Annotated in this window: 48 protein-coding genes and 1 pseudogene (1 of these 49 running past the window's edge); 9 read left to right on the forward strand and 40 right to left on the reverse strand. The window is 45.2% G+C overall.

Annotated elements, in window-relative coordinates; all coding sequences use genetic code 11:
- The 15 genes and pseudogenes from J3A84_RS02885 to J3A84_RS02955 all read right to left on the reverse strand — a co-directional run.
- Positions 1-337: pseudogene (locus J3A84_RS02885) on the reverse strand (hypothetical protein); the annotation flags it as partial.
- 46 nt (positions 338-383) lie between these two features.
- Positions 384-1,508 carry a DegT/DnrJ/EryC1/StrS family aminotransferase gene (locus tag J3A84_RS02890; RefSeq protein WP_207598512.1) on the reverse strand — a complete coding sequence of 375 codons (1,125 nt, stop codon included), beginning with the start codon at positions 1,506-1,508 and terminating at the stop codon, positions 384-386.
- A gap of 18 nt (positions 1,509-1,526) precedes the next feature.
- Positions 1,527-2,087, reverse strand: a complete 561-nt coding sequence (locus tag J3A84_RS02895; protein ID WP_207598513.1) for an acyltransferase — start codon at positions 2,085-2,087, stop codon at positions 1,527-1,529.
- Positions 2,084-3,166, reverse strand: a complete 1,083-nt coding sequence (locus J3A84_RS02900) for a Gfo/Idh/MocA family protein (protein WP_281069609.1) — start codon at positions 3,164-3,166, stop codon at positions 2,084-2,086. Before J3A84_RS02900 ends, J3A84_RS02895 begins: the two co-directional genes overlap by 4 nt.
- Positions 3,167-3,178: 12 nt before the next feature.
- Positions 3,179-4,486, reverse strand: coding sequence for a nucleotide sugar dehydrogenase (locus J3A84_RS02905; protein ID WP_242693954.1), 1,308 nt, complete (start codon positions 4,484-4,486; stop codon positions 3,179-3,181).
- The gene (gene wecB, locus J3A84_RS02910; protein WP_207598515.1) at positions 4,479-5,585 is read right to left on the reverse strand and encodes a non-hydrolyzing UDP-N-acetylglucosamine 2-epimerase; all 1,107 of its coding nucleotides are present in this window, start codon (positions 5,583-5,585) and stop codon (positions 4,479-4,481) included. Before wecB (J3A84_RS02910) ends, J3A84_RS02905 begins: the two co-directional genes overlap by 8 nt.
- Positions 5,586-5,629: 44 nt before the next feature.
- Entirely contained in the window at positions 5,630-6,886 is a 1,257-nt protein-coding gene (locus J3A84_RS02915; protein ID WP_207598516.1) for a glycosyltransferase, read from the reverse strand.
- 7 nt (positions 6,887-6,893) lie between these two features.
- The gene (locus J3A84_RS02920; RefSeq protein WP_207598517.1) at positions 6,894-7,928 is read right to left on the reverse strand and encodes a glycosyltransferase family 2 protein; all 1,035 of its coding nucleotides are present in this window, start codon (positions 7,926-7,928) and stop codon (positions 6,894-6,896) included.
- A 34-nt stretch (positions 7,929-7,962) separates the two neighbouring features.
- Positions 7,963-9,084: a hypothetical protein gene (locus tag J3A84_RS02925; RefSeq protein ID WP_207598518.1), complete on the reverse strand. Its 1,122-nt coding sequence runs from the start codon at positions 9,082-9,084 to the stop codon at positions 7,963-7,965.
- Between the two features lie 158 nt (positions 9,085-9,242).
- On the reverse strand, positions 9,243-10,268 hold the full coding sequence (locus J3A84_RS02930; protein ID WP_207598519.1) for a glycosyltransferase: 1,026 nt from the start codon (positions 10,266-10,268) through the stop codon (positions 9,243-9,245).
- Entirely contained in the window at positions 10,265-11,392 is a 1,128-nt protein-coding gene (gene wecB / locus J3A84_RS02935) for a non-hydrolyzing UDP-N-acetylglucosamine 2-epimerase (RefSeq protein WP_207598520.1), read from the reverse strand. Before wecB (J3A84_RS02935) ends, J3A84_RS02930 begins: the two co-directional genes overlap by 4 nt.
- A gap of 13 nt (positions 11,393-11,405) precedes the next feature.
- Positions 11,406-12,260, reverse strand: a complete 855-nt coding sequence (locus tag J3A84_RS02940; RefSeq protein WP_207598521.1) for an SDR family oxidoreductase — start codon at positions 12,258-12,260, stop codon at positions 11,406-11,408.
- Complete coding sequence (locus J3A84_RS02945; protein ID WP_207598522.1) at positions 12,260-13,282, reverse strand: polysaccharide biosynthesis protein; 1,023 nt, start codon at positions 13,280-13,282, stop codon at positions 12,260-12,262. The genes J3A84_RS02940 and J3A84_RS02945 overlap by 1 nt, the downstream gene beginning before the upstream one ends.
- A complete protein-coding gene (locus J3A84_RS02950) occupies positions 13,275-14,477 on the reverse strand; it encodes a glycosyltransferase family 4 protein (RefSeq protein ID WP_207598523.1) in 1,203 nt (400 codons plus the stop codon). Before J3A84_RS02950 ends, J3A84_RS02945 begins: the two co-directional genes overlap by 8 nt.
- Before the next feature lie 19 nt (positions 14,478-14,496).
- Complete coding sequence (locus tag J3A84_RS02955) at positions 14,497-15,063, reverse strand: sugar transferase (RefSeq protein ID WP_207598524.1); 567 nt, start codon at positions 15,061-15,063, stop codon at positions 14,497-14,499.
- A 274-nt stretch (positions 15,064-15,337) separates the two neighbouring features.
- Between J3A84_RS02955 and J3A84_RS02960 the strand changes: the two genes are divergently transcribed.
- The 8 genes from J3A84_RS02960 (at position 15,338) to J3A84_RS02995 (ending at position 21,958) form a co-directional block, all read left to right on the forward strand.
- Positions 15,338-16,189: a DUF4037 domain-containing protein gene (locus J3A84_RS02960; RefSeq protein WP_207598525.1), complete on the forward strand. Its 852-nt coding sequence runs from the start codon at positions 15,338-15,340 to the stop codon at positions 16,187-16,189.
- Between the two features lie 280 nt (positions 16,190-16,469).
- Positions 16,470-16,727 (forward strand): hypothetical protein, encoded by a 258-nt coding sequence (locus tag J3A84_RS02965; RefSeq protein WP_207598526.1) that lies wholly within the window; start codon positions 16,470-16,472, stop codon positions 16,725-16,727.
- Between the two features lie 19 nt (positions 16,728-16,746).
- Entirely contained in the window at positions 16,747-17,409 is a 663-nt protein-coding gene (locus J3A84_RS02970) for a carboxylesterase family protein (protein ID WP_207598527.1), read from the forward strand.
- 219 nt (positions 17,410-17,628) lie between these two features.
- On the forward strand, positions 17,629-18,213 hold the full coding sequence (locus J3A84_RS02975) for a sigma factor (protein ID WP_207598528.1): 585 nt from the start codon (positions 17,629-17,631) through the stop codon (positions 18,211-18,213).
- Positions 18,214-18,403: 190 nt separating this feature from the next.
- Entirely contained in the window at positions 18,404-19,150 is a 747-nt protein-coding gene (locus J3A84_RS02980) for an NAD-dependent protein deacylase (protein WP_207598529.1), read from the forward strand.
- 147 nt (positions 19,151-19,297) lie between these two features.
- Positions 19,298-20,323, forward strand: a complete 1,026-nt coding sequence (locus J3A84_RS02985; protein WP_207598530.1) for an LCP family protein — start codon at positions 19,298-19,300, stop codon at positions 20,321-20,323.
- Positions 20,324-20,526: 203 nt separating this feature from the next.
- Positions 20,527-21,009 (forward strand): ECF transporter S component, encoded by a 483-nt coding sequence (locus J3A84_RS02990; protein WP_207598531.1) that lies wholly within the window; start codon positions 20,527-20,529, stop codon positions 21,007-21,009.
- A 271-nt stretch (positions 21,010-21,280) separates the two neighbouring features.
- Positions 21,281-21,958: a sortase family protein gene (locus J3A84_RS02995; RefSeq protein WP_207598532.1), complete on the forward strand. Its 678-nt coding sequence runs from the start codon at positions 21,281-21,283 to the stop codon at positions 21,956-21,958.
- Positions 21,959-22,080: 122 nt separating this feature from the next.
- Here J3A84_RS02995 and J3A84_RS03000 read toward each other — a convergent pair whose 3' ends face one another.
- The 6 genes from J3A84_RS03000 to J3A84_RS03025 form a co-directional block, all read right to left on the reverse strand.
- Positions 22,081-24,600, reverse strand: a complete 2,520-nt coding sequence (locus tag J3A84_RS03000; protein ID WP_207598533.1) for a glycoside hydrolase family 31 protein — start codon at positions 24,598-24,600, stop codon at positions 22,081-22,083.
- Positions 24,601-24,612: 12 nt separating this feature from the next.
- A complete protein-coding gene (locus tag J3A84_RS03005) occupies positions 24,613-27,108 on the reverse strand; it encodes a glycoside hydrolase family 31 protein (RefSeq protein WP_207598534.1) in 2,496 nt (831 codons plus the stop codon).
- 52 nt (positions 27,109-27,160) lie between these two features.
- The gene (locus J3A84_RS03010; protein ID WP_207598535.1) at positions 27,161-28,468 is read right to left on the reverse strand and encodes a TRAP transporter large permease; all 1,308 of its coding nucleotides are present in this window, start codon (positions 28,466-28,468) and stop codon (positions 27,161-27,163) included.
- Entirely contained in the window at positions 28,468-28,953 is a 486-nt protein-coding gene (locus tag J3A84_RS03015) for a TRAP transporter small permease (RefSeq protein WP_207598536.1), read from the reverse strand. The genes J3A84_RS03010 and J3A84_RS03015 overlap by 1 nt, the downstream gene beginning before the upstream one ends.
- Positions 28,954-29,057: 104 nt before the next feature.
- Positions 29,058-30,071, reverse strand: a complete 1,014-nt coding sequence (locus J3A84_RS03020) for a TRAP transporter substrate-binding protein (protein WP_207598537.1) — start codon at positions 30,069-30,071, stop codon at positions 29,058-29,060.
- A gap of 87 nt (positions 30,072-30,158) precedes the next feature.
- A complete protein-coding gene (locus J3A84_RS03025; protein WP_207598538.1) occupies positions 30,159-30,710 on the reverse strand; it encodes a YcxB family protein in 552 nt (183 codons plus the stop codon).
- 189 nt (positions 30,711-30,899) lie between these two features.
- Here J3A84_RS03025 and J3A84_RS03030 point away from each other — a divergent pair, with 189 nt between their 5' ends.
- Positions 30,900-31,733, forward strand: a complete 834-nt coding sequence (locus J3A84_RS03030) for an AraC family transcriptional regulator (protein ID WP_207598539.1) — start codon at positions 30,900-30,902, stop codon at positions 31,731-31,733.
- Between the two features lie 383 nt (positions 31,734-32,116).
- On the opposite strand, the gene recJ is transcribed toward J3A84_RS03030, so the two are convergent.
- The 19 genes from recJ to J3A84_RS03125 form a co-directional block, all read right to left on the reverse strand.
- Positions 32,117-33,874, reverse strand: coding sequence for a single-stranded-DNA-specific exonuclease RecJ (gene recJ, locus J3A84_RS03035; RefSeq protein ID WP_207598540.1), 1,758 nt, complete (start codon positions 33,872-33,874; stop codon positions 32,117-32,119).
- Between the two features lie 213 nt (positions 33,875-34,087).
- Entirely contained in the window at positions 34,088-36,886 is a 2,799-nt protein-coding gene (locus J3A84_RS03040; RefSeq protein WP_207598541.1) for an SH3 domain-containing protein, read from the reverse strand.
- A 348-nt stretch (positions 36,887-37,234) separates the two neighbouring features.
- Positions 37,235-37,816, reverse strand: a complete 582-nt coding sequence (locus tag J3A84_RS03045) for a DJ-1 family glyoxalase III (RefSeq protein ID WP_207598542.1) — start codon at positions 37,814-37,816, stop codon at positions 37,235-37,237.
- A 273-nt stretch (positions 37,817-38,089) separates the two neighbouring features.
- The gene (gene arcC / locus J3A84_RS03050) at positions 38,090-39,007 is read right to left on the reverse strand and encodes a carbamate kinase (RefSeq protein ID WP_207598543.1); all 918 of its coding nucleotides are present in this window, start codon (positions 39,005-39,007) and stop codon (positions 38,090-38,092) included.
- The gene (locus J3A84_RS03055) at positions 39,000-40,430 is read right to left on the reverse strand and encodes a YlbE family protein (RefSeq protein WP_207598544.1); all 1,431 of its coding nucleotides are present in this window, start codon (positions 40,428-40,430) and stop codon (positions 39,000-39,002) included. Before J3A84_RS03055 ends, arcC begins: the two co-directional genes overlap by 8 nt.
- Before the next feature lie 4 nt (positions 40,431-40,434).
- Positions 40,435-41,976 (reverse strand): acyl-CoA synthetase FdrA, encoded by a 1,542-nt coding sequence (fdrA, locus tag J3A84_RS03060; protein ID WP_207598545.1) that lies wholly within the window; start codon positions 41,974-41,976, stop codon positions 40,435-40,437.
- Positions 41,966-42,847: an oxamate carbamoyltransferase subunit AllH family protein gene (locus J3A84_RS03065; RefSeq protein WP_207598546.1), complete on the reverse strand. Its 882-nt coding sequence runs from the start codon at positions 42,845-42,847 to the stop codon at positions 41,966-41,968. Before J3A84_RS03065 ends, fdrA begins: the two co-directional genes overlap by 11 nt.
- Positions 42,844-44,148, reverse strand: coding sequence for a uracil-xanthine permease family protein (locus tag J3A84_RS03070; RefSeq protein WP_207598547.1), 1,305 nt, complete (start codon positions 44,146-44,148; stop codon positions 42,844-42,846). The genes J3A84_RS03065 and J3A84_RS03070 overlap by 4 nt, the downstream gene beginning before the upstream one ends.
- Before the next feature lie 58 nt (positions 44,149-44,206).
- Positions 44,207-45,460 (reverse strand): hypothetical protein, encoded by a 1,254-nt coding sequence (locus J3A84_RS03075; RefSeq protein ID WP_207598548.1) that lies wholly within the window; start codon positions 45,458-45,460, stop codon positions 44,207-44,209.
- 31 nt (positions 45,461-45,491) lie between these two features.
- Complete coding sequence (gene atzD, locus J3A84_RS03080; protein ID WP_207598549.1) at positions 45,492-46,598, reverse strand: cyanuric acid amidohydrolase; 1,107 nt, start codon at positions 46,596-46,598, stop codon at positions 45,492-45,494.
- 173 nt (positions 46,599-46,771) lie between these two features.
- Complete coding sequence (locus tag J3A84_RS03085) at positions 46,772-48,388, reverse strand: PucR family transcriptional regulator (protein WP_207598550.1); 1,617 nt, start codon at positions 48,386-48,388, stop codon at positions 46,772-46,774.
- An 87-nt stretch (positions 48,389-48,475) separates the two neighbouring features.
- Entirely contained in the window at positions 48,476-49,426 is a 951-nt protein-coding gene (locus tag J3A84_RS03090; protein WP_207598551.1) for a Gfo/Idh/MocA family protein, read from the reverse strand.
- Between the two features lie 253 nt (positions 49,427-49,679).
- Complete coding sequence (locus J3A84_RS03095) at positions 49,680-50,975, reverse strand: TRAP transporter large permease (RefSeq protein ID WP_207598552.1); 1,296 nt, start codon at positions 50,973-50,975, stop codon at positions 49,680-49,682.
- Positions 50,976-51,016: 41 nt separating this feature from the next.
- Positions 51,017-51,493 (reverse strand): TRAP transporter small permease, encoded by a 477-nt coding sequence (locus J3A84_RS03100; RefSeq protein ID WP_207598553.1) that lies wholly within the window; start codon positions 51,491-51,493, stop codon positions 51,017-51,019.
- 130 nt (positions 51,494-51,623) lie between these two features.
- Positions 51,624-52,694 (reverse strand): TRAP transporter substrate-binding protein, encoded by a 1,071-nt coding sequence (locus J3A84_RS03105; RefSeq protein ID WP_242693955.1) that lies wholly within the window; start codon positions 52,692-52,694, stop codon positions 51,624-51,626.
- A 294-nt stretch (positions 52,695-52,988) separates the two neighbouring features.
- On the reverse strand, positions 52,989-54,545 hold the full coding sequence (locus J3A84_RS03110) for a response regulator (RefSeq protein ID WP_207598554.1): 1,557 nt from the start codon (positions 54,543-54,545) through the stop codon (positions 52,989-52,991).
- On the reverse strand, positions 54,538-55,971 hold the full coding sequence (locus J3A84_RS03115; RefSeq protein ID WP_207598555.1) for a sensor histidine kinase: 1,434 nt from the start codon (positions 55,969-55,971) through the stop codon (positions 54,538-54,540). The genes J3A84_RS03110 and J3A84_RS03115 overlap by 8 nt, the downstream gene beginning before the upstream one ends.
- 240 nt (positions 55,972-56,211) lie before the next feature.
- Positions 56,212-56,763, reverse strand: coding sequence for a BMC domain-containing protein (locus tag J3A84_RS03120; protein WP_207598556.1), 552 nt, complete (start codon positions 56,761-56,763; stop codon positions 56,212-56,214).
- 3 nt (positions 56,764-56,766) lie between these two features.
- Positions 56,767-57,671: the 3' portion of a 4Fe-4S dicluster domain-containing protein gene (locus J3A84_RS03125; RefSeq protein WP_207598557.1), read on the reverse strand. Its footprint extends 436 nt past the window's final position; only the last 905 of its 1,341 coding nucleotides appear in the window; the start codon falls outside the window, past its right edge; it ends in the stop codon at positions 56,767-56,769.

Below are 57,671 nucleotides of genomic sequence, written 5' to 3' on the forward strand. Positions count from 1 at the left end.
CGTCAAAACTCGCCTGGCTCAGACTGTCCTTCACATGCACCCCGTACAGATACTCCCCGGTTTTTTCCGGAGTCCATTTTGCCGTGTTTTTTTCACTGTAATCCTGAATCATCGTCCATAGATTCGTGCTCAGATCCTTTACCCAGAACTGATAGAGCATCTGATCACTACCAGTAATCTTAGCACTTATAGATAACTCGTTTCTAATAATATAAGGATCAGTAATATTAATATTTTCTATATTTAAAGAGTTCGCATGTGATAATTTTATAGGTGATAAGGAAATAAGGCATATCACTATAGCTATTATTTTGTAAATATATTTTTCAAATCGCATCTTATCAAAAACCTCCCCAACTATATGAATTTATATTAATTTCATTTTAAATAATTTCTTTTAAATTATCTGTAACAATATTAATTTCGTTATCAGAAAGATATGGATGCATCGGCAAAGATAGAACTGTATCACAAAGCTCATTTGTCACTTCAAAATAATTATCATCGTAATCATACTCAGTAAATGCACCTTGCTTATGCATTGGCTTCACATAATAGACCATGCTTGGGATACCTTCTTCTTTTAACTTAGCTTGTAGTGCATCTCTTTCTTCTTTGTTCTTTAACTTTATTGTATACTGCGCAAAACTAGATACGTATCCTTCTGGAATTATTGGTGTATCTACAATCCCTTTAAGCTTTTCTGTATATAGTCTATACACTCTATTTACATCTTCCAGTTCATGGTCAATAAAGGCTGTGAGCTTTACATTAAGAACTGCAGCTTGAATGGAATCAAGTCTAGAATTAACGCCTATTCTAACATTGTCGTACTTATTATCCCCTTTACCATGAACTTTCAACGAATTTAGAAGTTCCGCTAACGCATCATCATTTGTAAAAATAGCTCCACCATCACCGTAACACCCTAATGGTTTTGCTGGGAAGAAAGATGTTGTTGCTGCATCACCAAAACTGCAAGCTCTCTTGCCATTGATGCTTCCACCAAATCCTTGAGCTGCATCTTCCAGAACTCTTAAATTATATTTCTTTGCAATTATCTCAATTTCTATATGATCAGCAGGTAAACCAAATAAGTCCACTGGAATAATCATCTTTGGAGTAAGCTTACCTTCTTCTAACACCTTACTTATTGCCTTTTCAAGTTTAGTAGTGTCAACATTGAAAGTTTCCCTATCGACATCTACAAATATTGGTGTTGCTCCTCTAAATGAAACAACTTCTCCAGTTGAGAAGAATGTAAAATCAGGAACGAAAACAGCATCCCCTTCTTTTATATCCCATGCCATCATAAGGAGGGTCATGGCCTCAGTTCCATTAGCGCAGGTAATACAATGTCTCACACCTACATATTCAGCCAGTCTTTGTTCTAAGGTGTTCACTTCTTTGCCACCGATGAAATTGGTGTTATTTATAACTTCCTGGATTGCTGCGTCAATTTCACTTTTATATTTCTCATATTGAGCTTTCAAGTCTCTAAATTCCATACTAAAAACTCCCCTCAATTACTTCTCTTTCAACCCGTTATTTTCTATTGCGTATTCTCTTTTGCATTCGCTACACTTCAAATTGTCTTTTAAAGGTACTCCGCATTCACAGACCCATCCTATTTGTTTTGCTGGCACACCTGCCATTAGTGCATAGGCTGGAACATCTTTTGTCACTACCGCGCCTGAAGCAATCATTGCCCATTCACCGATGGTGTTACCGCATACAATCGTTGCATTTGCGCCTATAGACGCTCCGTATTTAACCAAAGTTCTTTTATACCCAGCAGATCCTTTGGGATATTTGCTTCTTGGCGTTAAATCATTTGTGAAAACCATAGAAGGACCACAAAATACATAATCTTCAAGTTCAATACCTTCATAGACAGATACGTTGTTTTGAATCTTAACACCATTACCTATCTTCACGTTGTTCGATACATTTACGTTCTGACCTAAAGAACACTTCTCACCAATCTGGGCACCTTTGTGGACATGACAGAAGTGCCATATTTTTGTACCCTCACCTATGGATACATTATCATCTAAATAACTGCTTTCATGCACGAAGTAGCTCATCTGTTGAACCTACCTTTGAAATCTAATGTACTGCACTTATCAAGTGGAAGCTTTACACTCTTTCCTTCAGCTGCTGACTTGTAAATAGCAAGAACTAGCTCAAGTGCATTTCTTCCATCGACAGCTGTAACATACGGCTGTCGATCGTTCTTAATTGCATCAATCACATCTGCATAAAGTGGACTGTGACCGAACCCATAAACCGTCGGTGGGTTCTCATGGTACTTCTCTTTTACTTGTTCTGGATCATCCAGCTTATCTGCAAACTGCCATTCTTCAATTAGATTTACAGACTTTCCGCCTGCTTTAACCGTTCCTTTTTCTCCAAAGATGTATAGAGTCTCTTCAAGATTCTTAGGATAAATATTTGTAGTACCTTCAATAATCCCGTAGCTTCCATTTGAAAACTTCACTAAGGCCATGCCCAAATCTTCAGCATCGATGAATCCGTGGATTAGATTATCCGTCATTCCTACAACTTCAATGATTTCATCACCCATCATCCATCTCAAGAGATCAATATTATGGATACACTGATTCATAAGTGCTCCACCATCCTGCTCCCAGGTACCTCTCCAAGGTGCCTGAGTATAATAATCTTCTCCTCTGTTCCACCTGATATGGGCTGTACCATGCATCAGTTTTCCAAAGCGATCTGCTTCCACAGCTTCTCTAATCTTTTGTACAGATTTGTTGAATCTGTTCTGGTGACAAGCACTGACTTTTATGTTCTTTTCATTGGCTTTCTCTATTATTGAATCTGCTTCTTCTAAAGAGAGAGCTATCGGTTTTTCGATGATAAGATTTGCTCCAGCATCTATGCAATCCAGAGCTATCTGACCGTGCTTCCCACTTTCGGTGCAGATGGCCACGAGTTCAGGCTCCTCATATTTAAGCATTTCCTTGTAATCAACATATTTCTTTGTTTCATCTGATAGCTTGAAATTCCGAATAGTTGTATCCAATTTTGATTCTTCTACATCACATAAAGCAACGATATCCAAGTCATTTTCCATTGCAGCCGCTATGTGATTTGGTGAAATTCTTCCACATCCGATAATCGCATATTTTAAACTCAAAACAAGTCCTCCTTAAAGTAACTCGATATTTTCACGTGCTTCTGCATGCTTCAACGCATTCTTTGTATCAAAGATTGCCTTAGCATGTTTCTGCACGAAATCATAATCAACATTTGTGTGAGCAGTGGTTACAATCACAAGGTCGGCACTTTCTATGAGTTCTACAGTAAGTTCGGGCTCACCCTTCTTTACTATTCCATGTTCACGGTATTCAGAGACAAATGGATCGTAATAAACAACTTCCGCGCCCTCTTTTTCAAGTTCTTCTATTACTCGAATAGCAGGACTTTCTCTGTAATCATCAATGTCCTGCTTATATGCAACACCAAGAATTAAGATTCTAGCACCATTCATAGCTTTCTTGAATCTATTTAGAATCTTGCTTGATCTCTCAGCGCAGTATTCCGGCATTCTGTCATTCACCATCATGGAGGACTCAATCATCGATGTATGGAATCCATACTCTCTTGCCTTCCATGATAAATAATAAGGATCTAGCGGAATGCAGTGTCCTCCAAGTCCTGGACCTGGATAGAACGCTTGGAAACCGTAAGGTTTTGATTTAGCTGCATCTACAACTTCCCAGAAATTAATGCCCATTTTATTACTCAAAATAGCCAACTCATTGACAAGTCCAATATTTACATTTCTATATGTGTTTTCTAGAATTTTTTCCATCTCAGCTACTGCAGGTGATGATACTCTGTGAATAGGCGCCTCAAGAATTGCCTCATACATTGCTGCAGCCACATCAGTACATTCTGGGGTGATTCCTCCAACAACCTTAGGGGTGTTTTTAGTTTTATAAATAAGATTTCCTGGATCTACCCTTTCAGGTGAAAAAGCAAGATGGAAGTCCACTCCACATTTCAACCCTGATTTTTCCAGAATAGGCATCAACAGCTCTTCTGTAGTTCCAGGATATGTAGTTGATTCAAGAACAATGAGCATATCCTTATGCATGTATGGCACAATACTCTCAGCTGATGCTCTTACATAACTGATGTCTGGTTGCTGATATGCATCAAGTGGTGTAGGCACAGCAATACAAACGCAATCCGCTGACGCTACCTGAGCGAAATCCGTTGTAGCAGATAATAATCCTGACTTAACTATTTCTTCCAGATCTTCATTAACCACGTCACCAATATAATTCCTGCCAGCATTGACCATTTCAACTTTTGATTCCTGAACATCAAATCCTATTGTTCTAAATCCAGCTTTAGCTTTTTCGACCGCCAAAGGAAGTCCTACATAGCCTAATCCTACAACACCAAGGGTTGCTGTCTTGTCTATTAACTTCTTTTTGATACTATTCATTGATTTTCCCTCCATTGACTATTGCCTCACATATTTTCAACGCAGCATTTCCTTCACCGAAAGACTTAGGCTGTGGATGCTTTAAACATGTTAATTCACGTTGAACCTTGCTTTTGATCTCTTTGACATCTATCTTGCTTAAGACATTCCATGAATTCTCCAATGTTTCAATCCATTCAGTTTGATCCCTTAGGGTTGTGCAAGGAGTCTTAAGGAAATATGCTTCTTTCTGTAAACCTCCCGAATCGGTTACTACCATATAAGCGTTAGACGTTAAATAGAGCATTAACAGGTAACCAACGGGATTGATGATTATAATATTCTTCATGTCAACTTCGAGATTTTCTATTAACTTTTCGGTTCTTGGATGGAGTGGTAGTAGCACAGGTTTGTTCAGCTCACTAAATGCCTTGAAAATATTTGAGAGTTTTTCTGGATTATCAGTATTTTCAGCTCTATGAATGGTCGCCAGGTAATATCCATTTTCACTAATTTTGCTTATTTCACCATTTTCACTGACTATTTCATCGAACCATAATCCATTAGAATATTTTTCATTCGCTATACCTATATTTCTAAGTACTGTATCATACATAATATCTCCGGTGTTCACTACTCCATAAGTAATCCCTTCTTTTTTAAGATTATCTACTGCAGTTTGAGTGGGGCACAACAGCATATCAGAAATATGATCTGTCAAAATTCTGTTCTGTTCTTCTGGCATTAATTTGTTATAACTGCGAAGACCTGCTTCTACATGAAATACTGGGATGTGAAGCTTGCTTGCTGCTAAAGCTCCAGCAAGCGTTGAATTAGTATCGCCATAAACAAGAAGCCCATCCGGCTTTTCTTTTAGTAAGATTTCTTCTATTCCTTCCAGCATGCTTGCAGTTTGTTTTCCGTGGCTACCAGATCCAACTCCCAGGTTATAATCTGGTTTGGGGATTCCTAATTCATCAAAGAATATATCTGACATATTTGCATCATAATGTTGTCCTGTATGTACAAGAATTTCTTCATGGTTTTTTCTGAATTCTTCTGAAAATGGCGCTGCCTTAATAAATTGCGGCCTTGCGCCAATGATTGTAATTAGTTTCATAGCTCCTCCACCTGAATTATTACCGGTTATTAATCATTTAGATTCTATTCTCGATCACAATTCATTCCCTTTTTAAGAATTTCAGCTAGTTCTTGACTTTGCTTCTTTCTTGTATATAATTCGACCATATTTATCTTAGTTAATGAGTGTATCTGCCCATTATCCATCCATTCATCATACAACTTTAACAGTGTGTCAGCAACTTCTTCTGGAGTTGAAGCAATAATCCCTGAGTTGGTTGCCCTGATTATCTCATCTGTGATATCCTTATCTCCTGGAATGGAGAGGATTAATTTATTAGTAGCTAAATACTCAAATATTTTCCCCGTAACAATTCCTTTACTCGGATGGGATATTAAATAAAGTATATCTGCTAACATCATTTTACGAATTGCTTCCTGATGTGTAAGCAATCCACCTGAAACAATCATTTTCCTGCATTCCTTGCTGACAACATATTTTTTAATAGACTCACTGCTGCGCCCATAAAATAGAATCTGTATATTATTGACTAATTCGGGTTTCCTGTTGACTAAATTTTCCAATCCATCAAGTAAAACTTTAGGGGTTCTATTTCCGAAGAATGATCCTGCGTATACAATTGTTAACTTCTCGTTGCGCTTATAATTGATGTCTTTCACATAATATTCACTAAAATCTTCTGGATCGAATCCATTCATAATAACATTAACTGGTATTTTGAATCTCTTAACTAATTTTTCTTTTAACCCATCAGAGACTGTTATCACATTACATGCTGATTTGGCAAAATAAACATCTAATAGTAATGTGTGCTTCATTCTTAAGTATTTTATAAATCTAATAAGAAGATTTTTAATCGTAATCTCTTCTTGGTCAACGATGTCACGAAAATCTGCAACCCATGGAATCTTGAATTGTTTATTTAATTCATTTGCAACCCAATGAGTATACTGAGGTAAACTACTAGCAAATATAACATCGATTTTTTCACTCTGACATATTTGTTTGCATCTATGAAGTATGTTTTCTCCTATGTTATCATCAAAAAATTTAGGATGAAGAGTAATCTTATATAAAACAAAATTAATAGTTCTTTTTAGCTTATGTTTCTTATCGAAATTTACTCTCTCAACTCTGCAAGTTTTAATTCCTATCATTGATTCATCTACATATTTTGAATTTGTTGACTCCCAATTAGGCGCTACTACAATTGGTTCAATTCCATATTCACGAAGGTATTTAGAAAACTTAGCTAATCTAAATGTACCACCACTATTCAGCGGATAATATTCATACACCGGAATTAATACTTTTATCATATTTATATCACCTGTTTGCCCTTAATTTTTGACGTAAAATCATAAGTAATGTAACTATTCTATATTGCTCCTTCACATACATTTTAGAGATAACATGAATAAATATTCTTTGCTTCATTTGGGATATGTACTTATAGTAAGCTTTACTCTCTAAACTTTGAAATGATTTTACATACTCATTATTATAAGAAGTTTTGCGTACAATCTTATGAATATCATTAAATGATTTACTATTACTAGTGAGGTTGAGAACTATATTATCTAGCGAATAATACGCATAAAATGACAATACATCTTCATCTTGTCTATCATTTGATAATCTAAATTTATTTAAATCCGACATCAGTAGGCTATTTTGCTCATATAAATTTTTCTTGTATGAGTTGGTAATCGAACCATTTCTAATATAATAATTATAAGTGTAGAAATTTAACTTTTTGATTTTATCTATATACTTAAGTACTCTAAAGTTAAACAGAAAATCCTCACCAACTGTAATTTTTTCATTGAATACAATTGAATTACTTTTAATTATATGCGCTGGATAAAGCTTGTTCCATATTTGAGTACCATAGCTTCTTCCATAGAAAAACTTGTGTTTTTCTGAAACAGAAAAATCATTTTTTAGATTTATAATTTGATCGTTATACTCATCATTAGGAATTCTGTCCTTATTATCGAAATATCTATAATAATTGAAAATGAGTAAGGTATTCTCATTTTCTTCAATGTTCTCAACGAATAACTCCAGAGTGTTTGGCTCAATAAAATCATCAGAATCAATAAACATTATGAAATCACCCGAAGACAATTCTAAGCCAATGTTTCTTGCACGGCTAACCCCAGAGTTGAAATTATGATAGACAATAATTCTACCGTCAAGCTTGTTGTATTCATCACAAATACTACCACTTAAGTCAGAAGAACCATCATCGATTAATATTAACTCGAAGTTAGAATATGACTGTTGAAGAATACTGTCTATGCATCTTCCTATATATGATTCAACATTATAAACAGGAATAATGATACTGATTTTCATAAATATATCTCCTCGATTTAGATTTGTAATATAACTATTTTATAGATTCGACCCTGCATTTTATCTTATTGATTATTATCAAATATAATCCGATAAGTATTGGAACGAGAATTGAGTATTGAAATAGATTTTTAATTATAGAGGTAACAAATCCATCTCTAAAAAAAGTGAAAACTAAATGGGAAGAAACCAAACTATACATAGTTTGTGAAAAGGCATTTGTTTTTCCTTTTAGTATACCTAATCCTAGCCCTAAGATCCCAAAAATGGGGATGGAACCTAACAAGCCAAAATTAATAGCAAATGACACATATGCATGCAGCGCTCCGCTAGGATTGTATATATGATATCCAAAATCAATCGGTTTAGAAATATACTCTAGTTTTTCTGGAGCTAAAATAGTTGGCACTAAATTTAAAAACTCGCTTGCCAACAATCTTGGTACTTCAATCAATTTATGTTGTTCCGTTCGCAGAAAATCCACCAGTGAGTATGATGTATATATTGGTTCTTGGAATAGATTGTATAGCACATTACTAGAATCTATGTTGATAGAAGATGCTCGCCACACTCCAATTAAACCCATAAGGATTATAGTAAAAATGAAGAGGCTACTTGCTATCCATATATTGAAGCTCTTTTCTCTATTCGATATGTAAACAATAATAGCAAATAACCCTGAAATAAAATATAGTCTTCCGCCTAAAGAAAGCACTAATAGTGATCCAACTAAATAAATAATAAAACTTACATTAATAATCTTATAGGATTTAAATTCACTGTTTTTACTGGTAGTAATTGAAGTGATTATTAAACTAATTGCTAAAAGTACTTGCAAAGCAGAAATAAGAGGGCCTTTTTGTGCAACATTAGAAATTTGACTATTGTATCCTTTAAAAAAACTATCGCTAAAAATAACGAGATAATATACTATGATTAGAATAATTAAACCTATGAGAGGCCAGAGTTTTTTCTTTGAAAAATGAAAAGTACTGTTATCAATATTTTTCTTGGGCTTATATTTTTCTCCTATTTTTGAAAATATAAAAAAAGAAAAATATACAGCGACAGCAAATAATAAATACATATATATATTTATTTCATTGATCTCACCATATAACTCGTGCCATAATTTAAACTCTACTCTATTCTTCATGACTCCCAATTCACCGAATATAATGGGAAGTAACATATAATATAGAAATCCAATAGAAAACAATACATAATGATTTAGCTCGATTCGCATCTTTTTTATACTAAATCTAAACATAAAAAAAAGTATTACTGACATAAATATGATTGAAATGGTTAATATCAAATTCTGCACACCTCCTTTTTGCTATGTTTCTGTATACATTCCTCCATTATATTAGATAACTGAACTGGATCTTCTGGATCAAAAAAAACAGCTTTTTCATAACTATCTAATAGTTCTCTAGCATAAGGCAAGTCAGATGCAATAATATTAGCATTATGCATTTTCCCTTCAATAAGAGGTAATCCGAAAGTTTCAATTAAGGAAGGAAAAATCAGAGTAGTGCTTCTATAAAACTCATAGACTTCATCCTGCTTCAAATATCCAACAAAATCGATTGGAAGTTTGTCTTGCAAAACTATCTGAAACAGATTAGATATTCTTTTATTTTCATCTCCACTCAACGTTAGTATTAATCTAAAATTTGAAACATGATTATTTAACAAAATTCGCACTGCATTTATTAAAACATCATGATTTTTGAAACTCATAGCGCTGCTAGGATAAAAAAAAGAAACAACATTTGAAGTATTATGATGATTGTGATTCGTTTCTAATGATAAAGATGATACTTTAGGATGATCTATCAAAATCTTACTGTCGCTAACATTAAACTGTTGAATCAACTCATTTTTAAACCAATTTGTTTGAACAATTATTCTATCAGCCTTATATATTGACTTTATTATTTTTCTTCTAATTATGTTTTGATATGTCCATAATAAAGGTTCACATATAAACTTAAATTTGTAATCTGAAAATGGCAAAGCGTTATGAACCAATACTTCTTGATAAACACTTACTTTAGGTATTATTATATTTTGTAATGATATCACTTTATCAACTTTATTTTTCTTAACCAAAAAAGGCGCAACAAACTCATCAAAAAATATCCTATATAACCAATTTCTTTTTATCCATGGAAAATTCATCACTTTAATATTTTCTGAATTACTTATATTTGCTATGCTTAGAACAAAATAATATTCATTTTCTATATCTTCTTTGGCTTTCTCATAATACTGTTTTAGAACCGCTAGCGCTCCGCCACTATCAGCTGCAACGTCAAAAATCATAATTCTCATGATTTCCTCCATACCATTTTATTGATTATGCCTGTATAGCTTTGAATCAACTTTACTACCTTAGTGCTGACATTCCCATCAATATAATTAGGCACATCAACGCCCTCATCACCTTGTTTGCTCATCTCTACTGCCATATCTACTGCCTGGAGAACCTGCTCAGTAGTTATACTACCAATAACCATATTACCCTTATCTAAAGCTTCTGGTCTTTCTGTGCTGGTTCTTACTGATACTGCTGGAAACTTGAAATATGATGCCTCCTCTGCAATGGTACCACTATCAGATACTACACAGAATGAATTCTGTTGTAGATGATTGTAATCTGCAAATCCAAAAGGCTGCAGACTTCTCACATTAGGATGAAACTTAAAGCCTCTCTGCTCGATAAATTTCCTGCTTCGAGGATGAGTACTGTATATAACTGGAAGATCATAAGTCTCTGCCATCGCATTCACCGCATTCATTAAAGCCATGAAATTTTCTTCATTATCAATGTTTTCTTCGCGGTGAGCAGATAAAAGAATATATCCGCCTTTCTCTAATTCAAGTTTTTCTAGCACCTTGCTGCTGTCAATCTTTTCTTTATTCCTCTTTAGGACTTCAGCCATTGGCGAACCCACTACATAAGTTCTTTCCTTGGGAACGCCTTCCCAGTTTAAATAATTCCTAGCGTGTTCTGTATAACAAAGATTCACATCACTTGTATGATCCACAATTCTTCTATTTATTTCTTCTGGCAGATTCTCATCAAAACATCGATTTCCTGCTTCCATGTGAAAAATTGGAATCTTAAGTCTTTTAGCTGAAATTACACTAAGGCAAGAATTGGTATCACCTAAAACTAGTATAGCGTCAGGTTGTTCTTGAACCATGATTTCATAAGACTTAGCTAATACATTCCCCATAGTTTGGCCTAAATTATCGCCAACCACATTTAGATAAAAATCGGGTTCTCTAATGCCAAGATCCTCGAAGAACACTTGATTCAGTTCATAGTCGTAATTCTGTCCAGAATGAACAAGTATATGTTCAAAATACTTGTCACTTTTCTTGATTACTTCTGAAAGTTTTATGATTTCAGGGCGAGTCCCCACGATAGTCATTAATTTTAGTTTTTTCATATATACTTGCCCCCTAAATGTTGTAATGTGGATATAAATCCTTATGATCAACAATCCATTCCTTCATTTCTGCAATCATATCTTCATAACTTGGTACTTTGAATGAGAAATCTGTTCGATTATTAATTAAGGATTTATCCAATGAAAGTTGACCAATTGGAATTATCTGAAGTTCCTGATTTTTCATATGCATATTGAAGAGCTTTAGCAACTCGTATTTACTTATAGTATCATTATTAACAAGGTTATATAACCCTGTCAGATTTTCTAAAAGTGCCTGTTCCATTGCTTTTGCTAAGGTTAAAGTTGTTACACCTGTCCAGATTGCTTTGGTGAATCCATTAATCTGTCCCTCTTGCTTCATGAACCAGTTAAATAGGCCAATCCCTCTGTCACTCATGTCAGGTCCGATAATCGAATTTCTAAATGTAAGATCCTTTCCGTTTTCGATCTCACCTAAAGCTTTTGTTCTATCATAAAAAGTCTTCCCGTCTCTAATTGATGATTCTGAGTACCCTCCTGTTTCTCCCGAGAAAACACAATCTGTACTCATGTGAATAACTCTTGTCTTCATATCTTTTGTCGTATCACTCAGGAAATGGGGCAGGTAACTATTCAATAAGACTGCCTTTGACTTGTTATCTTCTGCATCCTGGTTAAGTATTCCAATGGCGTTTATAATTGCATCATATTCACCATCAGTAATTATCTTTTTCAGATTCTCAAAATCAGTGATATCACCATTGATATTCCTGCAGAAGTTCACTTTGCTCCTGCTGAACGCTGTCACATCATGACCAGCTTCTTTAAAATAAATTGATAATGTATGACCAGCCATTCCTGTTCCGCCAAGGATTAAGACTTTCATTATCTTTTCCTCCAACTACGCAGTTCTTCCTGTATATAATCAAGCTTCAAGAGCTTTTCCTTGATCTGTTCAATATTGAGCCTCTCAGTATTGTGTGAATTATAATCCTCTACCTGTTGAAGCTCTTCATTTCCCTCTACAAAATATTTATCATAGTTTAAGTCTCTTTTGTCTGCAGGGACTCTAAAGAATCCCACTAAATCCTGAGCACCAACATGTTCCTCTTTAGTTAAAAGTGTTTCATACAACTTCTCTCCATGACGAGTACCGATGATCTTAATCTCGTTATCTGCATGGAATAGTTCTTTGACCGCCTGAGCCAAATCACCTATTGTTGATGCTGGAGCTTTTTGAACCATAATATCTCCAGCTTCTGCATTTTCGAAGGCAAACACTACAAGCTCTACAGCCTCTTCAAGACTCATTAAAAATCTGGTCATATATGGATCAGTAATAGTCAAAGGCTGACCATTCTTTATCTGATCCACAAATAATGGAATAACAGACCCTCTTGAAGCCATAACATTTCCATATCTCGTTCCGCAAATAAGCGTTTTTTCTGGGTCAACTGTCTTAGATTTAGCTACAAACACTTTTTCCATCATTGCTTTTGAAATACCCATTGCATTAATGGGATATGCTGCTTTATCAGTGGATAAACATATAACCTTTTTAATTCCCATTTCAATGGCACCAGTAAGGACGTTGTCCGTTCCTAATACATTAGTTTTGACAGCTTCTAATGGAAAAAATTCACATGATGGAACTTGTTTCAGTGCTGCTGCATGAAAAATATAATCAACTCCATGCATCGCATTCTTAACACTTGCCAAGTCCCGCACATCACCAATATAGAATTTCAACTTGTCATTTTTATATTGCTTTCTCATATCATCCTGCTTCTTCTCATCACGAGAAAAAATGCGGATTTCTTTAACATCAGTATGCAGAAATCTCTTCATAACGGCATTCCCGAATGAACCTGTTCCACCTGTAATCAGTAACGTTTTGTTTTTAAACATTTTGACCCTCCAAATATGAATACAATTCTCTGAAAAATTTATCTCTTGAAAAATTCCTGTTATAGTACATCAATGCATTTTCGCTATGAGCTGTTAAAAGCTTACGGTTTAAAATATATTTTTCCATGATATCAGCTAAACCTGATATATTCCCGCTCTCAACACAGAAACCCGCATTGCTGTCTTTGATAATATACTGGCTGTCACCAGAAGTAGCTGCTACTACAGGCTTACCCTTTGCAAAATATGTTTGTAATTTACTAGGAATGGTTTTTCCAATGAACCCAAGATCTTTTAGCGTTAAGACGCATACATCAGTATTTTTATAGATATCATTTAATTCATAGTGAGTTTTTCTTCCGTGGAAATCTACAAACTCATTCAATTTCAGCTTCTCTGATAGCTCTATCATCTTAGACAAAGATGTGCCTGATCCAACTATATTGACTTTAAGGTTATACCCCTTTTTTACCAGTTCAGCTGTTGCATGAAGTAAGACATCAACATCCTGAACTATTCCAATATTACCAGCAAAAGTAAATTCCATAACCTCTTTTATCCCTTGATAATGGAGTTCATTTTCTGACACAACTTCCTCATCTGTATATTGAGGCAGATATCCAATTGTTGATATATCAATTCCATGTAAATCCTTAATGTAGTTTTTGAATGATGGTGATGAAACAAGAATCTTATCTGCAGCTTTGTAAATCCTGCGACTCAAATTAGTAATTATTCTATAGAAAATCGTATTTTCTTTAATGTTCATAGCTTTAACAGATTCAGGCCATAGATCAGTACTATATAGCACTGTTTTAACTTTATTTTTTTTAGCATAAACTAATCCTGGTACAAACATAGTAATTGGAGAAGTCTGATAGCAGAACACCACATCATATTTTTTCTTCAAATTGAAAGTGTAAAATGAGGAATTCATCATGTATGATACATAGTTTAAGCTCCTGAAAATAGCACCAGTTCTTCTTGCAATCATTGGCACTCTATGTACAGTCGCATTATAGAATTTTTCATTTCTATTCCTGAACCACTTATACTCGTCAGGAATATATCCTCTTTCATAATCTGGAAGACCTGTAACTACATGAACTTCGTGGTTTAATGAAAGTTCTTTAACTATATCATTTATTCTGAAATTATCAGGGTAGAAAACCTGACCAACAACAAGTATTCTCATCATATTCTCCTGCAAGAATTTATTTACCGTTTAAAGAAAAAAAGGTGTACAAAACTATTTTCATATCTAAAAAGAAGCTCACATTATTCAGATAATACAAGTCGAGTTTCAATTTTTCATCATGATCACAAGTATCTCTAGCAACAACTTGAGCCCATCCTGTTAAGCCTGGACGCAACTTGTCAATGCCATGCTTTTTTCTCTGATTATTGATCTCACCTTCATTTAATATGAAAGGCCTCGGCCCAACAAAAGACATTTCTCCTTTCAGAATATTGATTAACTGAGGCAACTCATCTAAACTAGTTCTTCTAAGGATCCTGCCAATTACAGTTACGTATTCGTCGTTATCAATTTCTCGAGCAGCAATACTAGGGGCATGAGTCTGCATGCTTCTAAATTTGTAAATCTTAAAAGGAACTCCATTAACACCTAATCTTTCCTGTTTAAACAATACAGGACCTCCTCCACTTATCTTAATAATAAGACTTATCAGGAGAAGGACTGGAGATAATAACACGATCATAATGACTGAGAAAAATAAGTCCAAGAACCTTTTAAAGTATGTGTATGAAGAATCCAACATAATTTACCTCTGCAATAAGTATATTTTCTTATAAACTTAAAGTATATTTTATCACATATATATGTGATAAACCTTAAGACATAAAAACCTTTCTGTTCTTTTGATGAATTCAAAATCAATCAAACTATTCATTAAGTTATAATGAACAATTTTATATTAAATAGGAAAATCCATCTTATTTCTGTTATCATAAAGTAAGAAGTCAGAATATTTACCCTACTGACTTGTCGCTTAATAAAAGAGTATGTTTCTTAAGGTAAAGGAGAGAAATAACATGAAGATTGATTTGTCGAACCCAAGAGTTATCTTAGCCAAAGAAATTCGGGAAAAATTAAGAAACGTAGAATTCGAGGGACCTGAACTTATGGCCATGGCCGTAGGCGGATCCGTATCCAGAGGTCAAGCAGATGCTTTCTCTGATCTTGAATTATTATGTTTCTGGGACATCTTCCCTGATGTCGAAACCAGACATGCTCTTGTAGAAGCTATCGGAGCAGAACTCATCTTCCCCATTGATGACGATCAGAACGAGGATAACCTCCTTCTTAAAGGCATCCAGGTCGACATCATGCACAACACAGTGGACTACTATGACAACATGATTTCCGATGCCTGGGAGTTCCACCTGGCCGATTACCAGACACTAGGCTTTCTTGACACCATCACCTATGCCTACCCTCTTTTTGGAGAAGACATCCTGAATGTGTGGAAAGAGAAAACCAATGTCTATCCAAGAGAACTGGCCATCAACGTCATCTTTGACAATCTCGTGAAGCTTCATAATGGAAACATCGAGCTTTTCATCCAAAGAGACAATCCCACCGAATTCTATGCTCAGATGGTGGCCATACAGAGAAAGCTCTTCAACATTCTATCTGCCATCAACAAATCCTACGCTGGTGGATACAAGTGGATGTATCCTGAACTGGAGAACATGGAAATCGCTCCAGTGAACATCGCAGTGAGATTCAAGCAGATGTTTGTGGAAAATAAGTTCGAAGCCGTGGAAGATCTCTATGCTTTAGTCTTTGAAACCTTGTTCCTTGTGAAGCATAACTTCCCTGAAATTGAATTCAATGTGGAAGAGACCTTCGACAAGTTCATGATCAAGAGACTGCCACTTTAAAACAAATAAACAGGGCTTGGAGTTACTCCAAGCCTTTTATTATCTCATCATTTATCAATTGTCCTTATTCAGCTTGTATTTTGTTCATTCTATTCATTTGTTATTCTTAATTACCTAATCTAGTATACCTTTATTCTCTGTAAATTTAAAGTCATTTTCCTATTTTGTTTAATAGTTTGATGTATAATATAACAAATCAAAACAGATATCACGTATAATAAGGCTATAGTGATATCACGTTCCAACCATCCCTATATTTTAATTCAAGGAGATTTAGAAAATGCTTGATTATTTACTTCAATTGTCTTTCATAGGACTGATTCTTCTACTGGGAATCTTCGGTATCTATGTATTTCTGACCATGTTCCTCAGTACCACGCCTTTCCAGAAACTCAACCGGTTCACAATTCTAGCAACACTGCTTACTTTCTTCGGGCTGATCATGCTGCGATACAGCCTATTCCAGTCTATTTCCGGTGCCATTCTGGTGCTGCTATTGATCAGAATTTCCTATGTCATCTACATCGATGCAGAATAATAAACTAGGAGATGATTTTATGATAAAAGAAACATTTGAAACTACACACATCGAAGAGATCACCCTGAACTATCTTCTGGAACTTCCAGAGGACTATGATGATGAAAGCAGCGAAGGATTCCCGCTTCTTCTCTTCCTTCACGGTATGGGAGAACGAGGAGACAATCTGGAAATGCTTTATGTGAACGGAATACCAAAATTACTACGTGAAGGCGCACGCCTTCCCTTCATCACCCTCATGCCCCAGTGCCCCGACACCTCCTTCTGGCCTGACGAATATAGATCTCTGAAACTGCTTCTCGATCATATCACCAAGACCTATAACGTGGATTGCAGAAGGATCTATATCACAGGTCTGAGCATGGGTGGTTATGGAACATATGAAATGCTCACCAGGTATCCGGACCTCTTTACTGCAGGCGCTCCCATCTGTGGTGGCATCGGTAGTATGAAGGCCCGTATGAACCTTCCGGTGCTCAAGGACATTCCTCTCTGGATCTTCCATGGAGAGCAAGATGATGTGGTCCCTGTGGAGGAATCCAGACAGATTCATGACTATCTTCAAAGCATCGGTCATGAAAATCTGAAAATGACCCTCTACCCTGACCTGAATCATGACTCCTGGACCAGAACCTATGATAACAGCGAGGTCTATGACTTTCTGCTGAGATTCAGAAAATGATTTTCTATACCAAAAATAATATATTATTTTTATAACAAATGTTGTAATCGCATAGTAAAATAATTATTCAATTTTAGACAATTTATCGTATCTGTAAATTTCGCTAATATACGTATAAATATTATCACTTTATATTATAATAGTAATAAATTAATAATATGCTTTTATCTGAAATAACGCATATTTAAATATTGCAGATATAATTAAATAGGAGGACTAATGAACGATAATATTTTTCTATTAGCGAAGAACGGAAATAAAGATGCCATAGAGCTCGTAATCAAAACCGTGAAACCTTTTATTTTCAAGCAGTGCGGTAAAATGAAACTTCATGGGTATGACTTCGAGGATCTCTGCCAGATCTCATATGAATCCGTAGTCAAGAATATCCCGAAAATCAGTAAAGATCATCTGGATACTGCACCATCTTTCCTGATGAAGTGCATCCACAACACCTTGAAATATGAAGCCAGAAGAGCGCTCTCAAAACCCGAAGCCGCAAGCATCGAATCGGAAGACAAAGACGGCATCCGGTACGCCGAGAAACTGATCTCTGAAGATGACACCGAGAAGATCTTCTTCAAAGACTATCAGAGCTCTGTGGTGAAGGAAGCTTATGCGAGCCTCAATCTGGAAGAGAAAACCATCCTGTCCTTTTTCATCACAGATCCCTACGGAGGACTGAAACGATATTCCGAGCTCTACAATGCGGATTATCGGAAGTCCAGATATCTGAAGGATAAAACCCTGAAGAAAATGAAAACCTTCCTGGAGAACTCCAGTGAAGATGATTTTGATCTTTAATTTCCGTCCCGGACAAGAAAAACAGCAATGGCAAATTGTATCTGCATTTAAATAGATTCAGAAACCTGGCGGTGTCTCGTCAGGTTTCTGTTTATCTCATGACAGATTCAAGGGCATGATGCCTGCTACCTGTGGTATGGAACCCTCTTTTCTCTCTGTGGTAAAATAGAGACAGAGAGGAGAAATTGTTATGGATAAAATAGATAAAATAGTGGACCTGATACTTCAGGCAGAGAAAATCGTCATCCTTACAGGGGCTGGAATGTCCACGGAGTCGGGACTCAAGGATTTCCGTTCCAAAGACGGTCTAGCCAGCAGAACTTATGAAGGGTACTATCCGGAAGAGATTCTATCTAGGGATTTCTTTTACAAGGAAACCGCCCTGTTCTATCAGTATCTGAAAGAGAAACTGAACGTCACCGGAATTTCTCCCAACAAGGGACATCTGATTCTGGCACAGTGGGAAGAGATCAAAGACATCACCATCATCACCCAGAACATCGATTCCCTGCATCAGAAGGCAGGCAGCACGAAAGTGCTGGAGATTCATGGCACCCTGGCAAAGTGCACCTGCACCAGGTGCAGAAACACGGTTCTTCTGAAAGAAGTCCTGAGAGAAGGCTATGAATGCCCCTGTGGGGGCATCTACAAGCCCGACATCGTTTTGTACGACGAGGAAGTGCATCAGATCAGCGAGGCGTTCAGGCTTGCTGGTGAGGCCGATCTTCTGATTGTGCTGGGTACTTCCCTGAAAGTATATCCTGCAGCCAGCATTCCCTCCGTGTACGGCGCCAGCCGGAAAGGTATGGTCATCATCAATCGAGATGAGACACCCCACGCTCATGATTACAGGGTCATTGAAGTCAATGAAGGCATCGGGTCAACCCTTGAGAAAATCAATAGAAGGCTAAAGAGAACCCCTGTTGAGAACTTGTAAAAGAGCCTCTCAACTCCCTATACTTATTCTTATGTTTCCCTGAATAATTCTTAATTTCTCTCTTTTGTAATACATTACGGAAAAAATAAAGTATAATTGGTAAGTGAAATCATAAATGAATGACTATATACCATGGAGGTATTGCAATTGAGAAGAAAAGAAAAGAATCAGTTTAAAAAGAAAAAGAATGCAAAGAAAGGCCTGCTTATTGGCCTGGTAATCCTGCTGTTTTTTGCAGGTTTCGGATACTCCTACCTGACCAACCTGCTGAACTCCACAAACCAGGAGGGGATCGCGCAGGATGACGATGCACTGGGCATCGGAGACACAGAATTTGATTATGATGATTCCGAAGTGGAGATTCCAGGTGGATCAGAGAGCGTAGATGGAGACCTTCCCTTTTATTATGAAGATGCCAAAGGCATCACGAATATCGCCCTGTTCGGTGTCGATGCACCTGTGGGCCAGAGAGGTCGAAGCGACTCCATCATGATCGTCACCGTAGATAAGAATTCCAAGAAGATAAAAATTTCCTCCATTGTCCGAGACTCCTACGTGAACATCCCTGACCGGGGCATGGACAAGGTGAATCATGCCTATGCCTTCGGAGGACCGGAACTGGCCCTGAGAACGCTCAACTCGAACTTTCACCTGGACATCAGAGACTATGCCACGGTGAACTTCACCACACTACCTAAGATCATCGACATATTAGGCGGCGTGTCCATCTCTGTAACCAATGCGGAAGCCGGCCAGATCTCTGGCATATCCTCCGCCGGAACCTACAACCTCACTGGAGCCCAGGCACTGGAATACTCCCGGATCAGAAAAATCGATTCAGACTTCGCCAGAGCGGGCAGACAGAGAACCGTCATTGAAGCCATCATCAAAAAGATGCTGAAGAGTCCGGTGACATCCTATCCGGGAATCCTCAGCAAGGTGCTGCCATTGGTCACCACCAACCTGAAGTCCAATGATATATTAAGCCTGGCAGGAAGCGTTGTGACAAACGGGATAAAAACCATAGAGCAGAACAGATTCCCTCAGGAGGAAGTTTCCTCAGGCCAGACCATAAATGGTGTCTACTACTATGTGTTCAACAGAGAGCAGACCATTCACAACATGGGTAAGTACATCTATCTGGATGAGACTGCAGAAGCACAAACAGAATAGCGATCCTTGCACCTGAGAGTTATTTCTCAGGTGCTTTTAAATTACCAATAATTACAGCATAAAAATACGTATTCTATCTATCACGTCATTTTTAGATATCACTCTGATGAATCCATGTCATAGGGGTTGAAATCAGAAACAAAGAGACTATACTGAATTTAGATATAAATAGCACAACAACATGAAGCGAAAGGAATTATAAGATGAACAACTATCGTAAACTGACCTACGGCGGCCTGATCGGTGCTCTGGTGTTTCTCGGCACCTATGTTCTGGCCTTCCCCATTCCTAATGGATACCTGAACCTGGGAGATGGATTCATCCTCATCAGTTCAGTCATTCTAGGACCCTTTGCAGCGGTGCCAGCCGCCATCGGATCCATCCTGGCAGACATTTCAGCAGGCTATGCCATGTATGTGCCCTTCACTTTCGTCATCAAAGGTCTCGTGGCATATGTTCCGGCAATGCTCCTAAAAGGAAAGAAAATAACCTGGAAAACCCTTGTGTTCCCTTTTGCCGCAGCAGAACTGATCATGGTGGCAGGATACTTCATCGCAGACACCATCCTCTGGGATCTTGGCGGCCTTGCGGCCCTTCCCTTCAATCTGCTTCAGGGACTTTTCGGCCTTCTCATCGGACTTCTCGGAACCGTGGTGGTCGTGAAAAGCGGAATCAAACGATCCTAGGTTTTTTGAAGGAAGATTTTCTGAAATTTATACTGAAAGCCTGATGGACGGCTCTCCTGTTCTTTTCTACCATGGAAAAAGACAAGGCAGCGGTCCATCAGGCTTTCCTTCTTTTCTGCTTAATTATATGCCTGGAACTCTTCCTCCTGGTCTTAGTATCCATATTCTACTTTCCCTGCTCCTCATCTCCTAGCGCGCAGTATTATCCTTCATTGATTGGAAGCTTCATTAATGGTATATTTTAATCAAGAAACAACGGAGGTAGACGCTTATGAAAAAGATATTCGCCATCCTGCTCATCGTACTGGGCTTTGTGCTCATCTTCTCGCCTAAGGTCAAAGATGAGGTCGTGGAGAAGACCGTAAAAGATACAGTGGAAGTGGTAGAGACCATCACCCCCGAAGAAATCAAAGTCAATGAAGAAAATGAGGAAGCCGAATTCGACTTCTCCATCGTGGAAGACATCAGTGTCACAGGGACACTCATGGACTCCGCCAAGATCAATACAGACCTTCTGATAGGGCAGCTGGTGATTCCCAGTGTGGATATGAACATCCCCATCTTCCGTGGCATCAACAACGCGAACCTTCTGGCAGGCTCCGCCACCATGCGAAGGGACCAGAAACTGGGCGTCGGAAACTACCCTCTTGCGGGACACTACATGAAGGATAAGAATGTGCTCTTCGGTTCCCTCATGGACGTGCAGGAAGGGGCTGTGATCCGCATGACGGACAAGGAGACCATCTATGAGTATGTGGCCTACGATGTGCTTCTGGTGCCCGATACCGCCGTCTACATCATCGATGATGCAGAAGCCGATAAAAGAGGAAAGCCCATCGTCTCCCTCATGACCTGCTACTACTCCAGCAGCACCGGGAAAAGGTACTTCGTCATGGGTGAACTGGTAGACACCTATCCCTACACAAAAGAAGCTTTTCACGCGGAATAGACCCCATACAGGCATGATGAATTAAATATCACAACATAAAGAAACGCAGCCGTTTAAAGGGGGGACCTCTTTCCGGCTGCGTTTCCATCTATTTAAATTGAACAAGAAAATAGCAAGTTGTTCTAGAGCACTTCCTCCTGCTCCATACCGATGAGATCAAACTTCTCACGGCTCACAATGATTTCAAAATGATCCTTCTTCGGCTTCTTCGTCTTCACCAGAACAGAACGTGTGCTGAGATCGTAGTACCATCCTTCCATAGACTCGTCCAGATTCTCCTTCACCAGGAAGCGCGGCAGCATATGGCCATCCACACTGACCCATAAGGCCCCCTTTTCCTTGCTCAGCACCTGAAGAGTAAGATCCGTCACCGTGTCTTCATAGGAACCTTCCTTGTCAAAGGTGATCACGATCTTCACCCCGGCATCCACACGGATGCTGGTTCTGCTGTAAACGCCATCCTCAAAGCTTTTCGAGTGTCCGTCATCATCATAGAAGAGGAAACTGCTTCGCTTGTCGGCGCTGATGACGAAATCCAGGCTTCTCATGACATCCGTGGACGCCTGATGAATATCCTCTGAAGTCATGAACACGGCATCGCTTCTTAAGAACATAGGAATGGAATGCTCCTCCACCGGGATGGTGATGGTCTGTCCGCCCTCATAAACCTTGTAACGATCATTCATGTCATACCAGGAGGCTCCCTTGGGCAGATAGAGCCTACGCTCCTTTGCGCCCTTCTCCACCACATTGGCCACCAGCACCGATGGTCCAAACAAAAAGGTCATATGCTGATCTCCGTAGCAGTTCGGATCCTTTGGAAACTCCAGAAATAATGGTCTCATGGCAGGAACACCTGATTCATGGGCCTGTCTCATGAGCGAGTACAGATACGGAATCATGCGGTATCTCAGTGCAAAGGCTTCCTGAATCTCAGGAAGATGCTCCGCATACATCCAGGGCTGGGTCACCGTATTGTCCGTATTGGCCGAATTCATGCAGAACCGGGGCTGGAAGACGCCACTCTGGATCCAGCGAAGGAGAAGTTCCCCTTCCGGTGCAGGTCCAGCAAAGCCTCCGATGTCGCAGCCCATGTTCGGTACCCCAGAAAGCCCCATGCCCAGAATGGTGGCGATGTTGAACTTCACCGTTCTCCAGTCTGTGAGATTATCTCCTCCCCACACCTGGGCATATCGCTGGATACCGGCGTAGCCGGCACGGTTGATGATGTAGGGACGCTCTTCCGGATACATTTCCGCCAGAGCCTTTTTCCCCACATAGGCCATCATGTTGGAGTGAATGATCTTCAGCTCTTCCATGGTGCCGCCTTTTCCGTTGTTGTCGCAGAAAGCCCTTCGGTCTTCCACGCCATCGTATTCGCAGTTGTCATTCCAGACGGTTTTGGACCCCTTGGCCAGTAGCGTCTCCTTGAGCAGCTCCTTCCAGGTGTTTCGTCCAGCCTCACTGGTGAAATCCACAAACCGTCCTGTGCCGCCCCACCATCTTCCCTGATAGTCGCTCTGACCGTCAGGGGTCTTGACGAACACATCGTTCTTCTCAAAGACCTCCCTGTAGGGATGGTTGGGCAGAATACCCGGTTTCATATTAGGAATCACATTGATCCCCATGCTTTCCATCTTCTGGAAGAATCCTTCCGGATCCGGGAACCTTTTTCTGTTCCAGTTGAAGATGTAGCGCAGCTTGTCCTCTTCTCCTGCAGAGTAGCCCGAAGCAAGCCAGAAATTATCGATGTAGATCTTCTCCTTGAAGTGCTTGTCGATGACTTTGTAGATCTCTTCGTCACAGCGCTCCTCCAGCTCCGCATAATACATGGTGGATGCGGTGTAGCCCAGAGATTGCTTGGTGGGCAGCGCCGGTCTTCCTGTGAGCCAGGTGTAGCCGTCCAGCACCTTCTTCATGTCCGGACCATAGACCACGAAAAGGTCCAGGTCCCCGCCTTCCACCTGATAGTAGGCATACCGTTCCCAGTAGCCGCTGATCTCGTTGCCCATGTCAAAGACACTGTCGTGGGCATTGTTGTAGAAGAAGCCCACGGACCGTCCAGAATCCCTCTGGGCACGGATGTAGAAAGGAATGTGCTTGTAAAGGGGCTCTCCGAATTCCGGGTCATGGCCGATGGCATCCTTGGGCGACATTCTCATTCTGCGTCCCATCTTGTCCACATGACCCGTCTTTTCCCCGAATCCGTAGAAATGGTCCTTTTCGGGATCGATGCAGGTGAAATGGGACAGTCTGCCCAGATGATCCTTCTCATAGGCCCTTTCCTTCAGATCCTTGTAGAGGAGATTCCCCTCCCGGTCCGTCAGGACGAAGCTCAAAGGATTCTTTCGAAGCGTCAGTATCAGCTTCTTCGTTCTGAAGGTGATCTTTTTATCCGTCTCCTCATAGGGCACATCCAGGGCTTCAATTTTTGTTCTTTCCTCGGAAAGCAGCTCATCCAGTTCATCCTCCCAGGCGGTGGTCACCAGCGCATAGGAAGACTCTCTGAAGGTCTTGTCGAAGCTCGTACGTATTCTCACCACATGATCGTCCAGAAAGACGATCATGATGTCTGCCGCATCTCCATGGACCAGATAGCCGTTTTCCGTCTTCTCCATGGATACAAATTCTTTCAGTAACATATCTGCCTCCTTCTACATTCCGATGAGATCAAAGTCCTCAAAGGAAACCGTCAGTGTAACATCTCTTCCCGGGTTCGGATACTTGATCTCTACCGCTCTTCTGGTCTGGCTGTAGTACCAGCCCTCCGCCGCTTCTTCAAACTTTCTTCTGGAGAAGAAGTGAGGCAGCTCCTTTTCCCCTAAGCTCACCCAGTAAGGGCTTCTGTCCTTCCTGATCATCTCAATGGAGAACTCCTCCACCGTATCCCTGTAGGAACCTTCCGATCGGAAATCCACCTTCACCACATCAGAGCCTTCCATCTTCACATGGGTCTTTCGGAAAACGCCTTTTTCAAATCCGTTGGTCACGCCGTCATCGTCATAGAGCGTCATCTCCCGGTCCATGCCAGGCGCCAGGATGAGATGCAGCTTCGTCACGACATCCTTCTCCATGCTCAGCAGCTGATTCTTCGCCATGGGGATGATGGCCCCTTCGCGAACAAACATGGGGATCGTTTCGATGCTTACAGGGATGGTGATGGTCTGACCGCCTTCATGGCAGGCATAATTGTCATTCCAGTCATACCATCTGGTGCCTGCAGGAAGATAGACCTCCTTGGAAGATGCTCCCTTCTCCAGCACATTGGAGACCAGAAGGTCTCTGCCGAACATGAAGTTGAAGCTTTCATCATACACCTTTTCATCGCTCTGGAATTCATAGACCAGGGGACGCATGATTGGTGCTCCGGACTTCGATGCCTCATATTCCAGAGCATAGAGATAGGGTGCAAAACGGTAGCGAAGAAGCATGGCGTCTCGGATGAGGTCCTTGGACCCTTCATACATCCAGGGCTCTGTCACCGTGTTGTCGTTGCTTGCGGAGTGGATGGAAAATCTGGGCTGGAACACGCCGTTCTGAACCCATCTGACCAGCAGCTCCTCTTCCGGTGCAGGTCCTGCAAAGCCGCCGATATCCGCTCCTTCATTGGGCTGGCCCGAAAGGCCCATGCCCGTGATGATGGGAATATTGTACTTCAGGCTTTCCCAGCTGGTGTAGTTGTCTCCGCACCAGGTCTGGGCATACTTCTGAATGCCTGCACTCCCGCTTCTGCAGACCACATAGGGACGCACGTTCTCGTTGTGCTCCTTCACCGCATCCACGGCGATCTTGCACATGATGGTGCTCATGAGGGGCTTCAGCTGACCTAAGCTTCCGCCTTTGCCCTCGTAATCGCAGGAAGCGTCCTTGTCCAGAATGCTGTCATACTCGCAGTTGTCGTTCCAGATGGAATTGGTTCCCTTGGCAATGAGACTGTCGATCATGTAGTCCTTCCATACACGGCGGGCACTGTCCTTCGTGAAGTCCCAGAAGGCGCCTTCTCCACCCCACCATCTGCCGGTGGCGATGTCTTTTCCCGCACTGTCTTTCACAAATACATCATTCTTGATGAAGTCTCTAAAATAGGGATGTTCCAGTAGAATGCCCGGCTTGATGTTGGGCACATTCTGTGCTCCCTTCTCGTTCATGGCTGCAAAATAGGCAACAGGATCTTTAAACCGCTCATGATTCCAGGTGAAGACGCATCTTCTGCCCTCCTGACTGGTATAACCTGAAGAAAGATGGAATCCGTCGATGGGGAAGCCTTCCTCCTTGATGGTGTCAATGAAATCCAGCACCGCATCGTCGCTGTCCTTTTCCAGTTCCGGATAGAACATGGAAGAACCCTGATAACCCAGTGCTCTTTTAGGCAGCAGCATAGGTCTTCCCGTAAGGAAGGTATAATTGTCCACGATTCTTTTCAGAGTATTGCCCCCAACGAGAAACAGATCGATGTCTCCACCATCTGCCTGCCAGTAGGTATAGCGGCTCCAGTAATTGCTCTTCTCGCAGCCCATGTTGAACACGGATTCAAAGAAGTTGTTGTAGAAAAGCCCTACCGCCTTCTTCGTTTCCCGGTTCAGTCGGATGTAGAAGGGGATGTGCTTGTAGAGCGTATCCATCTTCTGGGCATCAAAGCCCATGGCATCGGTGGCCCGCTGCCGGATGAAGGCCTTGTTCTTGTTGAGTTCTCCACCCTTTTCGCCGAATCCGTAGAAGCACTCCTCTTCAGCAAGCATTCTGCTGTAGTGGTTGATACGGTTGTTGGAGTCCTTGATATACGGTGTGCCCTCCAGGTCGCTGTAGAGAAGGGTCCCTTCTACGTCATAGAGTCTGATGCCAAAAGGGTTTTTCCCAAGCTCCAGGGTCAGCTGAATCGTTTTGAAGAGAATCTTCTCCTCAGTTTCCGTGATGACAGGAACCACCGGCTCCAAACGGGTTCTCTCCTCCTTGAGGAAGTCATCCAGTCGGTCCGCCCAGGCTGTGGCGGAGAGAATATAGGATGCTTCATCTTCCTCTTCTTCAAAGGAAGTTCTCACTCTGACGATTTCATCGGTGAGAAAAACCACCTTCATGGTGGAGCAGTTGGTGCGAATGAGGGTGATGCCCTTATCCGTCTTCCGCTCTATGTATTCTTTCGTTATCTTCATATCTTACCTCTCGTTATCTCATTACTAATTGCTTTCATCCCTTAATTGATGCCTAGAAAGAAGGAATCAGTCCGAACACATATGGAATCCATAGGGACAGGGCCGGAATATAGGTCACCAGCAGCAGTGCCACCACCATGGCCGCAAAGAGCGGAATGATGTATCTGGTGACGCCTTCGATGGACACCTTACCCACACTGCATCCCACAAAGAGACAGGATCCCACTGGTGGAGTCACCGAACCGATACCCAGATTCAGGATCAGCATGATTCCGAAATGCACGGGACTCATACCGATGCTTCCGATGATGGGCAGGAAAATCGGTGTGAAGATGAGTACTGCAGGTGTCAGGTCCAGGAACATACCCATGACCAGAAGGAACAGGTTCATGATCAGAAGCAGCACATACTTGTTGCTGGATGCGCCCATGATCATTCTGCTGATGGCAGCAGGAATTCCTGAATAGGACATGACATAGGACATGATGGTGGACGCCGCGATAAGAAACAGAATCGTCGCGGAACTGATCATAGTGTCTGCAAGGATCTCATAGAGATTCTTAAGATTCAGTTCCTTATAGAGGAATCCGAGAAGACCACAGTAGAGAACCGCCACGACACCCGCTTCTGTGGGGGTGAACCATCCGGCAAGAATACCTGCCATGACGATGATGACCGCAAGTAAGGATGGAATCGCATCGATTACCACCTTAAGGGGAGAATCAACCTCTTTCACCGTGGACTTCTTGTATCCCTTCTTTGCTGCCATGATAATGGCTACTGTAAGGACACTCAGTCCCAGTATGAGACCAGGAATATATCCGGCCATGAAGAGAGCTGCAACGGATACACCACCAGCGGTGATGGAATATAGAATCAGCGGACCACTGGGTGGAATGATGATTCCTGTGGGGGCTGAGCAGATGTTCACAGCAGCAGAGTAATTGGGGTCATAGCCTTCTTCCCTCTCCAGAGGGCTCATGATGCTGCCCATGGCGGAAGTGGCTGCCACAGAAGAACCGGAGATGGCGCCGAAGAACATGTTCGCCAGAACATTGGTGGCCGCAAGGTAGCCTGGGATCCATCCCACAACCAGTCTTGCCAGTCTCACCAGTCTCTGGGCGATGCCACCCTTGTTCATGATGTTTCCTGCCAATGTGAAGAACGGCAGCGCAAGAAGCGCAAAGGAGTCGATGCCCGAGAACACACGCTGCGCAGCGGTGATCGCGAATACAGACGGATCAAAACTGAAAAATGCCGTAATGATGGATGCGATCCCGATACCAACGGATATTGGTACGCCGGAGAACAGCATCACAAAAAAAATTCCGAATAATATGAGTGTTGCCTGTATGACCATTAGTTCTCCTCCTTACTCTTTCTGCTCACCAGAAAGGCCTGATAATACTTCAGTGCTCTGGCCAGTACGATGAAGATTCCTGAAATCGGTAGAATCATATACAGATACTTGAACGGAATCTGCATGACAGAGGAAGTGTTGGTGGCATTGAAGGCCATCTTTGAACCGCCGTAGACGAAAACATAGATGACGAAGAAGAGGATCATGGATTCAATGAATACCATCAGAACCTTTTCCTTCTTTCCTGTGGCCTTCTTTTTGAAGAGGTCCAGGGTCAGGTGCTTGTCTTTATAGAAACAGTAGGCCGAACCGATCATACTTGCCCAGATCAGCATGTATCGCATGAACTCTTCGGTAAAGGTGGATGGATCCTTCAAAATCCATCTGGTGAAGATCTGCCAGGTTCCACCTACCACCAGTGAGAACATGGCTGCCGCCATGACGGCTTTCATGATGGTATCGATGGTTTTATCAATATTCTTCATAGTTGTTTACTCCTTCGATTGGTATAAAATCGCTGAATCTCTGTTTTTAAAAAGGAAGGTTCAGCTGCATCAGCATGCAGCCTTCCCTTCCCTTATTCATTCTTCTACTTTACTGCGTCACGGATCTTCTGAACCACTTCAAATACCTCAGGGCTTTCAGTTTCCAGATTCTCGTAGATCGGCTGCACTGCATCCTGGAATGCCTTGATGTCCACATCTCTGACCAGCTCTACGCCAAACTCATTTGTAGCTTTCTCAAGGACTTCATCTTCGAAGTTCTTCCATCTGGTCTTGTAGCTGTCGCTGGCTTCCATGGCCGCTTCCTTGATTGCGCTCTTCTGCTCTTCTGTCATGGCATCCCAGACTTTTGCTGAAAGCACAACGATGTCAGGGATTCTGGAATGTTCATCGAAGGAATAGAACTTGGCCACTTCACCATGGTCTCTCAGTGCTGTGACATTGTTTTCTGCACCGTCAATGACGCCCTGCTGCAGTCCTGTATAGATATCGCTGTAACCCATGACTGTTGCAGATCCGCCCAGCGCGTCCATCATGTCGATGGCGATCTGTGAGTCCATGGTACGGATCTTCAGACCCTTGAGATCTTCTGGTGTTCGGATGGCTCTGTCCTTTGTGTAGAAGGATCTTGAACCGGAATCCAGCCAGGTCAGGCCGATGAATCCATCACCGGATGTGCTGGAGAAGATATCCTGTGTGATTTCTCCATCCATGACACTGTAGTAATGATCCTGATCGTCAAATACGTATGGCACGGAATAAGCGTTATACTGTGCACTGAAGTTTCCAAGCGTGGAAGCAGATACCTTCGCCATATCCAGAGCGTCGTTCTGAATCTGTGAAATCATATCCGTTTCGCTTCCAAGGGTACCATTAGGGAAGATCTGAACGGTGACCGTTCCATCTGTCTTTTCCTTCACCTTCTCGGCAAAGTCGGACAGCTCCAAATGAACTGCGTGGTCTTCCGCAAGATTGTGTCCGAGCTTCAGATTGAAGGTCTGGTCTCCTGCAGGTGTATCGGTCTTCTCTCCGCAGGCAGCTAGTCCTACAGTCATCATGGCCGCAAGTGCGATGGTAACTAATTTTTTTGATCTGAACATTATTGTCCCTCCTACTAATTTACGAGTAATTGATATCTATAGAGAATCGCAGGTGCGATTTCACTAACAAAAGATGGGTAACGGTCTTTAGGGTTTTCTGAAAAGCTTCACAACATCGCGAAGACTCATCTGAAGCCACGACTGGGGTCTGTGGAAAGCACGTCCGGTCTTTTCTTCCAGAAAGGCCTGAAACGCTTCCAGGCTTCCGCCTTGAATCGTTTTCTTCTCCACCAGCACAGCGCTGTCTCTGGAAAAGAAGAGGAAGATCAGGGCATCGTCTTCCACGAGATACTCAGCTTCTCTGTATCTCAGTTTCATGCTTTTCCCTTCAAGAAGAAGCAGATGGTGGTCATGAAACTCCACGGCAAGTTTCGGCAGATTTCCCTGCCTTTTCTCCAGAGCATCAGTGGCTCTCATCTTCGCCGGAAAATCACGGCTCACCATGAGCCAGGCACCACCCATGAGAAGCATCGCCTGGAAAATCATAGGAAGGTCCAGAAACAGACCCGCCATGGCCATGAGAAACCCCATGCCCATTCGAATGAGCGCTCTTCTTCTCTCATAGATGCCATAGGTAGTCTTATAGAGAAGATGAACGGTCTCCTGCGTGTATTCTATTTCTGCGTTAAACCTTTTCATGAGCTTTATTCCTTTATGCTTTCTTTGCTTCATCAGTATGGTTACATTGTAGTATACCCATGGCGTTCAAACTAGACGAAAATTGCAGTCAAATATCCATTTCTTTACATATCTTGCTCGAACATGTAAAATATAACCGTATTCACCGCAGATTATCGAGAACGATTATCAGAGAAAAGGAGAAAAAACATGATTGACTATGCTGGTATCCGTATGACTGAAGGTCAGCTGATTGCCTGTGAAAGAAAAGAAGGCATGAACGACAATATGATGAAATCCCATTTTCATGACTTCTATGAAATCTATTATCTGGAAGAAGGTGGCAGAAACATCATCATCGAAGGATCCATCTATACCATCGAACCTGGCATGTTTGCCATCAAGGCTCCTTACATCATGCATCACTCTTTCGGAGACAAGGACGTGCCCTTCAGGCGAATCGTCCTGTACTTCAGGCCCAATGCGATTCTTTCTGCTACACTGCAAGATGCGATGAAAGGAATCACCGGAACTTACAGACCTGCAATTGATCAGAAAGAACAGTTTCAGATGCTTCTGGACGGAATCAACGAGGAAGAAACCGGAAATTCTCCTTTCAAACAGGAAGCCATGCAGAGTCTTCTGAATAATCTTCTGGTGAGCATCCTGAGACAGACCGCCAACAAGGAGAAAAACTCCAATCAGCATCTTGTGGGAGATGTGATGGACTATATCCATGACAACTATTTTGAAGACATCACTCTGGAAAACCTGGCAAAACGCTTCTATGTCAGTCACTACTATCTCTGCAGAGAGTTCAAGCGCATGACCAATCGGACCATCATCCAGTACATCAGCGTCACAAGAATCTCCAATGCCCAGAGAAAGATCATGGAAACGGATCTTTCCATCACGGAAATCTCGAACCTCACCGGCTTTTCCAATCTGACGAATTTCAACCGTGTCTTCAAAAAATACGCAGGAATCTCTCCTTCCCAGTACAGAAAGGAATACAGAGAAGTGGCTGCGCAGAAGATCAGATGATGAAATCATTCCAATAATTTTTAGTCAGAAGACACCATTAACATAAAGCAGCTAAAGATAATAAGAGCCTTCAGGCAAAGATGTTCATCTTCCCTGAAGGCTCCTTTTCTGTTCATTTCCTATTTGATTTTCCTTATAGGCGGACCGGTTTTCCATGTCGCAAGAAAGGAACCTGGAAAATGCATACTTCAATCATCACGCAATAGATAGAGGTTTTTCGCACTTTGTATTCCAGGTTCCAATGGCATGATAAATGCACACACATTCCCCATATTTACGGAAAATGAAATAGTCAATATACAACTTACCACAATGTTAAATGTACCATATTTGATACCACTTTACAATAAAAATTATAACTCGTTCCGTGGTTGCATTGTGAATTAAGCAATTCTGAAATCCGAAATTTTCAGCTGCACCTTGCTTGTACCGTTGTAGGTATTGATATCCGGATAGTAGAGGATATCGCATTTCCTGTTCTTCAGCTCCTGAGACAGGTCTCCCACCTCTTTATGATGCACTTCTCTGAAGTACTCCTCCATCTGTCTGACGCCATAGAAGTAGACACCTTCCACATAGATGCCATCCACATTGAACACCAGCTTCATATGATCCTTGTCACGGCCCATGAGATACACCTGATGGATCAAGAGATTCTTCTCCGCAAAGATGGGCTTCGGATTGGCCTTGCCGAAAGGTTCCAGTTTTTCCAGGCTCTCCACGAACTTCTCCGTGATCAAAGCGGGACTTAACCTGGCATCTATGGTCACCTTGGGAAAGAGATCCTCTTTCCCAAGGTTCGCCTTCCTCTTCAGATCTTCCCGGAAGGAATCCAGTTTGTCCTCGTCCATGGAAAGACCCGCCGCCATGGGATGTCCTCCAAACCTTGTCAGATAGTCCTTGGAGTGATTCAGCCCCTCGAAGATATTGTATTCCTCGATGGACCTGGCAGAGCCCTTAAGGCCGTTCTCCGTCCTTGTAAGGACGATGGTGGGTCTGTAGTATCTTTCCTTCACCCGGCCGGCGATGATGCCTGCCAGGCTTTCATGGACGTCTGGCAGCTTCACCACAATGACCTGATCTTCCTCTCTCCTGTTCCTTCTGATTTCCTCCTCAGCCAGAACCATCCCTTCATCGGTCATTGCCCGCCGGGTCTGATTGAGTTCATAGAGTTCTCTGGCAAGGCTCTTCGCTCTCTCTCCTTCTGCAAACAGAAGTTCTATCGTCATCTTGGCCGTGGACAGTCTTCCTGCGGCGTTGAAGCAGGGTCCCAGCACAAAGCCGATGATGTAGGTGCTGATATTTTTGATATCCACCTTGCTGGCTTCCGCCAGGGCCAGGAGGCCTTCGTTTCTGATACTCTTCAGCATTTCCAGTCCATGCTTCACGATGATCCGGTTCTCACCGGTGAGATCCACAATGTCTCCTACTGTGGCGATGGCCACAAAGGGAATATACTCCAGAAGCTCCTCTTCCGGTATACCCAGCTCATGGTAGAGCCTGGAAACGAGTTTGAAGGCCACCGCCGCCCCGCAGAGCATCTTGTAGGGATAGGCACATTCTTCCCTTTTCGGGTTCACCACAGCGTGCGCTGGGGGAAGAACCTCCTTCTTTTCTCCGTTTTCGAGAATGTACGGCACGTCATGATGGTCCGTGACGATGATCTCCATACCGATTTCCCTGGCATAGGTCACCGCCTCCATGGCGGAGATGCCGTTGTCGAAGGTGATGATGAGATCCACCCCGTCCTCCTTCGCCTGCTGTACCATATCCTTGTTGATGCCGTAGCCGTCTCTGATTCGATCCGGAATCTCGTAGTCCACCTGGGCACCTGCCTTCTCCAGAGCAGACAGGGCCACAAAGATGCTCATGGACCCGTCGATGTCGAAGTCTCCCACCAGACGGATTTTTCTTTCTTCCTCTATGGCAGAGAGAATCATCTCCATGGCCACATCCATATCCTTCAGAAGAGATGGATCATGAAGCTTTTCAAGATCCGGCTCCAGATAGTCTCTGATTTCCTCAATACTTCCCGGACACCTGTTGATGAGGCACCTGCAGATCTCCTCCGGAAGACCGATGGTTCTGCTCAGTCCCTTGTAGTCGTACTTAATGTTCTTGATCAGCCATTTGCTTTGCATAGTTTCTGTTTCTCCTGTCTTTTCTTTATCGTTTCAGTCTTCATCTGTTCAGTTGAGAAATACTGTTTTTCTTCTTATCCTCTTCCAGATGTATACCCTCTTCACTACTACTTAGTGTGTTTCATCTCCTCATTATAACCGGAAATCTTCCTGAAGCCAAAAAGAAGTTCGCTTCACTTTCATGAAACGAACTTCTTGCAGCCTCTCTGATGTCTAGTTGAATTTAGGATAGTAGAACTTGAGATCCAGTTTGGTGTTGGGATTCTTGAGCATATAGGCTTCAATCTGTTCTTTGATTCTACCTGCCTGCTTCTGCGCCCAGCCGAGGTCTGTGGCATACTCATGGTTCATGTCTTCCTGAAAATTGAATCTCATCTTGAAGAGCGTGTTCTGGCTGGTGGCTCTGTTGATGTAGTTTGTTCCAATCCACTTGGCTCCGCCCATGATGGCCTCCTCCACAGAGAACCACTTTTCCTGATAGGCTTTCTGAGCCCCCCAGAGATTCGCATTGCTGTCCCAGGCGCCGATTCCGAATACGTTGTAGACCATCTTGTCCTTGTCTTCTTCCGGAATGCTGTCTGGAATGATCGAGGATTCGTCCCCGAACTTAGCATAGGTTGCTGTGACCTTCTGGCCATTGGCCAGCACCGATGTGCCATGGCCTGTTTCCAGAATGGCATGACTTGCCAGATAGATCGGATTGACATTATAGGTCTGTCCTGCTAGCAGGAAGGCTTCTCCCATTTCATGAAGAACTCCTTTTCCGCTCAGCATGTTATCCAGCTGAGCCGCCGTGACACTGAGCTCTTGATCATATCTGAGATCCATGAACATATATTTGTTGGCGTCATCGTAAATATAGTTTCCTGGGTCCAGATGATACTGGATTTCATTCATGGTCGCATTGACAAATCCGTTTCTTGAGATCTTCGGCCATACGGACTTCTTCGTCTCCAGCACCGCATATTCATCTCTGGTCCTGGTCTGCTGCTCTGCAATGAATCGATCCGTCTGGGACCCCCTCAAAATAATGGTTCTCGAATAGACTGTTCCATCTTTTCCGGTCATCTCCACTCTTACAGCATTCATGCCTGTGGCGGAAAGATCTGCTGCACTCAGCGTAAAGGAATAATCCGCATTCTTATATCCTGTATAGGTGGAGTAGCTTCCAGTCGCGGAAGACGCAGTGCCATAATTTACAGCACCCTTGTCCTTTCCGTTGACATAGTATTTCATCCCCGTAACCCCATCCGCCTGGATGGCATATCCGCTGATGGTGACATTCGAGGTAGGCACTGCCTGTCCGTCTGTGATACCGGATAGGGTCATGACCGGAGCAGGTTTTGTCATGCTGAAGGTGGAGGAGACTTTTTTCACTGTGCCATCCTTGGCAGTGGCAGTGACCACTAAAGTGTGACTGCCTACGGAAAGAGCTGCCTTATCTATGGAGAAGCGGAAGCCCAGTTTATCCAGTGTGTATCCATCGCTGTACAGCGTATGAAGTTCCGGTCTATCATACCTCTCCACGGTGATTGCTCTGCCATCTATGGTGGCTGTTACGGACGCTATCCCATCCATGGTGACGGCTCTGCCCACCACATGCACATTCGCATTATTGTAGGTGGTCTTCAGTTCATCTATGAGAAGTACTGCAGGTTTCTTCTCCACCACTGGGATTTCCTCTACCGGTTCTTCCACCACCGGCGGCACTGTGCTTACCATGGTGGTCAGATACTGGCTGGAGACCCAGCCTTTCTTTCCATTATAGATCACATTGGACCAGCCATTTGAGGTGGAATAGATGGAGACTTCTCCACCTTTTGGTATGGTGAGGATGATGGCATTGCTCGTTCCCGCTCCAGTTCTCATGTTGAGATTCACTGTGGTCTTACTGGTGCCTATGATAACAGGTGTTTCTGGTGTTGGAGTCGGAGTGGGCGTTGGCGTTGGCGTCGGTGCAGGTACCACTGCAGTCAGATACTGACTGGAGACCCATCCCTTCTTACCGTTGTAGGTCACATTGGACCAGCCATTAGTGGTGGAATGCACTGTAACGGTGCCTCCCTTTGGTATGGTGAGGATAATCGCATTGCCTGTGCCGGCTCCCGTTCTCAGATTCAGATTCACCGTGGTCTTACTGGTGCCCAGATCCCCTGGCGTCTCGGGTGCAGGAGTTGGCGTCGGTGTGGGTGTAGGCGCTGGTGTTGGTACTATTGCAGTCAGGTACTTGCTAGAGACCCATCCCTTCTTTCCATTGTAGGTCACATTGGACCAGCCATTTGAGGTGGAGTGCACCGTAACGGTGCCTCCCTTCGGTATGGTGAGAATAATTGCATTGCCTGTGCCAGCTCCTGTTCTCAGATTCAGATTCACTGTGGTCTTACTAGTTCCCAGATTCCCTGGCGTCTCGGGCACAGGTGTCGGTGTAGGCGATGGGGCTGGTGTCGTCACATTTACGATGCCTGTCAGGTACTGACTGGATACCCACCCCTTCTTTCCATTGTAGGTCACATTGGACCAGCCGTTTGAAGTGGAATGAATGGTGACGCTTCCGCCTTTTGGAATAGTTAAAATAATGCCGTAGCCTGTTCCCGCTCCTGTTCTCATATTCAGATTTACGGACGTCTTTCCCGTCTTCACGGTCTCCTGCGTACTGGCAGGAGGCTGTACGGTTGATGTTCCTGTAGCCTGAAACGATACATAGATCGGATTTGCGGAAATATAGAGACCATTGTCCAGTCGATACATTTCCTTTCCGGAAACATTCAGCTTCTGCAGGACATTGAATGTTGTCCCCTGATTATATACTTTTGTTCTGGCAGACCAGTCCCCACTGGAATAAGTCCAGATGGATGAGGCTTTCACGGTCACAACGCCCTGGGTTTCATTGACCACTGTCGCCGCATAAACATCCGCGGGTTCCCTATAGTTCACCGCTACCACTGAAGTCATACCAACCGTAAGTGCCACCGTCGTCTTCAGAATGATATTTCTTGTATTCTTACTCAGCATATCCATTTTCCTCCTGATTGGTGAATCATTAATATCTGCTTCCATGTCATTATACAATGCTAAAATGAAGTATCCTCGTGAAAAGATTGAGCATACATTAAAGATAATTATCTATCATAAATTATAGCACTACTAATGAATTTGTGAATCGATTTCATGAAATGCATCAGTATTTATCGAAAAATTCACAATTAGGAGGAATACTGTTCCAAAATTTTTACTGGTGTTACTCTATTTCTTTCAGTGAGGATTTTATCATCAGAAAAAGAATGTCTGAATAAAACTTGATATTCAGGCATTCTTATATTTCTTCAGATCAATTATACATTTTTTAGGCACTATACTACACTATTCGTTCCTGTGATCAAACAGGAAGTTATACTGCATGTCTTCACGAAGTCTTTCCGACTCTTCCTTCATTCCCAGAGTTTCAAGAATTCTGAAGCCCATCTCCATGGACGTTCCCGCTCCTCTTGAGGTCAGGATGTTTCCAGAAGACACGAAAACCTTATCCATATAGGATTTCGGTGTGATCTTATCTTTGAACGTCGGTGCGGAGGTGGCATCATGCTCCTTGAGAATACCAGCCTCATTCAGCACCCAGGGTGCTGCGCAGATGGCTCCGATGAAGGTTCCATCCTCATTGTACTTCTGAAGCAGCTTTATGACGTTCTCATTATCCGCCAGATTGTTCACCCCTGGAACACCTCCTGGAAGATAGATCAGGTCATACTCATCATTGTAGATATCGATGAAATCCAGTCTCACATCACTCTTGATGGTGATGTTGTGAGAACCTGTGACATATTCCTTCTCCGTGATGCTGCAGACCTGCACATTCACCTTGGCTCGTCTCAGAATATCAATGACGGACACCGCTTCAATTTCCTCAAAACCAGGCGCCAGCAGTACCATTACTCTTTTATTCATTCTTTCATAACCTCCTATGCAATCCCCTTCTCCAGGTTTTATTTAGCTTTTCGCTATAGATTAGCTACATTATACCATGATTGGGTAAAATACACAGGAATTACAGCGTCAAATCGTAACAAATAGCGTAATTTTCTGTTAATTTTATAATCACAATGGTGTCTTCTCACATCCATCATGCAATCCAGAAAGTCTAAAAGACAGCTTTCCGGAGAAAGCTGTCTTTTAGGATGCTTAGGATTGGACCGATTCAGATGCCGTACCCGCTTTGTACTACGCTTCCATACAGTAGATGATGGTACCACTTTTCCCCACCAGAGCCTCTGTGGTTTTCTCCAGAGATCCGATGATGGCCTTTCTGTTCTTGCCGGATTCCGCAAATCGGATGCCTGTGACCACTTTGGGCAGCATGCTGCCCGGTGGAAACTGATCCGCCTGAATATGCGTTCTGGCTTCTTCGGTACTCATGCTGGACAGGTTTTCCTGATTCTTCTTGCCGAAATTGATGGCTACCCGGTCTACCCCAGTCAGCATGAAGATGTAGTCGCAGTCGATGAGCTCCGCCAGCTTTCCGCTGGAGTAGTCCTTATCGATGACCCCTTCCGCGCCGACGCATTCCACGCCTTTTCGGATTACAGGGATCCCGCCACCGCCGCCGGTGATGACGATATGGCCTTTGTCCAGCAGAGTACTGACCGATTCCTTTTCCATGATATCCAGTGGTTCAGGAGAAGGCACCACTCTGCGGTAGCCCCTTCCTGAATCTTCAATGAAGGGATAGCCGTTTCTTCTCTCCAGCTCTTCCGCTTCTTCCAGCGTCAGGAACGGTCCGATGGGCTTCTGAGGATTACGGAAGGCCTCATCATGCTCATCCACCACCACCTGGGTCACCAGAGACACCACTTCTTTGTCGATGCTTCTGCGTGCAAGTTCCGATTTAAGCACATTCTGCAGATGAAACCCGATGTATCCCTGGCTCATGGCCGTGCACTCGGCCAAAGGCATGTCATGAGAGGTGAGCGCATCATGGATCATCCCCACCTGAGGACCGTTGCCATGGGTGATGATGACTTCATGTCCCTTTTCGATGAGATCCGTGATGGGCACCACCGCAGCCTTCAGCAGCTGAAGCTGCTCGCTGGAGGAATTGCCCAGGGCGTTTCCGCCCAGAGCGATGAGAATTCTACTCATTTGCCTTCCCCCTTCTCTCCATATACGCACGAAGCGCCTTTCTGAAACACTCCATAGGCGGACTCACAAGTCCTGCCCCCACCTGACCGACGCCGGCCACTTTATGGGCCATACCCGTATTGATGATGGGCAGCGTTCCTGTAGCCAGAACCTTCATGACATCGATGCCGATGGCAGAGCCTCTGAAGTCCAGCGTAGGAATGGAGTAGTTGGTATTTTCCGATGTGGTGATGGTGAACATCTTCTCGCTGTAGGCGATGGCATCGGACACCGTTCCTCCCACAAACTGCACGATGGCTGGAGATCCGCCCATGGCGAATCCGCCGATGCCCATGGTTTCCGTGATGGTGCTGTCTCCGATGTCCGGATTGGCATCCTCTTCCGTGAAGCCAGGGAACAGAAGTCCGCGGATCTTATCGGCAGGTGCGGTGAACCAGGTGTCTTTGCCCATACCGCTGACACGGATCCCGAAGTCCACGCCGTTTCTTGCCATGGTGGTGACCACCGTGGCATGGTCCACATTGGACGCCGCATCACAGGCAGCCTTGCAGGCCGGCATGGAGAGGTTGAGGAAGTAGTGGTCATTGCCCCGGATGAAATCCACAGCTCGCTGAACCGCCGCTCTGTCCTCCTCCAGCATAAAGAAATAAGGAATCACTTCTCTGAAGAACAGACTTGTGGCCGCCTTGTTTCTGTTATGACATTCATCACCCATATGGACCGCCTGGGAAATGAGAGACTTGATGTCCACCCCATCGCCTTTTAAGGCAAGAACTTTCTTCAGGAGAGGATAGAACTCTTCCCGGATCCACTTCAGGCGTGTGATGACGCTCTCATCATATGCGCCGTAACGCAGCACCTTTCCGAGGCCTTCGTTGACCGTACAGTAGGCATAGTTGCCGTGGGTCATGTCCTTGATGATATGCACCGGCATATGAGGAGAGATGATGCCCGCCATGGGGCCCACCGCATTGTGCTCATTGCAGGGGGAGAACTTTATGGTGCCAGACTCTATGAGCTTTATGGCTGCTTCTTCACTAGACGCTCTTTCTTCGAAGAGAAGAGCACCGATGACCGCCCCCTTCATGGGTCCGCACATTCTCTCCCAGGTGATGGGTGGTCCTGCGTGCAGGATGGTGTTCTCATCCATGCCTGGAATCACATCAATGGCCAGGGCCATATCCACAAGAACACCATGAGAGCTCTTCATGATCTCCACCACTTTCTGGTTGGCTGTGGCGATGCGCTCGTCATTTTCCAGTTCATCCAGGAAGGAGACCAGCTCCACATCGCCTCCGGCAGGCGGTCTCCACTCCACGTGCAGGACCGAACGCTCCTGCAGCTTCAGATCTTCCAGGAAGCTCTGTGCACCCACATTGATGATTTTCGCTTCCCCTTGCAGTAATCTGCTTATTTCATTCATCTCATTACCTCCTTGCTCCCACGATTGCAGCGGCCGCCAGTGCCGCCTCTCTGTTGCTGTCGAAGACCAGTATGCCGTTTTCCTTCAGCAGTCTTCTCTGCAGCTTGTAGTCCTGCTTGTCCAGTTCTGTTCCCAGCACATAGGCTGCGAAGATGATTTCTCTGCCTTCTTCTTCAGCGAGGGCTCTGGCCTTTTCGATGGCCTTGAGAGAAACCTCCACCGCCGCATCGTGAGAACCGTATCCCAGCTCGTAGTCCAGAAGAATCACCGCTGTCTTCGGGTCTCTTGCAGCATGGAGTATATGCTCATTGCGAAGAGAGGGTTCGATCATGGGATGAGGTTTGCCGTTGGTGTACTCATCCTCACCCAGATCCAGAAGCACGTGTCCGGTCTCAGCAGCTTCTCCGCTGAGCTTCTCTTCGGGCTTTTTGGCCACGTTGCTCTTCACCTTGCCCAGCTTCTCACGAAGAATGGTCAATGCTTCCGCGCACAGGGTCCCTCCTCCATATAGCGCTCTAACATTCTCCTGTGTGCTCTTCAGCTTCTGGCTGTAGGTCTTTGGATCAAATCCTTCCAGGAGGGTTTTTCTCACCGCTTCTCCCTTAAGTAGAGACACGGCCTTCTCCGCAGCTTCATACAATCCGCTGACAAAGTGCACATGGTCCGGATTCTCATCCTTAGCTTTTCCGTCCAGGAAGCAGACCACCACAGGCTTTTCAACTTTTCTCAGTTCATCATAGATGACATCGGCGATGGCCTTTGCCGGCGGCTTGGATACCAGCACCAGCACTTTTGTCTTGTCATCGGCTGCCAGAGCCCGGATACCTTCCAGCATCATGATGCCTCCGATTTCCTCCCGAAGATCTCTTCCGCCGGTGCCGATGCCATGGGAGACGCCGCCCCCCAGGTGATGAATCTGCACCATGACTTCCTGAAGACCGGTTCCAGATGCCCCCACAATGCCGATGCCTCCAGGTCTCACATCATTGGCAAAGCATAGCCCTGTGCCGTTGATGCTGGCTGTACCGCAGTCCGGTCCCATGACGAGAAGTCCCTTGTCTCTACCCATCTCCTTCAGCGCTCTTTCCTCTTCCAGAGACATGTTGTCACTGAAGATCATCACGTGAAGTCCCTTCTTCAGGGCTTCTCTGGCTTCTCTTGCCGCATAGATGCCCGGCACGGAGATGATGGCCACATTGGCTTCCTCCATTCTCTCACAGGCTTCCTTTATGCTCTCGGGGGCTTTGGCTTCCCCTTTGTCCTTTTTCTTCTTCCTGGATGTCAGAAGCTCCTCAATCATGGCAAAGGCTTCCTCCAGCCCTTCCTCGTTCTCGGCGGATACCGCCACAATGAGATCCGATGCGGCTGCCGCATCCACTTCCTCGTTGGAAAGAGCTACGCTCTTCAGAAGATCCTTGTTCATCTGAGTCGCCATGGAGATCACGGCGTTGTCCACGCTTTCCATATCCAGAATCTTCCCCGTCAGTGACATCAGCGTCACAGAATCATAATAGACATTTTTTCTGATTTCAGTTTTATTGACCATAATTTCCTCCAGTATTTTCAGTTTCAAGTAACATTTCCAGTGCGAACATGGCACCTGTGGCCATATCCGTTCCGGAAGTTGACCCAATATTCAGTAATTTCTCCATAGACTTCCTGCATTCCGGAAGGGCTACGCCGCCTAGAATCCGTTCACAGAATTCCGACAGCGGCTCTATATATCGTTCCTTCACTCCGTGAAGGAGCATTTCTCTGCTGACATCCGTCGTATCCATGGCTTCTGCCAGGAGGGTCTCCCTGAGGGACTGCCTCCAGACGTCCGTCACCGGATGCCGGAAATGGCGGCTCATGCACAGGTAACCCAGACAGAAGTCATCTCCAGAGGGCGTCAGCCCTCTCCCCAGGCCCAAGAGTCTTCCGAAATCGGGAGACTCCCTGAGGTGTCCGATTCTTAATGCCAGTTCCTTCTCCAGGAGATCCGCCCGGTCAGGCGACCCATAGAAGGCTAGACACCCGCCCCCACTGCCGATCTGAAGGAGGTGTTCTCTCGCCCAGGCGTATGCCGCAGGGAGATCCTGACGGAGGGAAGCCATCCGGAAGGATGGATAGAGCACCTGCGCCTGGCTCAGCGCCACACAAAAGACCCCTTTCACTTCCAGAAGCTCCTTCGTGACAGACACTTCTTTTCCCTGCAGGTCTTCAAACATGGAGAACCGGAGCGTTTCTCTGATCTGAAACGCGCCTGGTATGTAGTAGCCCTTTTCCAGCGACAGGGTAAGCAGCTCTCCATGACAGGTTCTGATGTTGACCACACTGTCATAGACACTGTGAACCCTTCCGCTGAGATTCTTTGCTTCATTGACGAGTTTCACATAAAGGTCCGCATCCATGAAGCTGCAGGTAAGACGCCTCATGACCTTTCCTCCCTGGGTAGCCAGTGGTCTAGGACCATGGCCGTCACTGCAGAAGGAACCACTCCTGAGGTCAGAATCAGCTGCAGATCCTTGTGAAGACCTGACAGGGCTTCCGGAACGATGGAAAGTCCGATGCCCAGACCCAGAGAAAGGGCCACGATGAGAGAGTTTCTGCTGTTCATGGTGATCTTGCCAAGAAGAGAGATCCCAGACACCGCCACCATGGAAAACATGGCAATGGATGCCCCGCCAAGAACCGGTCCCGGCATGATGGATAGCACCGTGGCAAACTTAGGGAAAAAGGCCAGGAGCAGCAGAAGATAGGCTCCGATACGGACCACGTGTCTGCTGAATACACCTGTAAGGTTCACCACACCGATGTTCTGAGTGTAGGAAGTGTTGGGAAAGCCGTTCATCATGGCCGCCAGAGCACTGGAAATGCCATCCGCCATAACTCCTCCGGTTTTTTCGTTTTCCGTTGGCTCTCTGCTTTCCCCCGCCACAGTCAGGGCTGATATATCCCCGATGGTCTCAATGGTGGTGGCTACATACATGAAGAGCATACCGATGACCGCTGCAGGCTGAAAATCCCACTTGTAGCGGAAAGGCATCGGAATCTCGATCCAGCTGCTGCTTCCTACTGTCTCCATGGATACCATCCCAAGGAACCCCGACAAGATGAACCCTGCCAGGATGCCGATGAGAATCGATGCGGACTTCATGAAACGATTCCGCGTCTTGTTGCATAAAATGATTGTAAGAAGCACCACAGAAGACACCAGAATCGCATTTCCGTCACCTAAGTTACCGACGCCTCCGGCAGCCTGCCTCAGTCCCACCGGAATCAGCGTGATGCCTAATGTGACCACCACCACACCGGAAACGATGGGCGAAAAGATCTTTCTCAGACGATGAATGTTCTTTCCAAGAAAGATCTCAAAGAGTCCACCCAGAAAGCTGGCTGTGAATACCGCGCCCAGCCCGAAGCTGGATGCGATGGAAAGCACCGTGGACAGGAAAGCATTGCTGGTTCCCATGACGATGGGAAGACCTGAGCCGATTCTCTTGTTTTTTCGGATCTGAATCAGCGTGCCCACACCTGCCATGAACAGTGCGCATTGAATCAGGAAAGTCGTTTCTTCAGAAGACAGACCGATGAGAGAGGAAACCATCAGTGGGACGGTGATGTTGGCGGCAAACATGGCAAATACATGCTGAAATGCCAGCGGCAGCGCCTTCCTGAATTCCGGTTTATCCTCAATGCCGTATATGATGTCTATATTCTGATGTTCATTGCCCATGATGCACCTCTTTCTTTGCTTTACACAGTTCTATGATTCTAAAGATCAAACAGGACGCCTAAACCACAACCACCGCCAGAAGAATCAGAAGAACCATCGCGCTGACCACATATTTGAAATTCATCCGGATGACCCCCATGATGTCGGAGTCGAATCCCTTGGCCAGGGCGGCCACATTGATCTGTACAGGGCTGATCTGCGTACCGAGGCCCGTGGCGATGGCCACGAAGCCCATGGCTTCGGAAGGCAGTCCCAGGGCAGACAGGGTCGGAAGAATCAGGGTCAGCACCCCCGCAGTGAAAGCGCCGGATGGAATCGCGATGAGAAATGCGATGACCATGGCTACCGGTAGAATGATGGACTCCGGGGCGTTCTGCGCAATGCCTGCAATCTGTTCAAAGGTGCCTAAAGCGGCAATCATATTGATGAAAGACAGGAAGATTCCTACAGAGAACATGGTGGTCAGAATGAATCTGGACCCGTCAATGAGGGCTTCTGAGGTTTCCTCCGAGTTCAGCGGAGTAAGCAGCACCGTTAAAATGGCCGTGAGAATCACCGTGGTCCCAGGGGTGAACAGGGTGAACCCGATGACGCCATTAAGCTTAGACCCGGCCACAACCATCACAAGGAGGGCGATGGCGGGAACGGACTGCTTCAGGAGTGCGCCTGAGCTCTTCTCTTCCACTTGCTGAGCCTGGCTCTGATCTTTTGTGAAAAGAGCGCCTCTTTTTCTGACGCCATAGACCGCAAGACCGAAGGCCAGTGCATAGAACAAAATGGTGTAGGGCATCATATTGGCCGCATGGGCTGCCACATCCACGCCGGCACTTTCTGCAGCCAGTATGGTTTCCGTGGAGGCAGGAGAAGTCGTGAATCCCACCGCGGAGATGATGGCCATGGCGGCAATGACTTCCGGTACTGCGCCTACAGCGGCCGCAACCAGCGGTGCTGTGACCATGGTATTCCCGGCGCCCATGCCCGCCATGTAGGTGGCGAATCCCTGAATGAGCACGATGAAACCGGCCAGAACGGCGATCTTTCCTTTGAGGCTCTTTCTGGAGAGCTCCACAAGGGCTTCGATGCTGCCCGCCTTGGACACCATGGCGGCGGAAGCCGCATAAAGTATCGGTACCGTGATGCCCAGCATGTTGGAGATGCCCCCCACAAACATCCCGGACACATCACCAAGGTTCATGCCGCCGATGATGACAGCAACGGCTCCTCCGGCAAGACCTGCAACCAGCATATGCTTCTTCATGAAAAGCAGCGCCACAACAATGATAAGGGGAATCAGATTAATCAGCATATCCATATTATGTCTCCTTCCTCTCTAATTTTCCGTGTTATTTTTCGATGATCACGGCCACCGGACCGCCACCTGCAGGTCCCTGATGCTCCGCACCACCGGACACATACACCATGGGATCTCCAATGAGGGAGGCTATGACGCCATTGACCACCGCACGGGCATGTCTTGTATGATTGATGTCGGAGTCCGTCAGCATGGTGTTTCTTCTTCCTCTCACATAACCATCAGGAGAAGCCTCCGCCTTGGCCAGCACATTGACGATTCTCTTCTTCTGCGCTTCATCCGGAAGGGTTTCGATATCCAGACCTGCACTGCGCATGGCTTCGATGACGCTTTCCAGGTCTATGGCATCCTTCATGATGCTATGACCGATCTTGTATCTGCTATTGGATGTGACTGAATTCCCCATAAGGATGATCTCGCAGTTCAGAAGTTCCACCCCTGCGGAAGTGGAGGCCACTGCTGAATAAAGGCTGAAATCCTCCAGAATGGACTCGTCTGTGACGGCATTTTCTTCAATTTCTCCTAGAGCGATGGCTACGCCCAGTGCAGAAGCACCTCTGGTGTATCCCATGGACTTGTAGGTGTCGTGTACTACGACCTTCTCTCCTCTGGATTCGGCATCCAGGATGCGGTCAGAAGTCAGCAGTGGGCATTTGATCTGCACGAAGTGCACATCTTCAGCATTTCGGATGCCTGCATCCTCCATGAGCTGAAGCACCACATTCTTCACTTCCTGCACCATTTCCACTCGACCCATCTCTTCCGGCAGGAAGTTTCTGGTGAAACCTACACTGACACTTAATGCAGTTTCTTCACTCTCTTTCTCATCCGCCAGCTCTTTCTTGGTGAAGATCATGGCATGAGGAGACATGACGCCTTCCGTTCCACCGGACATAACGAAAGCGACCTTCTCCTCCACTTCATTCTCACTCTGACCTGTGAAATCAGAGATGGCTTTTCTGTAGGAAGCGGTGCAGAACCCTCTGGTGAAGTCATTGACGCATCCGTTTCCTTCCGTTTTCCCAAGAACCGCTATGATTTCCTCCGGAATGATCTCCCCGCTCTCCACTTTCTTTCTCAGTTCCGACACATCATCAGGACCTGCCATCTGAAGCTTGAATACATTGATATCTACCATTTTTTCATTCCTCCTGTTTTCTGTTTGTTAAGTTTTTATCTGTTGAAACCATCATAGCATAAAGGATATTGTCAGTTCATCATCATATCCTGCCATAAGTAAACGAGTTCATTGTCATTAAGTGACAATGAACTCGTTTCTTTTTCCTTATATTCCCATGGAACCTGATCCTATTATTCCGCAATGTTCTTCAGGGCCTGCTGCCAGATCAGAATATGATAGGCAAAGACGATTTCCCCCGTGGAGAATCCGTTTTCCAGATCCAGTCCCAGCTCCTTCATCTTCTCGATTCGATGACGCATGGTGTTGTAGTGGATATACAGCTTCTCCGATGCCTTCTTCGCATTGAAGTTCTCTTCAATAAGCACCCTCAGCGTTTCCATGAGCCCCACCTCATTGACGCGGTCATATTCCAGAAGAGCGCCCAGCTTCTTCTCCGTGAAGGCCTTCAGAAGATCCTGATCCCTGATCTCTCGTATCAGCGAAAACATCTCATAGTCCTGGTAGAAGGAGACAAAGGAATCAGAGTGAAGAATGTAGCCGATCTCCGCAGCGATTTTCGCCTGCCTGTAGGCACCAGGCAGATCCTCGATGCTCAGCACCGCTTCTGAAATGCCGATGCCCGTATGGACGGAGGTGGAGATGCGCCTTATGAGCTTTTCTCCAAGGTCTTTCAGACCTTTTCCCTTCTTTTCCATGAAGATGGAATTGATGAACAGCACCATGGAGTCATCCAGATAGACCAGCTTGAACTTGCTTTCAGCAAGTTTCAGCTCCGATTCCATGATTTCATCGATATACCCTGAATCGATGATTTCCTCATACAGCTCTTTCTTCACTTTCTCATCATGGGCAAAGATCCGGATCACCATGATGACCTGAGGGAACTCCATATTCCACCCGAAGTATTTGGCCTTGTTGATGGTCTCCATGGGAGACGTGACTTTCCCCTGCAGAATGTCTCGTATGAAGGAATCCTGAAAACTCCTTTCTTTTTCCATCACCGCGTAATTCTTGTAGTAGACAGAAGCGATGAGAAGAGAGGCTTCTTCTGCGGCAACCAGTAGATTCTCTCTGGCTTCCTCCCCTTTCAGAATCACCAGATACCCGAAGAGCCGCATTCCTGCCCGGATGGGGTGCAGAATCATATCTTCCGCTTCGTAGACTTTGTCCTTGAATGCAAATTTCAGTGTTCCATTTTCAATGGATCCTGTGGCGGTGAAGAGGGTTCTTGTGAGCTCCCTGGATTTCATCAGGATTCTGGAAGAACCATCCAGAAGGATGGTGGGGCTGTGACAGATTTCCGCCAGATTATCCAGAAGCTCTGGAATCTCCTTCCCTTCCAGAAACAGCTTCATGAGGCTGTCATGCACATTGTTTCTGAAGTTCAGCACATTGATGTGTTTCTTCAGGGAGATCTCAAGGATCTCATTGACCAGTCCCGAGAGATTCGCCTCCGGCGGCAGCTCGATGACCGGAAACTGCAGTTCATTCCCCTGACGGATCATTTCCTTCGGGATTCCCGAAATATACCGAAAGGGTTTGATGCAGATGCCTGCCACGCCCAGGGCGTGAAGCTTCGGTATCAGTTCCATAAGCGCCTTTTCATCGTCATAGATGGGAAACAGCGTCGTAATCAGAAGATTGCTCCTGCCTACATACGGATAGATATCCGGCACTTCCATAATCATGGCGCTGTTGACGATATGGTCCGCACCCTTTTCCCCCGCCACCAGTTTCGCGTTTCTGAAGCCCTCCAGCTGAAGTATGTTCTTCATTGTGACAAACAATCCCGATCTCCCCCTTTTCCCTCCAGTTCTTCATTTCTCATTATGACTGAACGATCCGCTGTATTGCAAGCAGAACTCTTTCATTTATCAGATTGCCTCGAAAATCCGGTCCAGAATCCTGGCGTTTTGCATGCTCTCCTCCAGTGTCAGCATCGGATCCCTGCTTTCCAGTATGGCAGAAGAGAAGTCTTCCACCTCCAGAGTATATCTGTGACATGCCGGTACATGGATCTCCTCTTTCCCCTGATCTGTATAGAGGATCATGATGCCTTCATTATCGAGAAAGCTGTCCGGAATCTCCAGTCTTCCCCTGGTGCCGATGATCTCGCTGTAGTTCTTTCCGAAGGCATTGAAGCCCGCGTGAAGAGAAGCGGTCTTTCCATCCGCATACTCGAGAAGAGCGGAAATCTGAACATCCACCTGGTTCTGCATCGTAGCCGCTACAGAAACCTTCACGGGCTCCTCCTGGAAAACCATGGTGGCGAAGTTCACCGGATAGCAGCCCACATCATAGAGTGCCCCTCCACCCAGTTCCGGTTTCATCTTGATGGTCCCTTCCCGATCCAGAAAGAAGCGGAAGGTGGAATCCACATGACGGATTTCTCCCAGCACGCCGCTCTGAAGGATTTCTGCTGTCTTCTTCGTTCTTTCCGTATACCGGTACATGAAGGCTTCCATGAAAAGCACCTTGTGCTTTCTGGATGCCTCCACCATTTCTCTCGCTTCCGCTTCATTCATGGCCAGAGGCTTCTCACAGAGCACATGTTTACCCGCTTCCATGGCCTTTATGGCCCACTCCCTGTGAAGTGCATTGGGAAGCGGTATGTAGACTGCCTCCACACCTTTATCCTCTAGTAGGTCCTCATAGCTGTTGTGCAGCTTCTCCGGGTGGAATAGCTCCTTAGCCTCTGCGAGCTTCTCCTCGCTTCTGGAAGCCACGGCATAGAGTCTGGCAGACTCCGCTTCCAGTATGGCCGGCATGCCCTCATTCTTAGCGATTCTGGCAAATCCCAGTACGCCCCAGTTGATTTTATTCATTCTGATTCCTCCCGTCTTGTATCATTCCATAGGCTTCTCATGACCTCAGTTGTTCAATATCTATTTTTCATTCCTTATTATACAGTATTGTCCTCTTCCATTTTATGGAAAAGAGGCTTCCTGCAAACGAAGAAACCTCTTTTTTATCCAATGCCCTGCACTTTTTCATGAATCCGGTTTGTGCAGCGCACTTTCCTTACTCCTGAACTCTACAGGTCAGTATCCATTTAGTGATATTTCAGCTTCCGCTACCTCAGTTCATGAGAAGCTTGGGCAGCGTCATGACCACACTTGGGAAATAGGTGATGACCATAAGTGTCGCCACCATGACGATGTACATGGGAATCATGCTCTTAGCCAGTCTTTCAATCTTCAGACCCGAAATGGCGGAACCGATAAAGAGGGTATTGCCCACTGGTGGTGTCAGCACACCGATACCAAGATTCAGTACCATCATGGCACCGTAATGGACTGGATCCATCCCCACCTGCATGGCGATGGGAAGAAGGATCGGTGTGGTGATGGTGATGATGGCTGCCATATCCATAAACATTCCGAAGACGAACAAGATGGCATTGATGATCAGAAGCACCAGAATCTTGTTCGTGGTCAAAGTCAGGATTCCACCCGCAACCATTTCAGGCACCTTCAGGAAAGCCAGAAGCCATCCGAAGGCTGCTGAAGTTCCGATGATAATCATGACCATGGAAATCGTTCTGAGCGATGTACCCAGAATATCCCAGAATTTCTTCAGTGGAATTTCCTTGTAGATAAAGAAAGTGACAATGAATGCCCATACAACGGAAAGCCCAGCCGCTTCAGTAGCTGTGAAGAATCCGCCGATGACCCCTACTACAACGATCAGCACGGTTATGAGTCCGAAGATGGAATCCTTCAGCGCCACCAGCACATTCCTGAAGTTGAAAGCATCGCCCTTGGGATAGTTCTTCTTCTTGGACATGTAGAGACTGTAGATGAGAAGAAACACGCCCAGAAGGATTCCCGGTACAAGACCGGCCAGGAAGAGCGCTCCCACTGAGACCGACCCCGCCACCATGGCGTAAATGACCATGTTGTGGCTGGGTGGGATCAGCATCCCCTGAACAGAACTTGCACAGGTGATCCCAGTGGAGAACTCGTTGTCGTACCCCTGCTTGTTCATCATCGGAATCAGGATGGGGCCAAGCGATGCGGTGTCCGCCGCAGAGGACCCGGAGATTCCACCGAAGAACATGGACGCTACGATGTTCACCACCGCAAGACCACCACGCATCCAGCCCACCATGGCGTTGGCCAGGTTCACAAGACGGTTGGCGATGCCTCCCTGGCTCATGAGTTCACCCGAAATGATGAAGAACGGCACTGCCATGAGAGAGAACGCGTTGATTCCTCTTACGGTGTTCTGGGCCACCATCTCCACAGGCATCTTCAGGTACATGACAGTGACAACCGATGCGATGCCCAGAGAATAGGCAATGGGGAAACGCAGCGCAATGAAAAGTATGAAACTACCGATCAGGATGATGGTAGCAATGGTTAAATTCGGCATGAATGATTTCCTCCTTACAATAATGTACTCCGCCGCCTTCTTTACAGCTTATAGTCTTTTCCCTTCAGGAGAAGATAGATCTTCTCGGAGAGAATCACCAGCATGGCCACCGCCATGACAGGCATTGCGCCATAAAGCCAGCTGGACTTGATCTTAAGCGCTGGCATCATGTTAAGCCCTGTGAGCTCCACCAGCTTGATTCCGTAGATCACCATGATGACGGCATAGAATCCGAGGAACAGATAGGACAGAAGATCAAGAAACTTGATCGCCTTGTCCGGCAGATACTGGTCCAGTGCGGTCACGGCAATGTGACCATCGTTTTTAAGCAGCACTGTGGCGCCCAGAAGGGATGCCCAGACCATGGAAAACAGGGTCAGTTCCTCTCCCCAGACCGGTGTTCTTCCGAAAACCTGCCTTCCGATCACGACGATGGTTACAGAAATGATCTGGACGATCAAAAGAATCTTGCAGAGACTTTCAATATAGTGAAAGGTACGGTCGATAATCTTCTTCATATAACAATTCTCCCTTCTAAGCTTTATAGAAGTCCGAGTGTCATCGGGTAGATGTCATCGGACTTCTATGAGTTCAGTTTATTTCATTACATACCATGATGGGGACAACATATGTATTGTATGTGGCTATCTATTTTACAGCCTTCACTTCTTCGATGAGTTCAAGGAAGCTCGCTCCATGTTTCTCGTATACGGAATCCATGGCTGCAGACCACTTCTCAGCATCTTCCAGGGTCGTGATTTCAACGCCTGCCGCTTCCAGGTCTTCATAAGCCTTCTGATCAGCCGCTTCGATGGCTTCCTTGTTGTAGGCTTCTGTCAGCTTTCCGGCTTCCGTGATCGCTTCCTGATGCTCTGGGCTCAGTCTGTTCCATGTGATCTCACTGGCAAGAACTACAGATGGCGCGTAGGTGTGTCCATCCAGCACATAGTAAGGTGCCACTTCATAGAACTTGTTGGAGTAGTAGCTTGCCGGTGGATTCTCTGCACCGTCAACCACTCCTGTCTGAAGGGATGTGTAAAGCTCTGCGTAGTCGATTGGAGTTGGGTTTGCACCCAGTGCGGAAATGGTATCCAGCATCAGTGCAGAGTTCTGTACTCTGATCTTCAGGTTCGCAAGATCTTCGATCTTTGTCACAGGTGCATCAGTGGTGAAGAAGTTTCTTGCTCCTTCATCCATGTAGAAAAGCCCCTTCATTCTTGAACCGGTTTCTGAAATGTTATCCAGAATGCTCTGTCCAAGATCGCCGCTGGCCACAGCCCAGAAATGCTCTCTGTCTCTGAAGATGTATGGCAGCGCCAGAGCAGTGACTTCCATGCTTCCGAAATCCGTGAGGGAAGCGGAGTTTCCTCTGTACAGGTCCACAGCACCCATCTGCAGCGCCTGATAGACTTCATTGTCGTCTCCAAGCTGTCCGGATGGATAGATTTCAATCTTCACTTCTCCGTTTGTCAGTTCCGCCACTTTCTCTGCGAAGAACTCAGCGGAATCCAGAAGCACGTGTCCGTCCGGATTCACGTCTCCATATCTTAAGACCACTTCCGCTTCTCCTGCAGGTTCTTCTGTTTCTCCTTCTGCTGGTGTTTCAGCTGGTGTCTCCGCAGGGGTTTCCGCAGGTGTATCTGATCCTGCGCATCCTGCAAGAATACCTAAAGCCAGAACGGAACTAAGGGCCAATGCCATAATTTTACTTCTTTTCATGTTTTTCCTCCCGAATTTTCGTTTTATAACGATTACTGTCCCTATTATAGGGGGATGATTCCGATAAAAGAATGGAAGATGCAATCAAAACTAGTAAAATTTAGTCATAGAATCATTTTCTTTGTCAGGAAATAAGCAAAGTCCTGACAAGATTTTTCTTCCACCATCCAATTCCCTCTTTCTGAGAAGCAGTCTCAGATTCTGATCTTTTGCCTGAAGCAGTGCAGGAGACATGGATCGGCGCTTTCCCTTTCCTGTCTCCTGCTTTCCTGTTCCATTATTTGTGCTTTTATGCTAGGCATCTCCGGAGATGATCATGGTCACATATTCCTTGGGCGAGAGCCCTGTCTGCTTCTTGAAGCACTTGCTGAAATAGTTGGGGTCTCCGATTCCCACCTCGTAGGCGATTTCACTGATAGACAGGTTCTCTTCTTTCATGAGTCTTTTGGCTTCCTCCATTCTCACTTCCATGAGATAGGTGTTGAAGGAGATCCCTTCCACCTGCTTGAAGCACTTGGAGAGGTGACCATAGCTGATGCCCACCGCCTCCGCCACATCCGAGAGCGTGATCTTCTCTCTGAAATGCCCATGGATGTAGCTCTTGGCTTCCTTCACCAGAGTGACGTTGTTATAGACGGACAGACCGCCCAATGTATCGATGAGCTGTCTCATCAGGCTTTTCACCTCTTCTGTCTTCTCCTTAAGATTCCCTTCACTAACTTCCTTCTTTGCCAGGAAACTCAGAAATTTCTCTCTGCCTTCCTCTTCTTTGCCCAGTACATCATAGACGCTTCTGATAAGCCCATAGGAGAGATAGATCAGTCTTCTTTCCCTGTAGACTTCCTCTCTTCTCGAAAGCACTTCTTCCAGGAGAAAATCAAGGCCTTCCAGTGCATCCTCCTCGCTCTTGTTCAGCACATGCAGCTTGATGTTGCTCTCGGAGTTTGTCAGGGCCAGGTCGTATTTCCGGTTCTCCTCGAAAGAAGACTTCACCCGGGGCGGACCAAATTCGGTGATGAAGGAGACCGCATCCTGATAGGCAAGGGAAAGGTCTCCCAGGTCCTCATGGAACCCGGAAACCCCCACATAGACCTCTTCCCCGAATCCGTCCTTGAAGAATTTCCGGGCTCTTCGGATGCTGCTTTCCAGCTCATTGAAATCCAGGGTCCTGTCTCCGAAGAGAAAGAGCACCTTTTCCTTGCCTTCCAGGTCCGCCAGTATGGTGAGATTCTTCTTCTGGAAGAAACCCCTCACCACATCCATGGTCTCCACTTCCTCCGTGCTGAGATGCTCATCAAAGAGGACCACGCACTTGTAGCGAATCCCATGGGAGAAAAGGCTCATGAGATGCTTCTCGAAGAATCTGGAATCCACGTTCTTCTGAAGGATCTTGCTCACGATGGACTTTTCCTGAAAATCCTCTACACTGAATGATCTGGGTCCCTTTCCTTCCTTCACCGTTTCCTTTCTTCCCGTATCCAGAGAAAGGATCACCCGGTCCATGACCTCCTTCAGCTCCACATCTGTATAGGGCTTCAGAAGATAATCCGACACCCCCAGCCGGATGGCTTCCTTGGCATAGGAGAATTCCGCAAAGGCCGTGATCAGCACCACCTTCACATGGGGATGGCTGCGGCTCACCTGAGCCGCCACTTCCAGCCCGTCGATCTTGGGCATCTGGATATCCAGAAGAAGAAGATCCGGCTCCTTCTCCGTCATGAGAGAAAGCACTTCTTCTCCGTCATGGGCCACGCCAAGGATCGTCAGATCCCATCTGTAGTTTTCTTCGATGAACTGTCTCAGATATTCTCTTTCCTGCATCTTGTCATCGGCAATGACGATCTTATACATCTTTCTCCCTCCTTTTATAGAGATAGAGCATCACGAGGGTCCCTTTCCCTTCTTCGCTTCTCAGCTCGAAGACATCGTCTCTTTCATAAAGAAGCTGCAGTCTTCTGATCACATTAAAGAAACCGATATGTCCCTCGTAGGTGCCCGTTCTGACCTTCTCAAGAATCTCCTGTGGAATCCCGCTGCCGTTGTCCTCCACTTCCACCTGAACCCGGTCCGCTTTTTCAAGGATCCGGATGTCGATTCTTCCACCGGAGGTGACCTGACTCATACCATGCATCACCGCATTCTCAACCAGAGGCTGGATCACCAGGGGCGGCACTTCCAGCACTTCATTGCCATAGGCCTTTCTGATATCCAGACTGATTTCCACCCGGTCCTTCAGGTGCAGCTGCTGGATGAAGATGTAGGAATTCAGAAGCTCGATCTCATCATCCAGTGGAATCATCCCCTGCTTCTTGCCCAGACTGCTTCGAAGAATCTTCGAAGTCTCCTTGATGAGCTGAATGGATGTCTCATATTCCCTGAACTGGATGTGTCTTATGACAATACTTAAGGTATTGAAGAGAAAATGCGGATTGATCTGAAGCTGAAGCTCCTTCATCCTGCTCTCCGCCAGCATTCTCTTCTGCTGCTCATACTGGATCTGGCTTCTGGCATAGCTTTCCGTTCGGGCGATGAGATTCCGGATCTCCTCCTTCATCTCATTCATGGTATCGATGTAGACATTGACGTCTTTATAGTGCGTCCTCTCCATGTTCTTCACGGCAAAGTTCCTGTTTCCGATCTCGGAAACCACCTGGGCCGCTTCCTGAAGCTTCCTCTTCATGGCCCTGGCGATGAAGAGCATCGCCACAACAAGCGATAGCAGAATCACGAATGTCAGGGCGTTGGACAGGTTCTGCCGATTCCGATACCAGATGAGGTTCTTCTCGTTCATATCATTCATCTGGTTGAGGTATGAGGATGCCAGGCTGTTCAGCTGGGTGGATACCCGCTCGCTGAGAATGAGGATATAGTCCAGATCTCTTGAAAGGGTTCTGTCCTGGATTTCCAGATTCTCGTAGGCCTCTATCATCTCGCTGCGATGCGCCAGCATCTGGGCGACGATCCGGTAGTTCATATTGGACCGCTCATCCTCTCTGAACACGGAAGAAAGTTCCTCCAGAGACGCTGTGACTTTTTTCGTCGCTTCCTCATACTCTCTGAAGTCATCACTGTTTCGGTCTCTGTTGTAGAGACGGAAATAGAGCCTGGACTGGTCATAATCCATGACGGTTTCATTGATTTTCTCATAATCTCTGACCATCTTCTGATTCCTGTCAAAGATCTCCATATCCAGCCTTGTATCCACAATGGCTGAAATCATGAAAACCAGTATAACGGCCACAAAGATGGCGATGATGTCCTTCTTGAAATATCTCATATGACACTCCTTTTCATTTTCCTCTCTTCATATCCGGATGCCTTATGTTCTGATTCCATCATTCATCCGATTTCGCTTTTACTATTTTAACACAGTTCCAGTACCTGTCGATATTTTTCAAGTCTCTGCTTTAGCTCATCCTGAAAAGAGTACAAGCACCCCCTGAAGCGGACGCCTCTTGAAGTGCTTGTAAGAAGAAATATGAATGGATCATAAATGGCCCGTTAAGCCACGGGGTAACTACGTGAAAAGCTTGCGGACAAGTTCCCTGTTGCAGTTGGAGATGGCCGTGCTGCAGAGGACATCCCCCATGGGAACGAACTTCTCATGAACAGCCGAAATGGCTCTTTTCACCGCAGTGATCTCTCCCGTGAATATGGTGAATCCTTTTCCACCAAGACCACGAGCGATTCTCACCTCGATGAGCCGTACATTGGCCGCTTTTCTTGCAATGTCCGCTGTGATGATGGAGTTTAAGGCCGACATGGTTTCAATGACGCCCACGCTGGTGATCTCATCCATATCCGCTGTGCCAGACAAGGCGGGCAGAATCTCCGGATGGACATTGGCGATCATCTCGGCCTCGATCTTGAAGATGCCCCCCAGTGTTTTCCCCAGCTCAATGGCGTTCTTCACCTGAGCCAGTTCTCCCGTGATGATGGTGACATACTTTCCAGGACAGATGGCATTGGACAGGACCAGCTCCACATTGGAGGACTTCATGACTTCATCTGTGACCTCGATGCCTTTGGCGATGCTCTTAAATTCTAAAAGTCCGATTGAATTCTTCATGGATTATTTCTCCTCCTTCTGCCTGCTGATGACGATTCTGTTTCCATTTACCCTGACCACTCCGTCTATGGTGGCATGCATGTTCACCGCCATGGTGTTTCCGTCCTGACCATAGATGAGGTCCCCTTTTCGGACCATCTCCCCTTCGGAGACCACAGCCTTGGCCGGGGCACCGATGTTCTGTCTGCAGAGGATACTGACCTCCTCCGGTCTGTAGTCCACTTCCGTATAAGGCGCTTCCACATCATACTTATAGAGGTCCAGCCTGTACACCAGCTTCTTCACAGGGAAGCCCCGCACAGCAAGATAGGGATTCGCCGTGAGCTCTGTTCTGCGGTTACTGTTTGCGATGCCCTCCTCCTTCAGCTTCTGCTTCAGCCAGATGTTCACCTTCCAGGGCTGAAGATTCATGATGCATGCCGATTCACAGAGTCCGCATTCACAGCAGAGATAAGCTTCATCCAGCGCCGCATTGCGATCACCCATGGAGCCGTAGCTCGCCATTCTCATGATCTTGCTGGGATGCAGCTTATGGCCCAGAAGATACCTGGGGCACACATCCGTGCAGAGATCGCAGTGGCAGCAGGCGGTCTTTGTTTCCTTGAGTTCCGTTGTGATGTCTTTTTCCTTGCTGGTGATGAGCCCATGGTCCTTGGGCAGCACGATATATCCCTTAGAGGTCTTCTTCACCGGCGTATCGATGCTGTAGAGAATCTTCCCCATCATGGGTCCTCCGTCAATGACCTTATACTCTTCTAAATCTGTCCCCCCTGCCAGGGTGATGGCTTCCCGGACACTGATGCCTAGAGGCACCTTCACGGTCATGGGATGTCTCACGTCTCCGGTGATGGTCATATACTTCTCTGTAAGTGGAATGCCCTGCACCGCATGATAGATGTTCAGAAGCG

This window comes from Proteiniclasticum aestuarii (assembly GCF_017368455.1).
Lineage (GTDB): Bacteria > Bacillota > Clostridia > Clostridiales > Clostridiaceae > Proteiniclasticum > Proteiniclasticum aestuarii.

What these genes read in the sequence shown, in the direction of transcription:
- J3A84_RS02990 (WP_207598531.1), top strand. Translation starts at nt 20,527, where the DNA reads ATGAACAACTATCGTAAACTGACCTACGGCGGCCTGATCGGTGCTCTG.
- J3A84_RS03010 (WP_207598535.1), bottom strand. Translation starts at nt 28,468, where the DNA reads ATGGTCATACAGGCAACACTCATATTATTCGGAATTTTTTTTGTGATG.
- J3A84_RS03055 (WP_207598544.1), bottom strand. Translation starts at nt 40,430, where the DNA reads ATGAATGAAATAAGCAGATTACTGCAAGGGGAAGCGAAAATCATCAAT.
- J3A84_RS03040 (WP_207598541.1), bottom strand. Translation starts at nt 36,886, where the DNA reads ATGCTGAGTAAGAATACAAGAAATATCATTCTGAAGACGACGGTGGCA.
- J3A84_RS02895 (WP_207598513.1), bottom strand. Translation starts at nt 2,087, where the DNA reads ATGAGCTACTTCGTGCATGAAAGCAGTTATTTAGATGATAATGTATCC.
- J3A84_RS03095 (WP_207598552.1), bottom strand. Translation starts at nt 50,975, where the DNA reads ATGCCGAATTTAACCATTGCTACCATCATCCTGATCGGTAGTTTCATA.
- J3A84_RS02950 (WP_207598523.1), bottom strand. Translation starts at nt 14,477, where the DNA reads ATGAGAATACTTGTTGTTGGTCAGGTTTTCTACCCTGATAATTTCAGA.
- wecB (WP_207598515.1), bottom strand. Translation starts at nt 5,585, where the DNA reads ATGAAACTAATTACAATCATTGGCGCAAGGCCGCAATTTATTAAGGCA.
- recJ (WP_207598540.1), bottom strand. Translation starts at nt 33,874, where the DNA reads ATGCAAAGCAAATGGCTGATCAAGAACATTAAGTACGACTACAAGGGA.
- J3A84_RS03030 (WP_207598539.1), top strand. Translation starts at nt 30,900, where the DNA reads ATGATTGACTATGCTGGTATCCGTATGACTGAAGGTCAGCTGATTGCC.
- J3A84_RS02970 (WP_207598527.1), top strand. Translation starts at nt 16,747, where the DNA reads ATGATAAAAGAAACATTTGAAACTACACACATCGAAGAGATCACCCTG.
- J3A84_RS02975 (WP_207598528.1), top strand. Translation starts at nt 17,629, where the DNA reads ATGAACGATAATATTTTTCTATTAGCGAAGAACGGAAATAAAGATGCC.
- J3A84_RS02890 (WP_207598512.1), bottom strand. Translation starts at nt 1,508, where the DNA reads ATGGAATTTAGAGACTTGAAAGCTCAATATGAGAAATATAAAAGTGAA.
- J3A84_RS03090 (WP_207598551.1), bottom strand. Translation starts at nt 49,426, where the DNA reads ATGAATAAAATCAACTGGGGCGTACTGGGATTTGCCAGAATCGCTAAG.
- J3A84_RS03025 (WP_207598538.1), bottom strand. Translation starts at nt 30,710, where the DNA reads ATGAAAAGGTTTAACGCAGAAATAGAATACACGCAGGAGACCGTTCAT.
- J3A84_RS03020 (WP_207598537.1), bottom strand. Translation starts at nt 30,071, where the DNA reads ATGTTCAGATCAAAAAAATTAGTTACCATCGCACTTGCGGCCATGATG.
- J3A84_RS02920 (WP_207598517.1), bottom strand. Translation starts at nt 7,928, where the DNA reads ATGAAAATCAGTATCATTATTCCTGTTTATAATGTTGAATCATATATA.
- J3A84_RS03045 (WP_207598542.1), bottom strand. Translation starts at nt 37,816, where the DNA reads ATGAATAAAAGAGTAATGGTACTGCTGGCGCCTGGTTTTGAGGAAATT.
- J3A84_RS02995 (WP_207598532.1), top strand. Translation starts at nt 21,281, where the DNA reads ATGAAAAAGATATTCGCCATCCTGCTCATCGTACTGGGCTTTGTGCTC.
- J3A84_RS03115 (WP_207598555.1), bottom strand. Translation starts at nt 55,971, where the DNA reads ATGAGATATTTCAAGAAGGACATCATCGCCATCTTTGTGGCCGTTATA.
- J3A84_RS02955 (WP_207598524.1), bottom strand. Translation starts at nt 15,063, where the DNA reads ATGTTGGATTCTTCATACACATACTTTAAAAGGTTCTTGGACTTATTT.
- arcC (WP_207598543.1), bottom strand. Translation starts at nt 39,007, where the DNA reads ATGAGTAGAATTCTCATCGCTCTGGGCGGAAACGCCCTGGGCAATTCC.
- J3A84_RS03000 (WP_207598533.1), bottom strand. Translation starts at nt 24,600, where the DNA reads ATGTTACTGAAAGAATTTGTATCCATGGAGAAGACGGAAAACGGCTAT.
- J3A84_RS02930 (WP_207598519.1), bottom strand. Translation starts at nt 10,268, where the DNA reads ATGAGAATTATGATTTTTGACGTTGCAGCTGATAGTGGCGGAGCGCTA.
- J3A84_RS03110 (WP_207598554.1), bottom strand. Translation starts at nt 54,545, where the DNA reads ATGTATAAGATCGTCATTGCCGATGACAAGATGCAGGAAAGAGAATAT.
- J3A84_RS03100 (WP_207598553.1), bottom strand. Translation starts at nt 51,493, where the DNA reads ATGAAGAAGATTATCGACCGTACCTTTCACTATATTGAAAGTCTCTGC.
- J3A84_RS03120 (WP_207598556.1), bottom strand. Translation starts at nt 56,763, where the DNA reads ATGAAGAATTCAATCGGACTTTTAGAATTTAAGAGCATCGCCAAAGGC.
- J3A84_RS03065 (WP_207598546.1), bottom strand. Translation starts at nt 42,847, where the DNA reads ATGAGGCGTCTTACCTGCAGCTTCATGGATGCGGACCTTTATGTGAAA.
- J3A84_RS03005 (WP_207598534.1), bottom strand. Translation starts at nt 27,108, where the DNA reads ATGAAGATAACGAAAGAATACATAGAGCGGAAGACGGATAAGGGCATC.
- wecB (WP_207598520.1), bottom strand. Translation starts at nt 11,392, where the DNA reads ATGAAAAAACTAAAATTAATGACTATCGTGGGGACTCGCCCTGAAATC.
- J3A84_RS02980 (WP_207598529.1), top strand. Translation starts at nt 18,404, where the DNA reads ATGGATAAAATAGATAAAATAGTGGACCTGATACTTCAGGCAGAGAAA.
- J3A84_RS03075 (WP_207598548.1), bottom strand. Translation starts at nt 45,460, where the DNA reads ATGGATATGCTGATTAATCTGATTCCCCTTATCATTGTTGTGGCGCTG.
- J3A84_RS02940 (WP_207598521.1), bottom strand. Translation starts at nt 12,260, where the DNA reads ATGAAAGTCTTAATCCTTGGCGGAACAGGAATGGCTGGTCATACATTA.
- J3A84_RS02945 (WP_207598522.1), bottom strand. Translation starts at nt 13,282, where the DNA reads ATGTTTAAAAACAAAACGTTACTGATTACAGGTGGAACAGGTTCATTC.
- J3A84_RS03070 (WP_207598547.1), bottom strand. Translation starts at nt 44,148, where the DNA reads ATGGGCAATGAACATCAGAATATAGACATCATATACGGCATTGAGGAT.
- J3A84_RS02965 (WP_207598526.1), top strand. Translation starts at nt 16,470, where the DNA reads ATGCTTGATTATTTACTTCAATTGTCTTTCATAGGACTGATTCTTCTA.
- J3A84_RS03105 (WP_242693955.1), bottom strand. Translation starts at nt 52,694, where the DNA reads ATGAAAAGAAGTAAAATTATGGCATTGGCCCTTAGTTCCGTTCTGGCT.
- J3A84_RS02905 (WP_242693954.1), bottom strand. Translation starts at nt 4,486, where the DNA reads ATGAATAGTATCAAAAAGAAGTTAATAGACAAGACAGCAACCCTTGGT.
- J3A84_RS02915 (WP_207598516.1), bottom strand. Translation starts at nt 6,886, where the DNA reads ATGATAAAAGTATTAATTCCGGTGTATGAATATTATCCGCTGAATAGT.
- J3A84_RS02925 (WP_207598518.1), bottom strand. Translation starts at nt 9,084, where the DNA reads ATGAAGAATAGAGTAGAGTTTAAATTATGGCACGAGTTATATGGTGAG.
- fdrA (WP_207598545.1), bottom strand. Translation starts at nt 41,976, where the DNA reads ATGGTCAATAAAACTGAAATCAGAAAAAATGTCTATTATGATTCTGTG.
- J3A84_RS03015 (WP_207598536.1), bottom strand. Translation starts at nt 28,953, where the DNA reads ATGAAGAATATTGATAAAACCATCGATACCATCATGAAAGCCGTCATG.
- J3A84_RS02960 (WP_207598525.1), top strand. Translation starts at nt 15,338, where the DNA reads ATGAAGATTGATTTGTCGAACCCAAGAGTTATCTTAGCCAAAGAAATT.
- atzD (WP_207598549.1), bottom strand. Translation starts at nt 46,598, where the DNA reads ATGGTAGATATCAATGTATTCAAGCTTCAGATGGCAGGTCCTGATGAT.